At 48.0% G+C, this 44,148-nt stretch carries 42 protein-coding genes, 2 pseudogenes and 1 riboswitch (1 of these 45 cut by a window edge); of the genes and pseudogenes, 30 read left to right on the top strand and 14 right to left on the bottom strand.

Going from position 1 to position 44,148, the window contains the following annotated elements; translation table 11 throughout:
- A protein-coding gene (gene trxB / locus HII30_RS15935; RefSeq protein ID WP_169506039.1) for a thioredoxin-disulfide reductase crosses the window boundary here: on the top strand, nucleotides 1-39 show its 3' portion. The gene continues 903 nt to the left of window position 1, outside the view; only the last 39 of its 942 coding nucleotides appear in the window; the start codon falls outside the window, past its left edge; its stop codon occupies nucleotides 37-39.
- A 58-nt stretch (nucleotides 40-97) separates the two neighbouring features.
- Nucleotides 98-337 carry a glutaredoxin family protein gene (locus HII30_RS15940; protein ID WP_169506040.1) on the top strand — a complete coding sequence of 80 codons (240 nt, stop codon included), beginning with the start codon at nucleotides 98-100 and terminating at the stop codon, nucleotides 335-337.
- A 92-nt stretch (nucleotides 338-429) separates the two neighbouring features.
- On the opposite strand, the gene HII30_RS15945 is transcribed toward HII30_RS15940, so the two are convergent.
- Together HII30_RS15945 and HII30_RS15950 are read right to left on the bottom strand one after the other, a co-directional pair.
- The gene (locus tag HII30_RS15945) at nucleotides 430-627 is read right to left on the bottom strand and encodes a hypothetical protein (RefSeq protein WP_169506041.1); all 198 of its coding nucleotides are present in this window, start codon (nucleotides 625-627) and stop codon (nucleotides 430-432) included.
- A 142-nt stretch (nucleotides 628-769) separates the two neighbouring features.
- Nucleotides 770-1,936: an ROK family transcriptional regulator gene (locus HII30_RS15950; protein ID WP_169506081.1), complete on the bottom strand. Its 1,167-nt coding sequence runs from the start codon at nucleotides 1,934-1,936 to the stop codon at nucleotides 770-772.
- 199 nt (nucleotides 1,937-2,135) lie between these two features.
- Here HII30_RS15950 and xylA point away from each other — a divergent pair, with 199 nt between their 5' ends.
- The 4 genes from xylA (at nucleotide 2,136) to HII30_RS15970 (ending at nucleotide 8,932) form a co-directional block, all read left to right on the top strand.
- Nucleotides 2,136-3,452: a xylose isomerase gene (gene xylA / locus HII30_RS15955; RefSeq protein ID WP_169506042.1), complete on the top strand. Its 1,317-nt coding sequence runs from the start codon at nucleotides 2,136-2,138 to the stop codon at nucleotides 3,450-3,452.
- A 45-nt stretch (nucleotides 3,453-3,497) separates the two neighbouring features.
- Nucleotides 3,498-4,991, top strand: a complete 1,494-nt coding sequence (gene xylB, locus HII30_RS15960; RefSeq protein WP_169506043.1) for a xylulokinase — start codon at nucleotides 3,498-3,500, stop codon at nucleotides 4,989-4,991.
- A 267-nt stretch (nucleotides 4,992-5,258) separates the two neighbouring features.
- Nucleotides 5,259-7,598, top strand: a complete 2,340-nt coding sequence (locus HII30_RS15965; RefSeq protein ID WP_211184635.1) for a YcdB/YcdC domain-containing protein — start codon at nucleotides 5,259-5,261, stop codon at nucleotides 7,596-7,598.
- Nucleotides 7,599-7,789: 191 nt separating this feature from the next.
- Entirely contained in the window at nucleotides 7,790-8,932 is a 1,143-nt protein-coding gene (locus tag HII30_RS15970; protein WP_169506045.1) for a transglutaminase domain-containing protein, read from the top strand.
- Nucleotides 8,933-8,969: 37 nt separating this feature from the next.
- Here the strand turns inward: HII30_RS15970 and HII30_RS22020 are convergent, their stop codons facing one another.
- From HII30_RS22020 to HII30_RS15990, 4 genes and pseudogenes are all read right to left on the bottom strand, one after another.
- Complete coding sequence (locus tag HII30_RS22020) at nucleotides 8,970-9,077, bottom strand: IS3 family transposase (RefSeq protein ID WP_169506082.1); 108 nt, start codon at nucleotides 9,075-9,077, stop codon at nucleotides 8,970-8,972.
- A pseudogene (locus HII30_RS15980) lies at nucleotides 9,061-9,378 on the bottom strand (IS3 family transposase); the annotation flags it as partial. The pseudogene HII30_RS15980 and the gene HII30_RS22020, both read right to left, overlap by 17 nt.
- 398 nt (nucleotides 9,379-9,776) lie before the next feature.
- Nucleotides 9,777-11,225: an amino acid permease gene (locus HII30_RS15985; RefSeq protein WP_169506047.1), complete on the bottom strand. Its 1,449-nt coding sequence runs from the start codon at nucleotides 11,223-11,225 to the stop codon at nucleotides 9,777-9,779.
- 110 nt (nucleotides 11,226-11,335) lie between these two features.
- Nucleotides 11,336-11,528, bottom strand: a riboswitch (Lysine riboswitch).
- 98 nt (nucleotides 11,529-11,626) lie between these two features.
- A complete protein-coding gene (locus HII30_RS15990; protein ID WP_169506048.1) occupies nucleotides 11,627-12,757 on the bottom strand; it encodes a virulence factor in 1,131 nt (376 codons plus the stop codon).
- A 393-nt stretch (nucleotides 12,758-13,150) separates the two neighbouring features.
- Between HII30_RS15990 and HII30_RS15995 the strand changes: the two genes are divergently transcribed.
- The 4 genes from HII30_RS15995 to HII30_RS16005 all read left to right on the top strand — a co-directional run bounded on the left by HII30_RS15995 (nucleotide 13,151) and on the right by HII30_RS16005 (nucleotide 16,674).
- Complete coding sequence (locus HII30_RS15995; RefSeq protein ID WP_169506049.1) at nucleotides 13,151-14,503, top strand: cytochrome ubiquinol oxidase subunit I; 1,353 nt, start codon at nucleotides 13,151-13,153, stop codon at nucleotides 14,501-14,503.
- Complete coding sequence (locus tag HII30_RS16000; RefSeq protein WP_169506050.1) at nucleotides 14,500-15,531, top strand: cytochrome d ubiquinol oxidase subunit II; 1,032 nt, start codon at nucleotides 14,500-14,502, stop codon at nucleotides 15,529-15,531. The genes HII30_RS15995 and HII30_RS16000 overlap by 4 nt, the downstream gene beginning before the upstream one ends.
- 4 nt (nucleotides 15,532-15,535) lie before the next feature.
- On the top strand, nucleotides 15,536-15,637 hold the full coding sequence (cydS, locus tag HII30_RS22025) for a cytochrome bd oxidase small subunit CydS family protein (RefSeq protein WP_425496001.1): 102 nt from the start codon (nucleotides 15,536-15,538) through the stop codon (nucleotides 15,635-15,637).
- A 62-nt stretch (nucleotides 15,638-15,699) separates the two neighbouring features.
- The gene (locus HII30_RS16005) at nucleotides 15,700-16,674 is read left to right on the top strand and encodes an MBL fold metallo-hydrolase (RefSeq protein WP_169506051.1); all 975 of its coding nucleotides are present in this window, start codon (nucleotides 15,700-15,702) and stop codon (nucleotides 16,672-16,674) included.
- Nucleotides 16,675-16,767: 93 nt separating this feature from the next.
- Here the strand turns inward: HII30_RS16005 and HII30_RS16010 are convergent, their stop codons facing one another.
- Nucleotides 16,768-17,661, bottom strand: a complete 894-nt coding sequence (locus tag HII30_RS16010; RefSeq protein WP_169506052.1) for an AraC family transcriptional regulator — start codon at nucleotides 17,659-17,661, stop codon at nucleotides 16,768-16,770.
- Nucleotides 17,662-17,847: 186 nt separating this feature from the next.
- On the opposite strand from HII30_RS16010, the gene HII30_RS16015 reads away from it, so the two are divergent.
- Nucleotides 17,848-19,806, top strand: coding sequence for a glycoside hydrolase family 127 protein (locus tag HII30_RS16015; protein WP_246246534.1), 1,959 nt, complete (start codon nucleotides 17,848-17,850; stop codon nucleotides 19,804-19,806).
- 228 nt (nucleotides 19,807-20,034) lie between these two features.
- Nucleotides 20,035-21,660 (top strand): ABC-F family ATP-binding cassette domain-containing protein, encoded by a 1,626-nt coding sequence (locus tag HII30_RS16020; RefSeq protein WP_169506053.1) that lies wholly within the window; start codon nucleotides 20,035-20,037, stop codon nucleotides 21,658-21,660.
- 93 nt (nucleotides 21,661-21,753) lie between these two features.
- On the opposite strand, the gene HII30_RS16025 is transcribed toward HII30_RS16020, so the two are convergent.
- Nucleotides 21,754-21,942 (bottom strand): hypothetical protein, encoded by a 189-nt coding sequence (locus tag HII30_RS16025; RefSeq protein ID WP_169506054.1) that lies wholly within the window; start codon nucleotides 21,940-21,942, stop codon nucleotides 21,754-21,756.
- 279 nt (nucleotides 21,943-22,221) lie between these two features.
- On the opposite strand from HII30_RS16025, the gene HII30_RS16030 reads away from it, so the two are divergent.
- Complete coding sequence (locus HII30_RS16030; RefSeq protein ID WP_169506055.1) at nucleotides 22,222-23,088, top strand: cation diffusion facilitator family transporter; 867 nt, start codon at nucleotides 22,222-22,224, stop codon at nucleotides 23,086-23,088.
- 195 nt (nucleotides 23,089-23,283) lie between these two features.
- Here the strand turns inward: HII30_RS16030 and HII30_RS16035 are convergent, their stop codons facing one another.
- On the bottom strand, nucleotides 23,284-23,688 hold the full coding sequence (locus HII30_RS16035) for a hypothetical protein (RefSeq protein ID WP_169506056.1): 405 nt from the start codon (nucleotides 23,686-23,688) through the stop codon (nucleotides 23,284-23,286).
- A 160-nt stretch (nucleotides 23,689-23,848) separates the two neighbouring features.
- On the opposite strand from HII30_RS16035, the gene HII30_RS16040 reads away from it, so the two are divergent.
- Nucleotides 23,849-24,421 (top strand): hypothetical protein, encoded by a 573-nt coding sequence (locus tag HII30_RS16040; RefSeq protein ID WP_169506057.1) that lies wholly within the window; start codon nucleotides 23,849-23,851, stop codon nucleotides 24,419-24,421.
- 100 nt (nucleotides 24,422-24,521) lie between these two features.
- On the opposite strand, the gene HII30_RS16045 is transcribed toward HII30_RS16040, so the two are convergent.
- Entirely contained in the window at nucleotides 24,522-24,689 is a 168-nt protein-coding gene (locus tag HII30_RS16045; RefSeq protein WP_169506084.1) for a DUF1328 domain-containing protein, read from the bottom strand.
- 318 nt (nucleotides 24,690-25,007) lie between these two features.
- Here HII30_RS16045 and HII30_RS16050 point away from each other — a divergent pair, with 318 nt between their 5' ends.
- The 11 genes from HII30_RS16050 to HII30_RS16100 all read left to right on the top strand — a co-directional run bounded on the left by HII30_RS16050 (nucleotide 25,008) and on the right by HII30_RS16100 (nucleotide 37,031).
- Complete coding sequence (locus HII30_RS16050) at nucleotides 25,008-25,535, top strand: DUF948 domain-containing protein (RefSeq protein WP_169506058.1); 528 nt, start codon at nucleotides 25,008-25,010, stop codon at nucleotides 25,533-25,535.
- 75 nt (nucleotides 25,536-25,610) lie between these two features.
- Complete coding sequence (locus tag HII30_RS16055; RefSeq protein WP_169506059.1) at nucleotides 25,611-26,138, top strand: hypothetical protein; 528 nt, start codon at nucleotides 25,611-25,613, stop codon at nucleotides 26,136-26,138.
- 86 nt (nucleotides 26,139-26,224) lie between these two features.
- Nucleotides 26,225-26,572 (top strand): YflT domain-containing protein, encoded by a 348-nt coding sequence (locus HII30_RS16060; protein WP_169506060.1) that lies wholly within the window; start codon nucleotides 26,225-26,227, stop codon nucleotides 26,570-26,572.
- Between the two features lie 192 nt (nucleotides 26,573-26,764).
- Complete coding sequence (locus HII30_RS16065; protein ID WP_169506061.1) at nucleotides 26,765-27,940, top strand: PP2C family protein-serine/threonine phosphatase; 1,176 nt, start codon at nucleotides 26,765-26,767, stop codon at nucleotides 27,938-27,940.
- Entirely contained in the window at nucleotides 27,937-31,605 is a 3,669-nt protein-coding gene (locus HII30_RS16070) for a response regulator (RefSeq protein ID WP_169506062.1), read from the top strand. Before HII30_RS16065 ends, HII30_RS16070 begins: the two co-directional genes overlap by 4 nt.
- A 65-nt stretch (nucleotides 31,606-31,670) precedes the next feature.
- Entirely contained in the window at nucleotides 31,671-32,540 is an 870-nt protein-coding gene (locus tag HII30_RS16075; protein WP_169506063.1) for a CheR family methyltransferase, read from the top strand.
- A gap of 21 nt (nucleotides 32,541-32,561) precedes the next feature.
- Nucleotides 32,562-34,250 carry a response regulator gene (locus tag HII30_RS16080; RefSeq protein ID WP_169506064.1) on the top strand — a complete coding sequence of 563 codons (1,689 nt, stop codon included), beginning with the start codon at nucleotides 32,562-32,564 and terminating at the stop codon, nucleotides 34,248-34,250.
- A gap of 113 nt (nucleotides 34,251-34,363) precedes the next feature.
- Nucleotides 34,364-34,702, top strand: a complete 339-nt coding sequence (locus HII30_RS16085) for an STAS domain-containing protein (RefSeq protein WP_169506065.1) — start codon at nucleotides 34,364-34,366, stop codon at nucleotides 34,700-34,702.
- 16 nt (nucleotides 34,703-34,718) lie between these two features.
- Nucleotides 34,719-35,171, top strand: coding sequence for an anti-sigma B factor RsbW (gene rsbW / locus HII30_RS16090; protein ID WP_169506066.1), 453 nt, complete (start codon nucleotides 34,719-34,721; stop codon nucleotides 35,169-35,171).
- Nucleotides 35,168-35,938: a sigma-70 family RNA polymerase sigma factor gene (locus tag HII30_RS16095; RefSeq protein WP_169506067.1), complete on the top strand. Its 771-nt coding sequence runs from the start codon at nucleotides 35,168-35,170 to the stop codon at nucleotides 35,936-35,938. The genes rsbW and HII30_RS16095 overlap by 4 nt, the downstream gene beginning before the upstream one ends.
- Nucleotides 35,939-36,050: 112 nt before the next feature.
- Nucleotides 36,051-37,031 (top strand): magnesium transporter CorA family protein, encoded by a 981-nt coding sequence (locus HII30_RS16100; protein WP_169506068.1) that lies wholly within the window; start codon nucleotides 36,051-36,053, stop codon nucleotides 37,029-37,031.
- A 107-nt stretch (nucleotides 37,032-37,138) separates the two neighbouring features.
- On the opposite strand, the gene HII30_RS16105 is transcribed toward HII30_RS16100, so the two are convergent.
- From HII30_RS16105 to HII30_RS16115, 3 genes are all read right to left on the bottom strand, one after another.
- A complete protein-coding gene (locus tag HII30_RS16105; protein ID WP_425496004.1) occupies nucleotides 37,139-37,459 on the bottom strand; it encodes a DUF5665 domain-containing protein in 321 nt (106 codons plus the stop codon).
- A 187-nt stretch (nucleotides 37,460-37,646) separates the two neighbouring features.
- Entirely contained in the window at nucleotides 37,647-38,060 is a 414-nt protein-coding gene (locus tag HII30_RS16110) for a YtxH domain-containing protein (RefSeq protein ID WP_169506070.1), read from the bottom strand.
- 47 nt (nucleotides 38,061-38,107) lie between these two features.
- Nucleotides 38,108-38,365, bottom strand: a complete 258-nt coding sequence (locus HII30_RS16115) for a GlsB/YeaQ/YmgE family stress response membrane protein (protein ID WP_169506071.1) — start codon at nucleotides 38,363-38,365, stop codon at nucleotides 38,108-38,110.
- A 189-nt stretch (nucleotides 38,366-38,554) separates the two neighbouring features.
- Here HII30_RS16115 and HII30_RS16120 point away from each other — a divergent pair, with 189 nt between their 5' ends.
- Complete coding sequence (locus HII30_RS16120; protein WP_169506072.1) at nucleotides 38,555-39,571, top strand: asparaginase; 1,017 nt, start codon at nucleotides 38,555-38,557, stop codon at nucleotides 39,569-39,571.
- Between the two features lie 86 nt (nucleotides 39,572-39,657).
- Here the strand turns inward: HII30_RS16120 and HII30_RS16125 are convergent, their stop codons facing one another.
- Nucleotides 39,658-39,885 (bottom strand): DUF1128 domain-containing protein, encoded by a 228-nt coding sequence (locus tag HII30_RS16125; RefSeq protein WP_169506073.1) that lies wholly within the window; start codon nucleotides 39,883-39,885, stop codon nucleotides 39,658-39,660.
- Nucleotides 39,886-40,062: 177 nt separating this feature from the next.
- Here HII30_RS16125 and yyaC point away from each other — a divergent pair, with 177 nt between their 5' ends.
- The 4 genes and pseudogenes from yyaC to HII30_RS16145 form a co-directional block, all read left to right on the top strand.
- Nucleotides 40,063-40,605, top strand: coding sequence for a spore protease YyaC (yyaC, locus tag HII30_RS16130; RefSeq protein WP_169506074.1), 543 nt, complete (start codon nucleotides 40,063-40,065; stop codon nucleotides 40,603-40,605).
- Nucleotides 40,606-40,712: 107 nt separating this feature from the next.
- Nucleotides 40,713-41,504, top strand: a complete 792-nt coding sequence (locus tag HII30_RS16135) for an alpha/beta fold hydrolase (RefSeq protein WP_169506075.1) — start codon at nucleotides 40,713-40,715, stop codon at nucleotides 41,502-41,504.
- Between the two features lie 227 nt (nucleotides 41,505-41,731).
- A complete protein-coding gene (locus tag HII30_RS16140) occupies nucleotides 41,732-42,874 on the top strand; it encodes a class I SAM-dependent methyltransferase (protein ID WP_169506085.1) in 1,143 nt (380 codons plus the stop codon).
- Between the two features lie 320 nt (nucleotides 42,875-43,194).
- Nucleotides 43,195-44,148 (top strand): annotated as a pseudogene (locus HII30_RS16145) (O-antigen ligase family protein); the annotation flags it as partial.

Consider the following 44,148-nt stretch of genomic DNA (forward strand, 5'->3'; position numbering starts at 1 on the left):
TATATCGAAAGTCTGGAACACAGTGCCGTTGTGATTTAAACTGGATATCATCCGGGTATAGTATACGGACTACATTTTATATACGAGGTGAACGATTATGGCAAACGCAATTGTATACACATCCAGCAACTGTCCGCACTGCAAGCAGGTAAAAAGCTACCTGTCTGAGCAGGGAGTGGAATACGAAGAACGCAACATCGAGACGAACGACGATTTTGCACAACAGGTATGGGATATGGGCGTCCGCGCAGTTCCGCTCACGATTATCGGAGAGCACCGCATTATGGGCATGAACAAGCTGCAGTTCAGCAAAGCACTGGCACCGGCTGAAGGCTAAGCCCGACCTCTTTTTTAATAAATAAGAAAAAAAGCTCTTTTCCGCCAAGGGAGAGAGCTTTTTTCTTTGATGGTCTTCGGCTGTCTATTGCGTCAAACGATCCAGGATGTGATGATCTGAAACAAGGCATAAATCCCAACACCGGCGCCGACCAGCATCAGGCCCGTCCGTTTCTTCCCCTGAAAAAATTTTAAAATCGCAAAGCTGAACAGCGGCGCAATCACCAGCAGGAACAGCAGCACGGTCACAAACACATGAGCCGAAATTTCGGAAGTATTGACATACGTCATCGTAGTTCTCTCCCTGTATCAGGAATTTAAAGGATGGCAGAATGTAAAGCGTGCCATGACCTTTTTATTATAGCGGAACCTGACCTTTATTTCTCCACTTCAAGACAAAAAGTAAGGCGGAATTCCATCTTTTCGTGTGGATTTACATAGTGCTTACTCGAACCGGTCCCAGAAAAAGAGAGATGGCGGAGTAAGCCGCACCAATGACGGTGGACCGACTGCCTAATTCGGCAAACGTGATCTCCATAACTTCCCGGTGATACGGGAGTGTCCGCTGGGAAACCACCGTTTCCATGGCACCTGCGATCCATGGACGGGCATCAGCAAGCGGTCCGCCAATCACCACGCGCTGGGGGTTAAAGCTGTTAACCAGATTGGTGATCCCAACGCCGAGAAACCGTCCCATATCCGCAAAGTGCCGGACAACCTGGGGATGCTCATGCTGCGCATGAGAGACCAGTTCCCTGGTATGCCGGGAGGGAAGCGGAGGAGCGGCTGAAGCATAGGTTTTTTCAGAAGCATAAAGCTCCCAGCAGCCCCGATTGCCGCAGGTGCATGCCCGTCCGTCAGCTTCAATGGTCATATGGCCGGTTTCTCCGGCATATCCACGGGCTCCTTTATAGAGCTCGCCATTAATAATAATGCCCGATCCGATTCCGCTGCCGGCGCTGATGTACAGCAGATGCTTCGCATCACGCCCGGCACCGAACCGGAACTCGCCTTGCGCCCCCGCATTTGCTTCATTATCAATCGTCACCTGGATGCCAAGCTTGTCCTCCAGAAGCTGGCGCATCGGGGCCATTTCCCAACCCAGGTTGGGAGCGTACAAAATATTCCCCTCACCGTCTACCATGCCCGGCACACCAACCCCGACACCAACAACGCCGTAAGGGGAGGCGGGGGCCATTCCCATCAACGCCTGGATCATTTGCGTCATGGTCTCCAGCACAAAGGACAGATCATGACGCTCCAGCTGCTTTTCTTCTTCTGCCAGGATGTTTCCTTCCAGGTCTGTCAATACGCCGACCATCTGGGTCAGGCGGATCTCGATGCCAACGGCACAGCCGGCTTTGCCATTAAACAGCAGCAGCCGCGGCTTGCGGCCGCCTCTGGATTCACCAGGTCCAATCTCTTCGACCAGATGATGATCACAGAGTTCCTGTACCAGATTAGATACGGTAGCTTTATTTAAACCGGTCAGTTCGGATACTTTGGCTCGGGACAGAGGGGCATAGCGGGTAATCGTATTCAGCACAATGGATGTATTTATTTTTTTCACCAGCGCTTGATCACCGGTAATGCTTGTCATGTTCATCATCCTTACTTGTAAGCAGATACTCAATATTTTCCTAGTCTAGGATGAATAAAGAGAAAAAGCAACCGATAGTCCAAGCGTGAGAGGATTGCTAAATTACTTTGTTTAACCAATAGACAAAGTCGATTGGGTGTGCTAGGATATCCCTGAAAGCGTTAACCACTTATGAATAATAATAGGGAGGACTTATCTCATGGCCTATTTTAACAACATTGGTAAAGTTGAATTCGAAGGAAGCAAATCTACAAATCCGTATGCATTTAAATTTTATAATCCAACAGAGGTCGTAGCGGGCAAAACGATGGAAGAACATCTTCGTTTCTCGATGGCGTACTGGCATACTCTGACAGCAGGCGGAGCAGATCCGTTTGGTTCAGAAACTGCCGTTCGTCCGTGGGACAATCTTTCCGGCATGGATCTGGCAAAGGCCCGCGTAGAAGCCGGCTTTGAATTTATGGAGAAATTAAACCTGCCGTACTTCTGTTTCCATGATGTGGATATCGCACCGGAAGGCAGTAATCTGCGCGAGTTCTACAGCAATATCGACACGATCGTCGATTCCATCGAAGGGCACATGAAATCGACCGGCAAGAAGCTGCTCTGGAACACGGCAAACATGTTCACTAACCCTCGTTTTATGCATGGAGCAGGAACGACTTGTAATGCAGATGTATATGCGCATGCTGCTGCCCAAGTGAAGAAGGGGCTGGAAGTCGGAAAACGCCTCGGCGCGGAAAACTATGTGTTCTGGGGCGGCCGCGAAGGGTACGAAACGCTGCTCAACACCGACATGAATCTCGAGCTGGACAATCTGGCGCGTTTGTTCCATATGGCTGTGGATTATGCGAAGGAAATCGGCTTTGATGCTCAATTCCTGATTGAACCGAAACCGAAAGAGCCGACGAAGCATCAATACGACTTTGATGCCGCAACGACCATTGCATTCCTGCAAAAGTACGGTCTGGAAAAGCACTTCAAGCTGAACCTGGAAGCTAACCATGCAACACTGGCTGGCCATACCTTTGAGCATGAACTGCGGGTTGCCCGTATCAACGACATGCTGGGATCACTGGATGCGAACCAAGGCGATATGCTGATCGGATGGGATACCGATGAGTTCCCGGTAAATATCTACGATGCAACCCTGACACTGTATGAAGTGCTGATGAATGGTGGATTGGGCCGCGGCGGTGTGAACTTTGACGCCAAAGTACGTCGTCCGTCGTTCGAATACGAGGACCTGTTCCTTGCTCACATCGCAGGTATGGATACGTATGCAAAAGGCCTTAAGGTCGCAGCGAAGCTGATTGAAGACCGTGTCTTTGAGGACTTTATCGCGAAGCGCTACAGCAGCTTTAGCGAAGGCATCGGAGCCGACGTTGTAGCCGGTAAAGCTACACTGTCTTCTCTGGCTGATTACGCGCTGAACAATCAGAGCCCTCGCAGAAATGAGTCCGGACGTCAGGAAATGCTCAAGGGTATTTTGAACCAATACATCCTTGCAGACTAAGACGCGGATGGACTGTAAAGTAATGACGAAAGAGGAGATAAGCCCATGAGTTATGTGATCGGAGTCGACTTGGGAACCAGTGCCGTGAAGACGGTGCTGGTCAACCGCAGTGGTGAGGTAGTCGCCGAGCATTCGGAAAGCTATCCGCTGAGTCAGCCCAAACCAGGCTACAGCGAGCAGCGGCCTGAAGATTGGGTGGACGGCACCGTAACTTCACTGAGAAAGCTGATGGAGGAATCCAAGGCATCGCCAGAATCCGTAGAAGGCCTGAGCTTTTCCGGCCAGATGCATGGATTGGTGCTTGTCGATGGAGAAGGGGCTGTGCTCCGTCCAGCTATTCTCTGGAATGACACACGGACTACAGCCCAGTGCCGCCGCATCGAAGATACGCTTCAGGGGCAGCTGCTGGACATTGCCCGCAACCGGGCGCTGGAAGGCTTCACACTTCCGAAAATATTGTGGGTGCAGGAGCATGAGCCTCAGATTCTGGAGCAGGCTGAACGTATGCTGCTGCCAAAGGATTATGTCCGGTTCCGGTTAACCGGCCAATACGGTATGGATTACTCTGATGCTGCCGGCACGCTGATGCTGGATCTGGCCCGCAAAGCCTGGAGTACAGACATTCTGGATGCATTCCAGCTTCCGCACTCCTTGTGCCCGCCGCTTGTTGAATCCTTTGAAGACTGCGGCACACTGCTTCCGGAAATTGCGGCCCAATCCGGGCTCCTGCCTGATACTCGTGTTTATGCAGGCGGTGCCGATAATGCTTGCGGTGCCATCGGTGCTGGCATTCTGGAAGAAGGACAGACGATGTGCAGCATCGGAACCTCAGGCGTTGTTCTTTCCTATGAAGAGCGCAAAGAGGTTGATTTTGAAGGCAAAGTTCATTTTTTCAATCACGGTGAGAAGAATGCCTATTATATTATGGGGGTTACGCTTGCCGCCGGATACAGCCTGGATTGGTTCAAAAAAACATTCGCTCCGAGCATCTCGTTCGACGAGCTGCTGAGCGGTGTTCAGGACATTCCGGAAGGCAGCGGCGGACTGCTGTTTACTCCTTATATTGTTGGTGAACGCACACCGCATCCGGACGCGGAGATCCGCGGTACCTTTACCGGTATGGATGCAGGACACAAGCTTACGCACTTTGCCCGGGCCGTGCTGGAAGGTATCACCTTCTCACTCCGGGAATCGATCGATATACTCAGAGATTCCGGGAAAACAATCGATACCGTCATCTCCATTGGCGGAGGTGCGAAGAACGAAGCATGGCTTCAAATGCAGGCAGATATTTTCAATGCTGACATCGTCAAGCTCGAAAGCGAACAGGGGCCTGCTATGGGCGCAGCCATGCTGGCGGCCTATGGCAGCGGCTGGTTCCCAAGCCTGCAGGCTTGTGCGGCAGAATTTCTCCGGGAATCCAAACGCTATACTCCACAGCCGCAGGCAGCGGAAAAGTATGAGGAACTCTTCGGGCTTTATCAAGAGGTATATCATCGTACCCGTGAGCTGAGCAGTGCACTGGCGAAATTCCGTTAAAAGGAATTAAATTTTAGTTATCTAAGCGGGTCCCTTGCAGAGTACTGCAGGGGACCTGCTTTTTTTAGGTTTGAAATGCGTGAATTACATACTTAGGGATCAATCAGTATCCCTTAAACTGGCTTTTAATGTCGATATATAAATGTTAGAAGAAAATGAGGACCTTTTTTTGAGACCAAGGTCATAAGGAAGGTAAATGTATAGTATGGTATAATTTGTAACGCAATGAAAATCAATGCAAGTATAGTAGTGAAGGGAGAGGGAGTATTGAGTAACACAAGGAATAGAAAGAACGCACTTCGGCTTAAATCCACGGTATGTGCTGTGACGGCCATGTTATGTCTGGTACAACCGGCATGGGGAGCCGGGCTGGGGGATGATGTAAAGAGCAAGCTGGCTGAAGCGGCCGGGGAACCGCAGGCTGTGGTCGATAAAGGTGAACAGGCTGCACCTGAAGGTGCAAAAGTATCGGCCAAACAAGCAGAGCAGAATGTCAGAAAGCTGTTTCCAGTTTTGGATCAAGCCAAAATGAATCGGGCTGAGTACCGGGAGTCCAACCAGGGCTCAAACCGAAGTGTATGGGATCTTCAATGGTCATACCAAAGAGGAAATTCTGGTACCGGATTTAACGCTACCGTCGATGCGGTGACGGGTGATTTGCTCTCTATTCATCTTCCGCGGATCCTTTTCGGGGAGCAGAACAGCGGGGATGCTGAGCTTACCAAGGAGCAGGCGGAGAAATTATCGCTGGAGTGGATTACGAAGAACGTCCGCGGCATTGACATAAAGGAATGGACAAATAGTCAGCCTAACATAGAAAATTATCAATCCCTGTTCAGTCCTGTGACTTATCATTTTTATTTCCAGGGTACTTATGATGGCATTCCGTCTGATGGTGATACGATCCGAATTGCCATGGATCAGCATGGCAATGTAACGATGCTGGACCGCATGCAATCTACTGTGAAACCGGATACGACCAAGCCAGGTATTTCCGCTGAGCTCATCCGTAAACAGTATGAGACTCAGTTTACGCCTGAACTTGTGTACATGCCGGTTTCTTATTCAGGCCGGCAAACCGGACCTTACTTCCTGGCATGGGTGCCGGATGAACGCTCCCAGGCAGCACTGGATGCTGCAACCGGCAAACCTTTTGATGCGGCGGGTGTTTCAAGTGGACGGGTGATCATCGATCCCGTTGATATACTCAGCCAGGCCAAACCATTCCAGCCTGCAGCGAAGCCGCTGACAAGCGGGAAAGAAGCGGCTGGTCTGGTGGAGGCCCACTTTGCCATCCCGAAGAATTATAAACTGGAATCGTCTACCCTTGGAAACCGCTGGAACAGTGAGACGGAAGTCTGGTCGCTGTACTGGGCATCCAGTGATCAGCGGAGAGGCTTGGGCAGCCAGATTTCTGCGGAAGTCAACGCGGCCACCGGACAGATTTATAATGTTCACCAATATACATATCTGGACGTTCAAAGTTCGGATCAAGCGAGTCAGCCGGCTCCGGTGAAGATATCCTCAGAGCAGGCAAAGAAAACGGCGATTGACTTGGTGAAGAAGCTGGTGCCGGACGCAGCCAGGGATTACAAGCTGACAAATATAAACGAACCGATTCAAGAAGCTCAAGAGAAACGTTTTCACTTCAGCTTCAATCGCTACGCAGGTGGTCACAAGATCTGGGGAGAGTCTGTTAACGTCAGTATAGATGGAGAAGGAAAGATAATCGATTTTTATAATTCCTCGAACCTTGATCCCAAGGATCTGCCGAAGGACAGCAAGACGACAATTACTGCAGAACAGGCAAAGAAAGCCTATCTGGATGAAATTGAACTGAAACTGAAATTTGCTCAATACGGCGGCTACTTCAGCGGCAATGCTAACGAGCCTCTGGGCCTTAAGCTGGTTTATGTACCCGTAAACCATAATAATCAAGAATATTTCAGCCAGATCACCCCGCTGGATGCAGTGTCCGGGAAGTGGCGCGAGATTGTAAGCTATGGTGCGGGCTCCGCAGCAGCTGCAGTGGATATTCAGGGTCACACATCATATAAGGCACTGGATAAGCTCCTGAAATTCAGAGTCATTCAGCCGGATCAGGATGGAAAGGTCTATCCGGATGCGGAGCTGTCAACAGGTGACTGGTTTACTATGGCTGCCCGGTCCGTATATCCGGATCTTGAACCGGGAGGCAGCTCGTCCGAGCCATATGGAAATCTTCAGCCGGATTCTCCTTATTACCCGGCTGTACAAATGCTGGTCAGCCGGAACTGGCTTCCCTACACAGCAGAGCCTTCATTCAGCACGGAGCGCAAGCTTACACGGGATGAATTGGCCCTGCGGCTGATGCAGATGCTGAAATACGATAAGCTGTCGCTTTCGTTTAATTCAAATGACAGCATCCCTGGTGCCAGTGATGGGGACGCAGTAAAGAACCGCGGAGCGGTTATTATTGCCGTGAAGCTGGGTCTGCTTCCTTTAGAGGGCGGCAAATTTATGCCTGAGCGCATCGTCACCAAAGCCGAAGCAGCGGAAGTGCTTGTGCGCTTGGCGGCTATGGCAGGTAAAAGCGATAACTTTTTGAACGAGAATTATTACTGGTAGTTTAAACACAAAGAAGTGGCGATTGCAGGAGACTAATCCTGTATTGCCACTTTTTGATTTGTGCAGACGACATGTTCAACGAAGAAGCAGGTAAATCTCTCTTCATTCGCCACAGGAATAAGACTTTTAGATACGAATCAATGTGTTACAATATAAGCAGTGCATACGACGAAGAGAAATGGAGGGATACCATGAAAAGAAACCGCACGCTGCTGACAAAGCTGATGCTCGTTGGAACCTTGGCCGTTACGGTGGCTGCCGTACCGGAATCCACGGAAGTCAGTGATGTGTATGCGACACCTGATAAAACGGTCGTCAAATCCGTCAGTGCCATCCAGCAAAAGCTGCTGGGTGCTATGAACAGCAGGGAATCCACTCTTCGGTTTGTATTTCAAGGCCAGACTAAATCGCTCAAATCTCATCTCAAGGACGCGCTGGACCAAGCGATGGCCAGTGATCCTTACATACACTATACGATTGCCAGCTACAGCTATGATTACCGGGGGACGTCTACATCTGCCGACGTGACAGTTCGTTTGACGTACCGCGAAACGGCAGAGCAGACCCGTTATGTCGACCGTGAGGTCAAACAGATCCTTGCCGAAATTATCAAGCCTGGCATGAACAATCATGAAAAGATTAAAGTCATCAACGATTGGGTTGTGCTTAATCTGAAATATGATACTTCTCTTAAGAAATATACAGCTTACGATGGGCTCAGTACCGGCAGTACCGTGTGCCAGGGTTATTCGCTTTTAACCTATAAGCTGCTGAAAGAGGCCGGGATTCAGAACAAAATTGTGGAAGGCACGGCGTATTCTTCGGTTAATCCCCAAGGACAGCTGCATGCCTGGAACCTCGTCTTGTTAGATGGTAAATGGTATCACCTGGATACAACCTGGAATGACCCGGTCCCTAACCGGGAAGGCAAGGTATCGTATAATCATTATCTGCGAAGCGATGCTCAAATGGCCAAGGATCACTCCTGGACCAAAACCTATCCGACTGCCGGCACCTCCTATCGAGCGACCCTGGGCACTCTGGCTGCGCAGCAATCATCGAAGGCTGCTGTCTACCGGAAGCTGATGAAGGAACTGGAGTATCACCTGCATGATCCTAAATCCATCGTTCGCTCCTACAACGATCTTAAACCTAAGGTGACTGCTGCAAACCGGGAGGGGAAGCATGAATTGGTGTTCCGTTATGACGGAAAAGAAGCCGGTTTAATGGGGCTGCTTCAGGAACTGCAGCGCAAGGCAGGGGTAGGCGCGATCCGGTATTATCATCAACAATTTGAGGACAGTGATGATCTGAAGGTCACCATATCCTGGTGATCCGGATTATCCCTGTCAAGTAGACAGATGAAAAAGACTAAGCAGCCAGCGCGTGTCGGTACTCAATCGGCGCGCGCTGTTTGAGTTTTGCCTGAAAGCGCTGGTAGTTGTAAAAGTAGATGTAATCTTCAACGGCTTGATGGATCTTGAATTACGGACAAATAATAAAAGTGTGTTTTGTCAGAAATATAGGTAATATCCGTCACCATTTTTTGTCCCGGGGCCGTAGCATGAAACTGACGTTTGAGTCGGTTAGGGTACACCACGGATGGTGAATAATTGGATGATTTTCGTTTCTTTCGGATCACGGACTGTATCGACAGTTCTTTCATCAAACGACATACCTTTTTGTGATTGACACGGTAACCTGCTTCCCAGAGAGCTGTTACCATCCGAGGATAGCTAAAATACGGATGTGCCAAGTGAGTAGCCATCATGTGTTCTTTGAGCTCTTGAGAATGTCGTACGAGGGCGCCCTTTTAAGGGACCACTGGAGCCTTTTCGCGTATCGAATTCCTCACCAATTCGATACTTTCTCACCCACGTTTTAAGTTGTGTGCAACTTCGTATTCCCATTTTGTTTGCTATGGCCTGATAACTCGTCGATCCCTCCAGGTAGCTACCGCTCTCCAACCTCGCGCGAGCGGCTTAAGTCTCGCCCGAACGCTGCAATGTATGTGGTTTTCCACATACATCGAGCCACATTCCGCGATCTCTTTGCTGAAGGAACCGAAATGGTTCGTACCCCCAAGCGCATACAGTAAGCAGCAAAAGGGGACCGCCCCACAAAGATCCGAGATCCTTGGAGACAGCCCCCTCTGGGTGTCGAAACGAACAAGATAAACTAATTCACAGGTGACTGGAAGTCGCAGTCCTCCAGCTTGACCATTCTGCTCTTCTTGACCAGACGATACCCAAACCAGATGGCGAAAAATAACGGTACGCTGATATAAGTCGCAAACAGGGTGGACCAGCTGGTATCACCGCTGAAATCGCCTTGGCCGACAATGGCAACCAGACAGAGCACAAAGGCGAATAGTGGGCCAAACGGGAACCACCGTGCCCGAAATGGCAGGTCATTGAGGTCCCGGCCCTGCGCCACATAAGCCTTGCGGAAGCGATAGTGGCTGATCGCAATCGCCAGCCAGTTGATAAAACCGCACATGCCGGAGGCATTCAGCAGCCAGATATAGACGACGCCGTCTCCGAAGAACGAAGCCAGAAAGGCCAGCATACCGACAGATGCGGTGACGATCAGTGCGGCAACGGGAACGCCCCGACTGTTCAAGCGGCTGAGTATTCGCGGCGCCATGCCTTTTTTCGCCATCGCATAGAGCACCCGGGTGGATGCATACATCCCCGAGTTCCCTGCTGACAGCACGGAACTGAGTATTACGGCGTTCATCACGGAGGCTGCAAAGGCCAGACCCGCTTTCTCAAAGACGAGCGTGAACGGGCTGACGCTGATGTCATTAACCCCCGACTGCAGCAGGCTCGGATCGGTGTAAGGTATCAGCAGCCCGATGACAAGGATAGCGAAAATGTAGAAAATCAGGATGCGCCAGAACACCTGACGAATGGCCCGCGGAACGTTCTGGCGGGGATTTTCGCTTTCACCGGCAGCGACGCCGATCAGCTCGGTGCCCTGAAAGGAAAACCCTGCAGCCATAAAGACCCCGACAAGCGCGAAAAATCCGCCGTGCATGGCTCCGCCTTCCAGGTTGAAATTAGTGAATCCGACAGCTTCACCGCCAAGGATGCCGAAGATCATCATGACTCCAATGATCAGGAATATGATGACCGTGGCGACCTTGATGATCGCAAACCAATATTCGGATTCGCCGTACCCTTTTGCCGATAAAATGTTCAGCCCGAACATAATGCCCAGGAAGAGCAGGCTCCACAGGAACGAAGGGCTGTCCGGAAACCAGAACTTGATGATGACGGTGGCAGCGGCCAACTCTGCGGCAATGGTAACCGCCCAGTTGTACCAGAAGTTCCATCCCACGGCGAAGCCGAAGGCCGGGCTTACATAACGGGTCGCATATGTGCTGAACGAACCGGAATCCGGTAAAAAGGTGGCCAGTTCACCAAGACTCGTCATCAGAAAATACACCATCAATCCGACAGCGGCATAAGCCAGAAGGGCTCCACCGGGACCGGCTGAAGCAATAGCGCCGCCGCTGGCAAGAAACAATCCCGTGCCAATGGAACCGCCAAGGGCGATCATCGTCATATGCCGGGCTTTGAAGCTGGGTTTAAGTGAGGTCGCAGGTGCTTTCTTGCGTCTCATGGTATTACACTCCTTCTTTCTGTAAAAAATCCCGTTAAAACAGGGGAGAACAACAAAACAAGGCCGCAGTAATTACTGCAGACCTTGTCAAAATGCAGCATCAATCCATCCACTAAGATAGCACAACACGATCAGGCTCAGTCGCTTGACCGTGACAGTTCCGTCCCTGTTCGGGACCGGCCCCAGCCGGCGGCGCAGGAGTGCGCAGGCCAGCTTCGGCGAAAATGCCTTTCAAGCATGCTTCTACGGCAACTCCTCACCTCGACATGCCTACTCATCACATTCGCAACCTCTACCTCATCATGGCATGATGAGGCTATCCTTTATTCAGTTCCTTAAAGAGAGTCTTAGTATAAGGGATGCATTCAGATAGAATCAATGGTTATTTCTAACACTGCGTGTTACTCTTTGGTCCGCTTCGCCATCTGCTGCCATACGGTGCCGGCAGCTTCTTCACCGGACTCAATTCTCTCCAGCGCCATGCGGGCCTGGAGGCTGACTTCAAATTCCGGATCGGATGAGGCTTCTTCCAGCGCTGGACGCGCTTCCTCGGTGCCGACTTCATACAGGAAGCGGGCAGCGCGCCAGCGGACGATCTTACTGTTGTCCTTCAGGGATTGCATCATGACCGGAGTAGCTGCCGGATCGCCAATGTCTGAGAGGGTGTCGCCCGCAGTCCGGCGCACGGCTGGTGATTCGTCGGACATAGCTTGATACAGCAGCTCCATGGATTGAGGCGTACGGAGATCTCCAAGATAGACAACAGCCATGCGCCGTATTTGCATTTTGTCATCCTTCAGCGCAGCCTGCAGCAGAGGAATATGTCTTTCCTCCGGTTCCAGAACATCAATAGCGGCATAGCGGACACGCCAATCTGGATCCTTCAGGGCAGCTTCCATCTCCTGATCTGTCAGCTGTCGCCGCTGCTCCACGAATTCTTCCTCGGCAGCACCATGGGCAATGGCTTGAGAGACCACCTTGTCCAAGCGTTTCTGAGGATAAGCAGCCTCCAGCTCCTGCTCTACTTCCCGCGCGATATCTTCCAGCTCGCCGTAACGCACACCGTAATCTTTCAGCTTGCGCTCCTTGATCATCGTAGTAGAAGCCACCTGCGTGACCGCCTCTGTAAACCGTTGGGACAGGCCAATTCGTTCCTCCCGGCTGCCGCTTTTTACCCGGATCTGCATCGGAATGCTGCGGAAAAACTGTACGAATACCTCCGCTTCACCAAATGCAGCTTCTTCATCCTCTTCGGTCAGGCCTGCACTGAGGCCTTCCTGTCCGAATTTCTCCTGCACCTCTGCCAGAATTGTCTTCCAGTCGGCATTTCCTTTTCGGTCCAATGCGATAAAGTCCAGGGTATGATAGATGCTTTTCACCCCCGGAATATGAAGCAGCTCGCGGATCCACGAAGGGGCAGAGCGCTCATTCTCCAATGTATAGGTTTTTCGGATTCCCGATTCCAGGGATTCATCAAGATGAAGCTTCATCGAGTTTGGACTCGGGGTAGGCTCTATAAATGTAATTTTCATATGTGCTGTACCTCCTTTTCCTTCATCTCTATATTGTACCTCTTTCAGGGCAGGAAAAAACAGCCCCTGCTTTCTTTCAGTCTTTCGAATGGGGACTTAGATCATTTTTCTAAATTCTCGGATAAAAAGAGGAAGGGATTGTCAAACTGTATACGACAGCAGACATGCTGAGATGAATGGAAGATAAAAGAGTGCTTTCCAAGGAGGTTTAACCTGTGAATGTACAGCAGGAAAAAAAGCTTGCGGCCGTATGCTTTGCAGCAGCAGCGATTATGCTGTACGCCACGGTCAAGGCGTTTATCCGGTATATGCATTATTTTGGCTAGAGCCTAAACGATCCGTTCCTGTTTGCATGGGCGGGTACAGCGATAATCCCTATAAGGAGTGAACATGATGTCTTCTCTGGATCCCGTTCTGATGAGCCGGATATTAACAGCAGTCACGTTATTTGTACATATTGTTCTTGCGACGATCGGTGTCGGCATTCCCGTGATGCTGGCATTGGCGGAGTGGAGGGGGATCCGCACCGGTGATATGCACTACACGCTTCTCGCCCGCAGATGGGCCAGAGGTTACGTGATCACCGTCGCTGTCGGTGTGGTGACCGGCACGGCGATCGGGCTCCAGCTGAGCCTGCTGTGGCCGACCTTTATGCGTGTAGCAGGCAAGGCTATAGCGCTGCCTCTGTTTATGGAGACCTTCGCTTTTTTCGTAGAGGCAATTTTTCTCGGAATCTACCTGTATACGTGGGACCGTTTTAAGAGCAAGTATACGCATTTGCTGCTGCTGATTCCCGTCGCGATCGGATCATCGGCGTCGGCTTTTTTTATTACAAGCATGAACGCTTTTATGAACCAGCCTCAGGGCTTTGAATGGGTCAACGGGGTGTTTACCAACGTGAATCCTTTTATTGCCATGATGAACCCGGCGACACCAAGCAAGGTGGCCCATGTACTGGCTTCCGCATATACGACCAGTGCAGCAGCATTGGCGAGCATTGCAGCCTACAGCCTGCTGCGCGGCAGCAAACACGTCTATTTCAAAAAAGCGCTGAAGCTTACCGTCATCTCCACCTTTGTCTTCGCCATTGCGACTATCACCATCGGCGATTTCTCCGGTAAATTCCTGGCCAAGTTTCAGCCGGAGAAGCTGGCGGCCATGGAGTGGCATTTTGATACGATGACAGAGGCTCCGCTGATCTACGGCGGTGTTCTGGATGAGAACAACGATATCAAATATGCCCTTAAAATCCCTTACGCGCTAAGCATTTTGGCCGGCAACCGGCCAAATACTGAAGTGATCGGGCTGAATGAGTTCCCTGAGGATGAACGTCCCCCGCTTATGATTCATTATTTCTTCGATTTAAAAGTAACCAATGGTGTCCTGCTTGTCCTGATCCCGCTGCTGTACATGTTTCGCAGGAAGCTGCCCGGCAAAAAACCGTATCCTAAGTGGCTGCTAATTGCGATACTCGCTCTGGGTCCATCGGCGATGGTAGCCATCTGGCTGGGCTGGTTTCTGGCTGAAATCGGCAGACAGCCGTGGATTGTCAGGGGATATATGAAAGTGGCGGAGGCGGCCACCACGTCTCCAAGTGTAGGCTGGATGCTGGTGCTGTTTATTCTACTTTATCTGGTGCTGACCGTATCGGCCGTGAAGGTGCTGAGCCGCCTGTTCCGCAACAAGAATGCAGAGGAAGAGTTGAAGCAGCTGGGCTGGGATGAACAGGGAGGGCGGGAATCATGAGTTATGGATTAGCAGCTATCGCGGTGTTATGGACCTTCTTGTTCGGCTATCTCATCATCGCTTCGATTGACTTCGGAGCGGGATTTTTCAGCTTTTACAGTGTGCTGACTGGTCATGAGAACAAAATACACAACATTATTCAGCGTTATCTTTCACCTGTATGGGAAGTGACCAATGTGTTTCTCATCTTTTTTGTGGTGGGGCTGGTTGCTTTTTTTCCCGATGCTGCTTATTACTATGGTACGGCGCTGCTGGTGCCCGGCAGTCTGGCAACCGTCCTGCTGGCGCTTCGTGGAGCTTATTATGCGTACAATACTTATGGTCACCATAAGGAACATAATAAAATATATATGGCGGTGTACGGTGCAACCGGTTTGCTGATTCCAGCAGCCCTGTCCACCATTTTAGCGATCTCCGAAGGTGGAATCATTTACGAATCGGAGGGTAAGGTGGGGCTAAGCTGGGTAAATTTCTTTATGAACCCGTATACGTGGTCGGTCATCCTGCTGGCGCTCGTAAGTGTGCTCTATATTTCCGCGATGTTCTTGTGTTATTATGCGGACCGGGCCGGCGACACCGCAGCTTTTCATGTGGTGCGCGGATATGCGCTGATGTGGAGCGGACCGACCATCGCTGCATCTCTGCTCGCTTTTTTTCAGATTAACCGGCAAAATCCGGAGCATTTTCAATCCATGCTGAACATGAGTTGGATGTTTATCGCCTCCTTTGTATGTTTTTTGCTGGCCGTGTATCTTGTGTGGAAGCGGGAACGCCTGGGGCTCTCGTTTATCTTCGTCATTTTGCAGTTTGCTTTCGCCTGGTATGGTTATGGACGTTCGCATCTGCCGTACATATTGTACAAACAGATCAGTGTGAATGAGAGTATTACCAACGACACGATGGCTGTAGCGATGATCAGTGCATTCGTGTTGGGACTGCTCGTGTTGATTCCGTCTCTGATTCTGCTGCTCAAGCTGTTTCTGTTTAATGCGAACTATGTACAGGGCGAACCTGCGAAGAGGAGGTAAGGGCATGGAGGATTTTAATATTTTTATTGCACCGCTGCTGACCGTTGCAGCATCCGTAGCTTTTATGGTTGTATATGCGATGAAATATAAAGATCCGTCAGAATAAGGGTGTAATTGAAGGGTTTCCTGAAAAAGGGTTAAAATAAAGGTGTGGGAAGGAGGGGGAGCATGCCTAGAATAAGGTATAACAATATTGATAATGTGAGTACGGATAAGACATTGAAACAGTTCAGACAATGGCGTGAGGAGCGGAAGCTGAAGCGAAAAGATTACTCCTACGTCATTCCGAATATGTCGCCGGACCTGGATTATTTACATGGCAACCGGCATGAAACCTCTGTGACCTGGGTGGGACATGCGACTTTCTTTATCCAGTATGAAGGGCTGAACATTGTTACGGATCCGGTATGGGCCAAGCGTATGGCGTTTACCAAGCGGCTGGGGGAACCCGGGATTCCGATTACGGACATTCCACCGCTGGATGTGATTCTCATCTCGCATTCCCATTATGATCATCTGCACGTGGCTTCGATCCGGAAGCTTTACCGGGCTGATACAACTATTGTCGTGCCGGTCGGCCTTCGCAAGAAAATGATGGCCAAAGGCTTTCGGCGGGTCATTGAGATGCAGTGGTGGGAAACCATAACAATCCGGGATGTCGACATTTCTTTTGTGCCCACCCAGCACTGGACACGGCGCACACCATTTGATACGAATACGTCTCACTGGGGCGGCTTTGTACTGGAGCCGCATACCGGAAGCAGGGACGAGACCAGACTGCTGCCCCCGAATCTGTATTTTGCCGGTGACAGCGGATATTTTCCGGGCTTTAAAGATATCGGACGGCGCTTTAACATTCATATTGCACTTATGCCGATCGGGGCCTATGAACCCGAATGGTTCATGACCTCCCAGCACGTTAATCCGGAAGAGGCGCTGCAAGCATTTCTGGATGTGGAGGCCGAGACGATGATTCCGATGCACTACGGAACCTTCAAGCTGGCGGATGATACGGCACAGGAGGCCCTGGAGCGGATGGAAGCAGAACGCGCCCGGCTTGGCATCCAGGAGGAACAGATCCGGGTGCTGAAATACGGCGAAACCTTCAGGGTCGGACCTGAGGAGAGAAGCACCGAGCAATAGCCGGGGCTATGGCAAACAAAAGCGGGACCGCATTCTACAGGCGGTCCCGCTTTTGTACTTATGTGATTGTATTACATTCGACCTTCTTTTTTGTCAATCATTATTCATGTATGTTTTGGTATAAGCCTGTCTGAAATTTGTGGGGGTTATATTCTCATACTTCTTAAACAATTTCATGAAATATTTCTCGTCTGGGATTCCGACTGCTGAAGAGACTTCTTTTATGCTTAACATGCTGCGAGACAATAAATCCTTTGCTTTCGCAATTTTCTGAAGATGGATATATTCTTGCAGATTCATCCCTGTACCTTTTTTAAAATATCGAGAAAGATAAGCTTTGTTGTAATTGAATTTGTCGGCAACCATAGCAACGGTGAGATTATTCAGAGCATGAATTCGTGTCCACTCTATAATTTTTTCAAGGTTCGCTTTTCTTCCATCCTCGTTTTTCAAGATATTAAAATCAGTTATTGTTTGTTCAGAAAGCTCAATGATTAGGGAAGTCAGTAAATAGTAGGTGCTGTAATTGGTATAGTAATTTGATTGTACCGTGTGCAGCAACTGGTGGAATAATATATTTATTCTCTCTATGCTATGAGGTGCCGAGAAGATTGGAATAAATACTTCGTCAGCTTTAGATTGTGAATCAGGATCATTGCGTAAGCACCGTTTTTTTTCATTCATAAGATCAGAATCAATGAATTGATAATCTTGGGGGAAATTAAAATGAAACCAATAAAAGGACAGCCCTTTTTCGCTTTCTCTATAACCTAGATGTGTTACGTCTGGTTGGAGCAGCAGCACATTACCAGGTTTCACTTCGTATTGAACACCGGCCTGTTGAATGTACAGGGTTTGTTTGATTCCAATAATAATTTCGAAGTTATTGATCGTACGTTTAGCGTGTAACCACGGAAGTTCAGAGATAAATTGTCCGCAGGATATAAACTCCAAAGGTTTTGTTATATTTGTTGTGATAAATTGCATGGATCCGTTAAGCCTCCCGGAATAATCCTATCTGAAGCTAGCATAGTTTAATACAAAATAAAGGTCAATATCGTACACCTAATATCACGCTTGAACTACCGACAATGCCAACTCACGGGCATATACTGTAATTATCGAACCAAGTACTTCATAGAAAACTTTATGTACCGTGAGGGGAGAAATTTAATGAACCGTTTAGATTTTAAATCGAAAATGCTGCCTTTGACCGATGTACAAATTAGCGACCCATTCTGGTCAAGATATATTAACCTTGTCCGGGATGTAGTCGTTCCTTACCAATGGAACGCACTTAACGATCTTATTCCAGATGCAGAGCCTAGCCATGCGATTAAAAACTTCAAGATTGCAGCAGGACTTGAAGAAGGCGATTTTTATGGCATGGTGTTCCAGGATTCTGACGTGGCCAAGTGGCTTGAGGCTGCAGCCTATTTGCTTGCTGCTGAACCTGACCCCCAATTGGAGCAAATTGCGGACGAAGTTATTGATATTATCGCTAAAGCCCAATTGGAAGACGGATATTTAAATACGTATTATACATTGAAAGAACCCGGAAATCGGTGGACTAATCTGACTGAATGTCACGAGTTGTATTGTGCAGGTCACATGATCGAAGCAGCAGTTGCTTATTATAAAGCGACAAGCAAGCAGAAGATACTTGATGTGGTCTGTAAATTTGCTGATTATCTCTGCAAAGTTTTTGGTCCGGGGCCGGACCAGCTGAAAGGCTATGATGGACATCAGGAAATTGAATTGGCATTGATGAAGTTATATGAAGTGACTGGAAACAAGGATTATATGAAACTATGTCAGTTCTTTCTTCAAGAGAGAGGGCAGGAGCCGCATTTTTATGAAATCGAGTTCAACAAGCGTGGCGGCGTCACCCATTTCGGTGAGGGGATGACTAAAAATAAAGAATATAGCCAGGCTCATGCACCAATACATAAGCAAGATAAAGCGGTGGGGCATGCAGTTCGGTTTGTTTATATGTGTACGGGAATGGCACACCTGGCTGCTGTCACAGGCGACCCTGAATTGTTTGCATCCTGTGAAAGACTTTGGGACAACATGGAAAAAAAGCAGATGTATATTACCGGGGGGATTGGCTCTCAAAGTCATGGAGAAGCATTTAGCACAGATTACGACTTGCCCAATGACACGGTTTATGCGGAAACATGTGCTTCCGTTGGCTTAGTCTTTTTTGCCCAAAGAATGTTATTGCTGCAAGCCGATCGTCGTTATGCAGATGCATTGGAAAGGTCCTTATATAATACAGTTATAGCCGGGATGTCTCAGGATGGTAAGAGTTTCTTTTACGTTAATCCGCTTGAGGTTCATCCTGACGCTTGCAAAGCTAATCAGAACTACAGTCATGTCAAAACAACTCGGCAGGGCTGGTTCGGATGTGCTTGTTGTCCGCCCAACGTAGCCCGCTTGTTAGCATCGCTCAGCCAATACGTGTATACAGTACGAGAAAGAACTGTATATGCCAACCTTTATATCAGTGGGGAAGCTAAGGTTGACTTGAATGGAAATCAGATTCTTATTAAGCAAGATTCCAATTACCCTTGGGAAGGTAATATTCGTTTTGCCATTAGAGCGGCTCAAGTCACTGATTTCACGTTAGCGCTTCGAATTCCAGCATGGTGCGAGAATGCTTCAGTCTCAGTTAATGGTGTTGAGCAGTCATTGGATGGGCTGATTGTTAACGGCTATGCGATGCTGGAAGGTTCATGGAAGACAGGAGATCAGATTGAACTTGTGCTTCCAATGGAGGTTGCCCGAATGAAGGGCCATCCTTTGGTACGTCAAACGGCAGGAAAAGTAGCTATTCAACGCGGTCCGTTTGTATATTGTTTGGAAGAGATCGATAACGGATCGAATTTGCATCAATTCAGCTTGCCAAGAGATGCCAAGTTTGTAGTAGAGGAAGATCCAGCCTTATTCCATGGCGTACGGACCATTACCACTACCGGAGTAAAACACAATGCAAACGATTGGGGAGAGGAATTGTACAAGCGTGACGCTGTGCTGGAAGAGAGCAAAATAAAGATGAAATTTATCCCGTACTACGCATGGGCTAATCGAGGCGAGGGAGAAATGCGCGTCTGGGTAGAGGATAAATAAGAGCAGGATTTATCAAGAATAAAAATTAGCTAGCGGCTTCGATATGATCATAGGCGGATTAGACAAGAGTAATATCCTGTCTAATCCGCCTGCTTTTGTTTGCACGGAGCGTCACCTGGCCCCTTTTGAAAATATCCCATGTTTTTCTGAACCCAAAGCTTCGTTATAAAGTCTTATTGTGCTATAATGTGCGAAAACCCAATGATGATAAAAGGATGGTAATGCTTAATGATCAGTACAAGCGGCGTAACGCTCCGCTATGGCAAACGAGCACTCTTTGAAGATGTAAATATAAAATTCACCCCCGGGAACTGTTATGGTCTGATCGGAGCCAACGGTGCCGGTAAATCTACATTCCTGAAAATTCTGTCCGGCGAAATTGAACCGAACCAGGGTGAAGTTCATATGACCCCGAACGAGCGGATGGCGGTTCTGAAGCAGAACCATTACGAGTATGACCAGTATCCGGTTTTGGAGACTGTAATCATGGGTCACTCCCGTCTTTATAAAATTATGAAGGAAAAGGATGCCCTGTACGCCAAGGCGGATTTTTCTGAAGAAGATGGCATGCGCGCCGGTGAACTGGAAGGTGAATTTGCTGAACTCAATGGATGGGATGCAGAGCCGGATGCTTCAGCACTCCTGATTGGCCTGGGTATTCCACGTGAGATGCATGACAAGAATATGTCAGAACTCAGCGGTAATGAGAAGGTCCGCGTCCTGCTGGCGCAGGCCCTGTTCGGACGCCCTCACAACCTGCTGCTGGATGAGCCGACGAACCATTTGGATCTGGAGTCCATTCAATGGCTGGAAAATTTCCTGATGGATTATGAAGGCACCGTTATTGTGGTATCTCATGACCGTCACTTCTTGAACAAAGTATGTACGCACATTGCGGATATCGATTTCGGCAAAATCCAGATGTATGTCGGCAACTACGACTTCTGGTACGAATCCAGCCAGCTGGCTCTTCAGCTGCAGCGCGATGCGAACAAGAAGAAGGAAGAGAAGATCAAGGAGCTTCAAGCTTTTATTCAGCGTTTCTCTGCGAATGCTTCAAAATCCAAGCAGGCCACTTCCCGGAAGAAGCAGCTGGATAAAATTACGCTGGACGATCTGCGTCCTTCCAACCGTAAATATCCTTTCTTGAACTTCAAGCCGGAGCGTGAAGCAGGCAAGCAGCTGCTGACGGTTGACGGAATTACGAAGAGCGTAGATGGCGAGAAGGTGCTGGACAACATCAATTTTGTAGTCAATAAAGGCGACAAAATTGCATTTGTCGGCCCGAACAGCCTGCCTAAGACGACGTTATTCCAGGTTATTACCGGCGAAACCGAAGCAGAAGCGGGCGAGTACAGCTGGGGTGTCACCACAACCCAGGCGTATTTCCCGAAAGACAACTCGGAATATTTCGATGGTGTCGATATGAACCTGGTGGAATGGCTCCGTCAATATTCCAAGGATCAGGATGAAACGTTCCTGCGCGGATTCCTCGGACGGATGCTGTTCTCCGGCGAAGAAGCATTGAAGAAAGCGAGCGTGCTGTCCGGAGGCGAGAAGGTCCGCTGTATGCTGGCCAAAATGATGCTCAACGGCGCCAATGTGCTGATTTTCGATGAGCCGACGAATCACTTGGATCTGGAATCGATCACCGCGCTCAACAACGGATTGATCGATTTTGACGGCACCATCCTCTTTACCTCGCATGACCATCAGTTCATTCAGACCATTGCGAACCGGATCATCGAGATTACACCGAATGGTGTGATTGACCGCGTTATGAGCTACGATGAATATCTGGAGAGCGAAGAGGTCAAAGGACTGCGCGAGAATATGTATCCTGTAGAAGTATAGAATTTTATACTATGTTAAAAGAACAAGCACAGGCCGCCCGGTCAGTCAAATGACCGGGCGGCCTGTGCTTGTTCTGCAGCCTCAAACCTGTTTCTAGGAGCCACCTGTACGGCGGCGCTGGTTATTCGGCTTTTTATTGTTCTGACTTTTCATCTTCTGTACACTGCCTGGCTGAAACGAACCCGATTTGCCGGATGCGCCGCCATTTTTTTTCTGTTCCAGCTTCTGACGAATGGCATCAGCAAGATTTACTTTCTTCGGACCGCTTTGTTCTTCTGTCATGAAGGTCTCCCCCTCGGTGTGTATACTTTGTCCTCATTTTATTCGTTTTTAAAACGAACAGCAAGGGTAACAATAAAACTATTGCGGCAGGTTTTTGCTCACATTGAGCACAGGCAACTTATTTTCGCAGTGCTTACAACGTTTTATTTGTCTTACAAGGTTTCCCGGCACCCAGAACGTTGCTCTGGACCCACTAGCAATTCCTTTGCTAGGATGGTTAAAGAAGAAATTGGAACTTGACTGAAAGGTCAGTTAAGCAGTAAAGGAGCGAAACGCATTGTGAAGGCATATGAGGATATTAAAAAAGGAGAGCGCGGAGCTTGGGTCAGCATTGCAGCCTATCTGATTCTTTCTGCGTTCAAGCTGTTCTGCGGATATCTGTTCTCATCCAGCGCTTTGATTGCAGACGGAGTGAACAATCTAACAGACATCGTGGCTTCTACCGCGGTATTGATCGGTTTGCGGATTTCGCAGAAACCGCCGGATAAAGATCATGCCTATGGTCACTTCCGGGCAGAGACCGTGGCGGCATTGGTGGCTTCTTTTATTATGGCCGTCGTCGGCATTCAGGTGCTTGTGGAAGCGGTGAGATCTTTATTTGAAGGAAGTAAGGCTGCGCCGAATTTATGGGCAGCAGGTGTGGCGGGGATCGCTGCCGTGGCTATGCTGGGTGTATATCGTTATAATGCCCGGCTTTCCCGGAAAATTAACAGCCAGGCATTGATGGCGGCAGCCAAAGATAATTTGTCCGATGCGCTGGTCAGTATCGGAGCGGCGGTAGGTATTATTGGTGCACAATTCGGGCTGCCCTGGATGGATACGGTGGCGGCCATAGCGGTAGGCCTGATCATCTGCAAGACAGCGTGGGAAATCTTTCGTGATAGCACACATAGTCTGACAGACGGATTTGATGAAACACGTTTGTCGGATTTTCGGAGTACGATTGAGCGAACCCCTGGTGTAGAAAATATCCGGGATATGAAAGCACGAATTCACGGAAACCATGTGCTGGTGGATGTGGTGATTGAAGTCGATCCGCAGCTGAGCGTAACCGAAGGGCATAAAATCAGCGAATCAATCGAGGAGCGGATGGTGAGAAAGCATAACATTATGAACATTCATGTTCATGTAGAACCCAAGGAATAAGCAGCATACAAAACAAGAAAAGGATCGCATTGACTCGATCCTTTTCTTTCGCATAGCAAGAAAAAAAGGATCGCATTGACTCGATCCTTTTCTTTCGCATAGCAAAGAAAAAAAGGATCGCATTGACTCGATCCTTTTCTTTCGCATAGCAAAGAAAAAAAGGATCGCATTATATGCGGTCCTTTTTGTTCCCATTTACATGTCTACTTTGATCCATGCTTTGCCGAGCCAAGTGTAAATCTCAACCCATTCGCCGCCCCAGATCATTTGTCTCTCCATACCTGTTGTATCTACTTTTTGTGGAGACAAGGCACCCATAATTTTACCGTTAGGCATGTCATAGAAGTATGTTCTCTTCATCAACTGAATAATCTCTGTCGGGTTCATGACAACCTCATCTGCTTTGATGATCGGCTCCTCCATATTTGGAGTTGTTGTTGTGGAAGTACCTTCAATAACTTGAGTATCAGTCGTAGTCGCTTCTGCGTCATACGTTGCAGATACTGGAGTTACTTGACCTTGGATCGGATCTGCCGATGCTGCTGCCGTAAGGGACAAGGCAAGGGCTAAAGCTGCGGTTACACTGACTGTTTTCTTCATGAATGACTCCTCCTCGAGATACTTTGGATGATTTGACAATAACGATATAACCTGTTAGCAGGTAAAATGAACCATTTATTTAGTTATTTTTTTAAACGAGACTTAAAATCATGTAAAATACACCTTGTACATATGTCTTTGGCATGAGAGGAGAATGGGTATGGCACGCCGCAAAAAAAGAAAAAGTACCTTTCTGATCCTGCTGCTCGTCCTTTTGTTAGGTACTGCAGGGGGAGCATGGTGGATTTCACCGACAAAAGATCTGGATTTGGGCTATCGCCCTTTAGATGTGAAGGATAAAGTGCTGAGGATGGTGGAAACCAGAGAGCCTCGGATGTTTCTGAATGCAGATGAGGTTGCACAGCTTAGTAAAAAGAACTTGATCACATACCTGAACACCCATCATGTTGGGGTAGATGTAACAGGGGCTGAGTTTCGAATGCAGGGAAAGCAGATGATCGCGGACATTAATGGAAAATGGGGCGTACTTCCATTCGGTGCACAGCTTGAGTTTCAGATGAAGTCCAGTGGGAGCCATATTGTGTTAGGCCACACGTCTACCAGCGTGAGAGGATGGGAAGTGCCGCAGGGGCTGTTTCATCTACAGCCGATTACCATCTCCTTGAAAGATTACCTTCCAGACATGCTTACGGTCAAAAATATTGAATTTCTTGCGGAGGGGCTGCAGCTGTCTTTCACGATCGACTGGATGAACATTCCTTCATTATTCTAACTTTAAATAAAAAAAAGAGCCGTCCGTTTTGCGGATGGCTCTTTTTTGTACAGCGTATGCATTTGTTAAGAACTTCTTTTATGTGTATGCGCCTGGTTAGCTACATAGACCTCTTGCGGCTGAAGAACAGAGAAATCACGAACAGTACCAGGAAAACGAAGAACATGACTTTTGCGATGCTGGCAACTGCCTCCACGACGATTCCTAAGAACCCAAGCACACCTGCAGCAATCGCAATCAGCAGCAGAATCATGGACCATTTCAACATCATAATCACCCAGCTTTCGAATATTTTAACTGAAAGCACCTGCAGCTTTACGTTATTCGGCTGCCGTGTATGCCAGCGGAATACACAAGGATTGAAGCATTATCCGTTTCATGTCTAGATACCCGTCAAGACGTGCGCTTCAAGCATTGTGTAAGCCAGGGCTCCCAGCGTCTTGTCATTTACTTTAACCGTGGTCATTTACCTTGAAACAAGGCGTGCTGAGCGCTTGAAAACCCCTTCTATATTTGTTTCGGGGTGAAAGAGAGGGGGTAACTATGAACTATCCAAACAATCCAAAAACAAAGTGAGGTAGTGCGTATGTTAACACAAATTAGTGTAGCCGTTATCGCCGTAGCGTTCGCGGTTCTGGTCTTCTTCCTTATCAAAACATTGAAGTCGGCAACCGTGTCGCTGGATAAGGTGACACAAACGCTTCAGGATGTACAGAAAACAATTGATGAGCTGAGTTATGAAGTGAAGCAGACGATTCGTAATACGAATGATATTACGGCGGATGTCCAGCACAAAATGAAACAAATTGATCCGGTTATGGTAACAGTTAAAAATCTGGGTGAAGCTCTAAGTGAAGTTACATATGCGGTTAAAGAAGTTTCAGCCGGCATAGTAGGAAAATTCAGACAAACCAAGCTTGAGAATAAACAAACGAAATCCATATCGCAGACTTCATCTGCTGCAGCGACTCCTCAAGAGCGCACGGTACAATCGTATGATGCGACTTATAATGAATCATCCAAATCATCATCTTCCAATGCAGGAAAATGGCTGAATTATGTAGATACAGCTGTAGGCATCTGGAGTAAATTCCGTCGTCAAAAGGCACGTTAAACTAACTATACAACTAGAACTTCTGTGACAACACTTACCAGGAGTCAACAGGGATACAGAAAGGGTTGAGTAATCATGTTAAATGTCGTGCTGCTGTTGATGAGTATGCTGTCGACCTTTAGCGGCGGGCCGAATCTTGAGCCCGCTATCGATGCCGGAATAAAGTCACCTGTGGTTCATGCTGCATTAACCTTTGAACCTGCTAAAGCGACCTATTCCCCAGCCGAAGAGGTAGTCACTCTAAATGAAATTGCACTTACGGACCGCATTGAGGATGTCATCCGCAAGAAAGGTGAGCCGCTGGAAATCACAGTTGAGCCGCTGCTTGAAACGACGGATTATCATTATGAAGATATGACCATCGGTTTCAGCAATGGGTTAACGGAATTTGTCCATGTTACGCCTGCAGCTAATTTCATTGAAGTAAATGGCCTCTCTGTTCCTATGATTCCTGGTGAGATTGTTGCAGCTTTCGGTGAGCCTTATTATGAAGGCGAAGATGGTATTGTATATGTATGGAATCATCAAGCAATAAAGGTTTATTTGGATCAGCAAAGCGGTGAAATTTCAGGTGTAGATTTATTTGTGGATTATAGTCAATAAAGTGTTTCAAATGCTGGGAATGTGGTTAAATAAACGAAGGGCTTTTATGTTTCTTTATAATCTTACGGGATTAAGGAGGTTATATGATGGAATCTGCGAATCCAAAAGCTTATGCAAAAATAACCGAAAATGCGACACAGGCGGTACAGGAAGTCCAACAGCTGCAAAGTACAGGCTATATGGCCGATCAAATATTTGTGCTCGCTCATGATTCTGATAAATCTGAACGCATTGCCCATGCATCTCATGCAAAGGAAGTCGGCATGAAAGAAGAAGGCGTGTTCGATTCCATAGCAAATCTGTTCCGTTCACGCGGAGATGAACTGCGGGCCAAGATCGTTTCTCTTGGATTTACCGAAGCAGAAGCTGATTTTTATGAGAAGCAGCTGGATCTAGGGAAAGTTCTGGTCATCGCCAAAAAAAATCAGCCATGATGCAAATATGTTAAATAAAGCTAAACATAGATAAGGAATGGGACAGTGCTGTCCCATTCCTTATCTATGTTTTTAAATAGGTGAATATTTCATGCGGTGGAGTTATTTTCAATATTCATCTATTAAATACGTTATATAGTATAATAGTTGGAGTAATTCGATCGTGTGAGCAGAAACGTTAAGGAGAGGGTTATGAGAATATTAATCGTAGACGACAATCCGACCAACGTCATTATCATTAGAGAAATATTGAAGAAGGAACAGTACAGAGACATTGTGACTGCTCCGTCGGCTATTGAAATGCTGGAGATTCTCGGAATTGGAGACCGCCGTGCGGACCTCCGCCCCAATCGCAGCGACATTGATTTGATTTTGCTGGATATGATGATGCCGGAAATGGATGGCATAGAAGCTTGCCGCATCGTTCAGCAGTATGAACACTTGAAAGATATACCCATTATTATGGTCACGGCTGTTGGTGATTCGAAGAAGCTTGCAGAAGCACTGGATGCCGGTGCAGGCGACTATGTAACCAAGCCCATTAACAAAGTAGAGATGATGGCAAGAATCCGGCTGGCCCTTCGGCTTAAGCATGAGAAGGACTGGCACAAGGAGCGGGAGCAGCGAATTCATGACGAGCTCAGATTGGCATCGATGGTTCAGCATGCTGTACTCAGCCTGCCGATCCGCGACCCCTCTTTTGAAGTTCATGCCCTTTATCAGCCTTCAGCAGAGCTGGCCGGCGACTTATACGCCTGGTATCCGCTTGGTGAAGGACGATATGGGATTATTTTGCTGGATATGATGGGACATGGCATTTCATCTTCATTGTTCTGCATGTTTATTGCATCTGTCCTCAAGGATACGGTGGTTACGCATCAGAAACCGGATAAAGTCATACAGGAGTTAAACCGCCGTTTTAATCAGCTGCATATTGATGATCAGCTGATTCAATATTATTTTACAGCGATCTATTTAATGGTGGATACACGGGCCAAGCGGATTGATTATGTCAATGCGGGACATCCTCCGGCTTTGTTTTTTGAGAAAGGCGGAGAGGTGACCACCCTTGATCAAGGATGTTGTCCTGTCGGGTTATTTGACCACATCGATGATATGGAGCTGAGAAGCTTCCAATACGAGGGAGAGGCTCACATAGCCATGTACACCGATGGTATTCTGGAAGAAGTAGAAGGAAGTCATGATGATCAGCTGGAATATCTGAAGTCCCGCTTGGGGGGAAGCCATCATTGGCGGGAAGATGAGATGAAGGAACAGTTTTTTGTCGACGATGCGCAAGTGGAACGTGATGACGACAAATGTCTGGTTTGGATTTCTTTAAAAGACGGAGAGGGAGAGCCTGAATGAAGATCAAAAACAAGCTGGTGATCGGTTTTACATCACTGCTCGTCATTATGATGATCCTGTCAGTCATTATGTATGACAGACTGAGCTATATGAATGATCAGATGGATGCGATTTATACGGAGCGCTACCAGAAGGTCCGTGACTCCAGTACGATGCGCGGGCACGTTAATGACATGGCTCGTGTTCTAACCAATATGATGCTTACGGCCGAGACCGCCTCCTCTGCAGAAACGAAAGCCGAAATTGAGAGAATGACGGAAACGGCTGCCGGTTATTATAATTCTCTCAAAGAGGCGATTGATACAGCAGAAGAGATGCAGCTCCTGAGCCAGATTGAGGACGCGGCAGCAGATTATATTGCCTACCAGAACCGCACGCTTGAACTTCTAGGAGAGGGAAATCTCGAGGAGGCCAATACGTATCGGTTTACAACAGGTCAGGCTGTTCAGGAGGAAATGCTGGACAGGCTGAATGCGATGGCAAGCTACGAAGATAATAAAATTACAGAGGACATATCAAGTGCCAAAGCAGCGTATGACCGCTCACTCCAGACGACCACGATAATCCTGGCAGCAGGGCTGCTTACAGGACTAGGTGTTATGCTGTGGGCTGTGCCTAGTATTACACGAGGGATTAACACCGTTTCCTTAATGCTCAAGAGCTTTGGGAGTGGAGAGTTGAAAGAAATCCGAAGCATTGAGGTGACCACGAAGGATGAGATTGGCGACGTGGCACAAGTGTTTAAGGAAATGGCTGAAGATATTGAGGAGAAGCAGAAGCTGGAGCATACGTATCAACAAGCCCAGAATGATCAATCCTGGATCAACTCCAATATGGCCAGAGTCACGGAATTGCTTGAAGGCGTAAATTCGCTTTCCGAGGTGGGGCAGCGGTTTATCACGGAATTCACCCCCGTGCTGGGCGGAAATTATGGGGCATTGTATATCCATGAGGTTGACAGGGATCCAGACAAGCTGATACTAAAAGGTTCATACGCCCTTGATACCGGAGAAGAACCTAAGCATCAATTTAAAGTGGGTGAAGGACTTGTCGGACAAGCGGCGCTGGATAAGAAGCCGATCATGCTCGATACCCTTCCGGATGGATACCTGAGTATAAAATCTGCCTGGGGCTCATCCAAGCCGGGCACGCTGGTCATCTATCCGATTCTGTTTGAGAACGAAGTGCTGGGTGTGCTGGAGCTGGCTGCGTTTGAGCCATTTAATCACCTTCAGAAGCAGCTGGTATCTCAACTGTCGACCTCCCTTGGTATTGTACTCAATAATATTACCGGACGTCTGCGGGTGGAAGAATTGCTTCGTGAGTCTCAAGCGATGACAGAAGAGCTTCAAGCGCAGTCCGAGGAGCTTCAGACCCAGCAGGAAGAGCTTCGCCGTTCCAATGAGAATTTGGAAGAACAGACCGAGGCACTCAAGCGTTCGGAAGAACTGCTGCAGCGGCAGCAGGAGGAACTGGAGCATTTTAATACCGAGCTGATGGCCAAGACCAGTGCACTGGAAGAGCAGGTGCAGGAGGTCGAAGAGAAGAATGACGAAATCGAGAAAGCACGCAAACAGCTGGAGAAGCAGGCACAGCAGCTTTCTCTGACAAGCAAGTATAAATCGGAGTTCCTGGCGAACATGTCGCATGAGCTTCGCACACCGCTGAACAGTCTGCTAATTCTTTCACAGCTGCTGACAGAGAACAAAGACGGCAATCTATCTGCCAAGCAGATTGAATATGCGCAGACGATCTATATGTCTGGCGCAGATTTGCTCAAAATGATTGATGAGATTCTGGACTTGTCCAAAGTGGATGCAGGCAAGATGGAAATTAACCGTGAATCGGTGGATATGAAAGATATCGAGTCTTTTGTACACCAGAATTTTGATGCTGTAGCATCCAAGAAAAATCTCGCACTGCAGGTAGAGATTGATGAAGGCATTCCTTCTCATGTTGTGACAGACGGACACCGTGTTAAGCAGATCCTGAGAAATCTGCTGTCGAATGCTTTCAAGTTTACCAGCAGCGGGTCTGTTGAACTGCTCATCGGTCCGGCTGATAATGAGAAGCTGCCGGTATTCCTGGATCGCAGCGGGCGTTATATTGCTTTTTCTGTCAAAGATACAGGCATTGGTATTCCTTCAGATAAAACAGATCTGATCTTCGAAGCCTTCCAGCAGGTGGACGGTACAACCAGCCGCAAGTATGGCGGAACAGGCCTGGGGTTGTCGATCAGCCGCGAGCTGTCACGACTTCTTGGCGGAGGAATTAATGTGGAGTCGGAAGAAGGACAGGGCAGCGTGTTTACTTTATATCTGCCTGAGCAGTCTCATTTGTCAGCAGCTGTCAGTGAGGCGGCTCCGTCACAGGAAACACCGCATTCCAGCCTGTTGATTAAAGAGGAATATCTTCCTCCGAAGCAGCAGTTCGCCAAGCCAAGTGATGTGTACGGCCAAGTGGAAGATGACCGTGATAACATCGGTCCAACAGACAAGCTGCTGCTGATTGTGGAGGACGATACGAAATTCGCCAAAATCCTGGTGGATATGGCAAGAGGACGGGGTTTCAAAGCGATTGTAGCTCATCAAGGAGACACAGGCTTGAAGATGGCTCAATCATACCAGCCGGATGCGATTATTCTGGACATTCAGCTGCCGGTGATGGATGGGTGGTCTGTGCTTGGTGAGCTGAAGAGTTTGGCAGCGACCCGGCATATTCCGGTACATGTCATTTCTGTTGTAGATGATGTGAAGCAGGGTCTCATGATGGGAGCTATCGCTTATCTCAAAAAGCCGTCATCCCGTGAAGCGCTGGAAAATGCTTTTTCGCATATCGAATCCTATTCTGAGAAAACCATGAAACAGCTGCTCATTGTGGAAGATGATGATATTCAGCGGTTGTCGATCATTGAACTGATTGATCATGATGATGTCACCATCACGGCGGTGTCTACGGGTGGAGAAGCTCTTGAAAAATTGAGACAGCAGCGATTTGACTGTATGGTTCTGGATCTGATGCTTACCGATATGACAGGCTTCGCTCTTCTGGATCAAATCCGTGAGGATGAGAACCTTGTGGATCTGCCGATCATCATTTACACAGGCAAAGAACTGGATACCAAAGAAGAGACCCGCCTGCGCAAATATGCGGAATCCATTATTATCAAGGACGTGAAATCACCAGAGCGCCTGCTGGATGAGACTACCCTCTTCCTGCATCGGGTAGAAGCGAATCTTCCTGAGGACAAGCGTAAAATTTTGCAGAAACTGCATAATAAAGAAGAACTTTTTGAAGGCAAACGAATCATGCTCGTGGATGACGACATTCGTAACGTCTTTGCACTGTCCAGTGTTCTGGAAGGCTATAACATGGATGTTACCTTTGCCGAGAACGGCAGAGAGGCAATTGAGCTTCTGGAGTCCGGACCGGATTATGATTTGATTCTGATGGACATGATGATGCCTGAAATGGACGGATATGAAGCCATGAGTATTCTGCGTCAGATGCCAAGGTTTGAGAAAGTGCCGATTATCGCGCTCACAGCCAAGGCAATGAAGGAAGATCGTGCGAAGTGTATTGAAGCGGGAGCTTCGGATTATATGAAGAAACCGATCCAAACCGAGCAGCTTCTTTCCCTAATGCGAGTATGGTTGTATTCGTAACCCGTGATAATGGGTATAGAGTAGTAGAAGTAGAAAATTGTTGGGGAAGAAAGCGGTGCGAAATCATGACATCTGATGAATTTACGGAAATCGAATGGCGTTTGGACGAAAAGAAGGAAAGTGAACTTGAGCAAATCGAGATGGAACTTTTGCTCGAAGGTATTCATCAGTTTTACGGTTATGATTTCCGCAACTATGCGCTCCCTTCTTTAAGACGAAGAATTTGGCATCATGTTCATGCAGAGGGCTTGAACACCATTTCAGGTCTGCAGAATAAAGTCCTTCATGAAAGAGACTGTTTTGAAAGACTGATCTTCAGTCTGTCGATTCCGGTAACGGAAATGTTCAGGGATCCAAGTCTTTTCCGGACGTTCAGGCAAAAGGTGATTCCGCTTCTCAGAACATATCCTTATATCCGAATATGGCATGCTGGGTGCTCGACAGGAGAAGAGGTTTACTCAATGGCGATCATGCTGCATGAGGAGGGCTTGTATGAGAAATCCCGAATCTATGCAACAGACATGAATTCCAGATCCCTGCAGCAGGCCAAGGAAGGCGTCTTTGACATTCAACGAATGAAACAATATACCAAGAACTATTTGGAGGCGGGCGGTACCCGCTCGTTCTCCGAATATTATACGGCGAAGTATAATTCGGTTATATTCCATCCTTTTTTGAAGAAGAACATGATTTTTGCAGAACATAACCTGGCAACAGATCGTTCGTTCAATGAATTCAACGTCATTTTTTGCAGAAATGTTATGATCTATTTTAATGACGAACTGCGCGATCATGTGCATGGTTTGTTTCATGAGAGCTTGAGCCATTTCGGTATTCTTGTGCTTGGAGCGAAAGAGTCGATCCATTTTACGAATGTCAGCGACTCGTACGAAACGCTGGACCGGGTGGAAAAGGTGTATCGAAAGATCAAATAGAGGGTTTCATAGGAGGATTCCATGGGGTTTCATGAACCGATTCATATTCTGCTGGTAGATGACCGCCCTGAGAATTTGCTGGCATTGGAAGCTGTACTCGACAGTCAGCAGTATACATTAGTGAAAGCAACTTCGGGAGAAGAAGCCCTTAGATGCCTGTTGAAGTATGATTTTGCCGTCATTGTTCTGGACGTTCAGATGCCTGGTATGGACGGCATTGAAACAGCGCGTTTAATTAAGGCGCGGGATAAGACGAAAGATATTCCCATTATTTTTATTTCCGCTAACAGCAAGGAAGCCGAGCATTTATTCGCAGGTTATTCTGCTGGAGCCATTGATTATATGGTGAAGCCGTTTATTCCCCAGATTTTGAAATCCAAAATCGAGGGGTTTGTTGACATGTATCTGTCCAACAAACGTCTTAAAACCCAGTCCATGCTGCTCCATCAGAAAACACTGGAACTGGAACGCATCAATACAGAACTTGTACAAGCTAAAGAAGCGGCTGAGATTGCAGCAAAAGCCAAAACTGAATTTCTGGCCATGATGAGCCATGAGATTCGGACTCCAATGAATGGAGTTATCGGCATGATTGACTTGTTAATGGACAGTGATCTTCAAGATGAGCAGAAAGAGTACGCGGATATTATACGAAACAGCGCAGATGCGCTGGTATCCATTATTAACGATATTCTGGATTTCACCAAGATGGAATCCGGCAAAATGGAACTCGAGGAACATCCGTTTGAGCTGAAATCCTGTGTTCAGGAAGTAGCAGGCCTCTTTTCAGCAGAAGCCGCCAAAAAGGATTTGGAACTGGCTTATTTCGTGGAAGACACCATTCCGAGAATGGTGTATGGAGACATGGGCCGTCTGCGTCAAGTTCTGATCAATCTCGTATCTAATGCAGTGAAATTTACGAATGATGGCGGTGTATACATCGTAGCTTCCCTTAAAGAACGCAGCGATAAAGAATTGACGCTTGAATTTGCCGTAAAGGACACAGGAATCGGAATTTCTGAAGAGAAGCTGGACCGGCTGTTTAAACCTTTTTCCCAGCTGGACTCTTCAATGACGCGCAAGTATGGAGGAACAGGTCTTGGACTTGCTATTTGTAAATCATTAGTACAGTTAATGGGCGGCGAGATTCGTGTAGAATCTAACGAGGGAAAAGGTGCTTCATTTATTTTCACCATGCAGGTACAGCGTCAGGAAGAAGAAGATGGTATGGATGGCAGCGGGGATCACCCGGAGGGGTTTGACCTGGAGAATAAGGAACGTTATCCGAACCTCTTGGTCGTAGATGATCATCCCATTAACCGTAAGCTGATTGTTAGTATGATGTACAAGATGGGACTCGCAGTAGATATCGCGGAAGATGGACTTGAGGCGGTTCATATGGCATCTCAGAAGCCGTATGACATGATATTTATGGACTTACAGATGCCGGTTATGGATGGTCTGGAGGCCACGCGTTTGATTCGAAACAGCAAGATGCCGGGTCACGACTGTATCATTGTTGCCATGACAGCCAATGTTATGCACGGCATTCAGACAAGGTGTCTGGAAGCCGGTATGAATGAATATATCAGCAAGCCTGTGAAAATGAGCAGTATACAGCATATTCTTCAGCATTATTCATATCCTGCTGCTCAGGAAACCATGATCTATGTTCCTGAACAACGCAGTGCAAACCTCCATCACGCTTAGGCGAGAGGGGGTTTCCATGATTTAGAAGCTTTAATTTGCTAGCCTGCTTGTTTCAAGTCATGATAATTAGGGTTAATCTGTAGAGAATACAAATTCCGGGAGAGAGTGTGTCTATGAATACAACTAATCAAGATAAGTTTAATGCCAGAACACAAATGAACGATAATGTGTGCACTGTATTTTTGAGCGGAGAATTGGATCTATCCGTAGCGCCAGACTTCCGCTTGGTGATGGAGCCGCTCGTCAGCAACGGTGAGAATGATTTGATCGTCAACATGAAGGATATGACCTATATAGATAGTACCGGCATTGGCATCCTTTTATCCATTTTAAAAGCAAGACACGGTATGAAAGCTGGTTTCGGGGTGGAAGAAGTACCGCCACAGATCCAAAAGCTGTTTGATATGACCGGTATTGCGAAGTTTTTTGCCAAACAGGAGAATTCCCAATAGGAAAGGATCGAAAAGAATGAATACTGATGTACAAAGAATTACCCTGAATCTGCCTGCCAGTGCCGACTATGTGGATATCGTGAGATTGAACTTGTACGGTATTGCTTCTAAAATCGGTTTTTCTTATGAAGAGATTGAAGATATGAAAGTTGCTGTTTCTGAAGCATGTAACAATTCCGTGCTGTATGCTTATGGGCAGGATGGCGGAATGGTCGATGTTTTTTTCGAAGTAACACAGGATTATTTGTCGATTACAGTTCGAGACGAAGGGGAGAGTTTCGAAAGTAATGGCAGAAGTGAAGGTTCCGAGACCCTTCATGATAAAGAATTGAGCGATGTACAAATCGGTGGGCTCGGTTTTTATCTGATGGAGGCTCTGATGGATGAGGTGAGTATCAAGAATCAGGCTGGAAAGGGAACAGAGGTTGTTCTTACCAAACGACTTTCGAGAAGTGAGGAGCCAGTATGAACGAAAAAGTGACTCCCCCAGAGTCCAGGGACGAGGCAATTAGTCTGATTTGGGAATACCAGCAGACCAAGGACAATGATATTGCCACGGTTCTTATTCAGAAATATGAACCTATGGTTCGTATGGCTTCAGGCAAGATTGCCAGAAACCGTCCTGATTTATATGAAGATCTGTATCAGGTGGGACAAATGGCATTAATCCGGCTGCTGCAGCAGTATGACATCAGCCTGGGTATTCCATTTGAGCCTTATGCCATGAAGAGCATGATCGGTCATATGAAGAACTTTTTGCGTGACAAGTCCTGGTACATCCAGGTTCCGCGGCGCATTAAGGAAAAGGGTGCATTAGTCCAGCAGGCCATCGATGAACTCATGGTAAAGCTGGAGCGTTCACCAGATGTGAATGAAATTGCAGAATTTTTGGACCTCACCGTAGAAGAAACGGTTGAAGTGCTTGCCGGCAGGGAATGCTATCACTATGTATCCCTGGATTCCCCGTTGTCTCAGGAAGAAACCGGTGCTACCTTGGGTGAACTCATCAGTTCGGATGTCAATGATTATGATTCCGTGGAAAAGCGAATGGATTTGCAGCAAGCATTGAGCCAATTGAAGGATCAGGAACAGAAAGTATTGCTCCTGGCATTTCAAGATGGTCAGTCACAGCGCGCGATCGCACAAAAGCTGGGGGTTTCCCAGATGAGTGTGTCACGGATCCAGAAGCGAGCAACGGAGAAGCTGAAACAAATCATGTCCAATTCATCGTATTAATATGGACAAACCTTCAACTAAATATGGTAAGTACATGATGTGAAAGGGGTGCGCCTTCCGAGTCGGGACAGCGTACCCTTTTGTGATTCAAATGAAGGATAGGAGGGATGTAATGGAAGCTTTAAACCGGGAAAAAGGACAGCTAGAGCACAAAATGGATGGTGGATGGACCTGGTATGATCTTCAAACAGAGAATTGGGACGAACCAGTTATAAAAGAACTTGAAGACCGCTTTCCCGAATTCTCTGAATGGCTGGGAGTAGCCACCACGTTGAAAGGGAAAAATCATTTGTCGGTACGAATGCCTGATGGAATCAATCCGGTTATGCTGGGGACCATCATGTATACCATTGCATCCGATCTGGACGAAGACCGTGAGAATGAGCAGTTTTATTTCTATATCGATACAGATGCGTTAATTACGTTTAATCTGGATGATGAGACCCGTGAAATGATGAGGGAACCGGACCGGGTCTCCATGTTGAATCAATGTCAGCAGCCTATAGAAGGTATGTTTGTGTTGACACGGGCCATTCTTTATTATTTTCATGCCGGAATGGATCAGTTCGAGACCCGTCTTCGGGAAGTGGAATCTGCTATGAGAAAACATAATGAGCGGCATTTGCTGGACCGAATACTGACCTCTCGCTTTGAATTGCTGTACTGGAACAATTTGTTCATTCCCTTTCAAGAGCTGATCGCAGGCTCTAAAGAAGGGTACCTGGACCAAATCAAGGATAGCCGCTATTACCAGCAGCTGCTTCACCGTGTAGAACGGATGGAAACCTTGTTCCGTCATTATCATCGGGAAATTGATACGCTCATTTCTATTGATGACGCAGTTCACGGTTTCCGAGGCAATGAAATTATGAAGACTCTAACGATTTTCACTGTAATTGTGACGCCATTAACTGTCGTCGGGGCGATTTGGGGCATGAACTTTGAACTGCTGCCTATTACGAAGCCAGGATGGGGCTTCACGGTAGTCATGCTGTTGACTATCTTGCTAACAGGCGGCTTATACTTCTGGATGTATCGAAAGGGCTGGACAGGAGATCTGCTCAAGGTGAGATCTAAAGATAAGAACATCTAAATCAACAAAAATAGCCGTTCCTCAAGATCTGAGATCTTATGGGACGGCTATTTTTTGCTGTTGTGAGCAGCTGCGGGACTAAATTGGAAAGCAAGCTGCTTTGTATTTTATCTTGCGTTATCTACATAGCCCTGGAGTTCGGCAATATAGTCGCCAATCAATGGAAGGTCAACAAACAGGCTCAGAAGATATCCGAGTAAACTTAATACAACGACAGTTCCGACAGTCAGGCCAAGACCACGGGCTAACCCTGCTGTAAAATTTGTAATCATACGTCTTTTCGGATTCATATAGTTCTCAATTATATCTTTAAAATCTGCGCGTTCTAAAGTGTCAGCGATTTTATCAAGACGTGTATTAAGTCGTTTGACTTCATGCCTCAGCTCGAAAGGGTGTTCTTCGACTTCATAAGCGTGCTGTTTCGGCATGTTATCACGGCTGCGGCTTTCGTCACGAGTCTGACTATTTCGGTTAGAGCGATCGGCAGAAGATGAGCCTATCGGGTATGGATTTGCTTTACTCATGTTATCCCTGCTTTCCATAAGTGATGTCTTGCAGCTGCATTTTGGATCAAAAAATAGCCAGCTGTGTCAGCTGGCTATTTCATGGCAAGACTTAATAAGAAGTGTTGTTCGACTTCAACTCTTGGCTGACCTCAGAGGAAGCATCTTGTTCAGTCTTCTTGATTTCTTCTGAAGCCGATGCGACTTCGTCGGCGACATCTGTGGAAGCTTTGCGGAAAGTAGCCATTACATTTTCGCGGCTGTCGTTCACTGTTGTCATGACATCAGAAGCTTTAGTGCTTACTGTTTTTGCGATATCGGAAGCTTTGGTGCCTACCACACCTGCAACTTCCTTCGTTTTGTCTGTAACGAGAGAAAGCTTGTTTGACAGATCGCCGCGCATTTCATTTCCTGGCTTCGGTGCAAACAACAGCGCTGCAGCAGCACCTACCAGGGCACCGATAAATGCACCTTTGAAAAATGTTGAACTAGTTTGTACCGGGTAATCCTGTTCTGCTCGATTCATAATAATCACTCCTTAAATAAATTTAAATTTAAAATACTCAAGTTTATCTAGGTAGCACGTCTGAACATTCTGGATGCCAGTCCCAGCAGGAATACAAATACGGCTGTGCCAATAATAGCCGGAACAATCGCAAAGCCTCCGATTTCAGGTCCCCATGCACCCATGATCATAGGTCCAAGCCAGGCACCGACGAAGCCGGCGATCATGGAACCTATAATCCCTCCGGGCATATCATGACCTACCAATGCATCACCAATGATGCCAATGATGATAGCCATCACGATGCTGATAACGATTCCCCACATAATAATCGCCTCCTTTTCTAGCTTAGTCTTTGGCTTGTGTGGGCTTGCTTAATTCGTATTTAAACGCTAAACCCTTCCCTGAAACAAACGGGGTCTGGTCTGGGATAAGGTCTGGCTCCATAAAGCTGAGTAGCCTTGCGGATCGGAAAGTACTATACTGATGAAACAGAATTAAAGGAGAGAAGTGTAATGGAGACCCCGCTCATGCATGAGTACCGGGCAGATGTAATCGAGTGTATTCACAGCGGACATATCGTTATCGTAAATGATCAGGGGCTGGTGAAAGCCTGGGCAGGAGACCCGAAACATATCGCATTTACTCGTTCATCCGCGAAGCCGATTCAAGCCATTCCTGCAGTACGTGGCGGGATCATGGAACACTACAGTCTTACGGAAAAAGAATTGGCGGTGATGGTATCCTCGCACCGGGGAGAGCCGGAGCATCAGTCCGTTCTGAAAGCATTAATGCAAAAAACAGGTATTCACGAAAGCAGCCTGGTCTGCGGGAAAAGCTATCCCCTGGATGAGAACAGCCGAGAGGACTTGCTGCGCCATGGAGGGGAAAAGCGCAAGATACATCATAATTGTGCCGGCAAGCATTTGGGAATGCTTGCTTACAGCAAAATGAGGGGTATTCCTCTGGAAGGGTATGATTCTTTAGGTCATCCTGTTCAGCAGGAAGTGCTGGCAGTCATGTCTGGTTTGAGCGGCATGCCTCGAGAAAACTTGATCACAGGCATTGATGGATGCGGGCTGCCAGTGTTTGCACTGCCCCTTCACTTATTAGCTGCTGTATATATGAAACTGGCATGTCCGGATTTGATCCGGGATGAATCAATACGGGACGCGGTACGGAAGATCACAGGAGCGATGAATCGGCATCCTCATTTGGTCGGTGGTAAAGGCCGGGTGGACACCTTGCTTTTGCAGGATGAGAATATCGTGGCAAAGGGAGGATTTAAAGGGATTTTTGGTTTGGCGCTCAAGAAAGAACGGCTCGGTATTGTATTCAAAGTACTGGATGGATCAGAGGAAGAGTGGGCATATATTACTGCATCTATTCTTGAGCAGATCGGGTACAGCAATAAAAGACTCATAGAGTCATTAAGAGAAGCATATTCCAGTGACTTGTATAATGACAGCGGTCAGAAGGTAGGCAGTGTGAAGACCGTCTTTACATTAGATAAGACAACGACAACGGTATGAATGAAATCCTAACACTGCAAAAAAAAGCCTCAACGCTTTCCTCAATAGGTCAGCATGAGGCTTTTTTTGGTTATGCAGCAAACATCTTATGCACGGTTTCGCAGGCGGCCCAGCTCGGACACTATGGCTTCTACTTCTGAAATGCTCATATTGTTCTTATTCATTACGATTTCATAGATATCCTGAATATCCTCATAGTTATCTTCCGAAAAAGCGGACGCCTGCATGGCAGCGCCAGAGGCCATACGGAGCTTCAGCTTGATCTGCTCGATCATATAGTCCAGGTTTTCCCTGTTCTTTTGGGTTAAATCCATGAATGGTCATACTCCTTTCCCATCAAGCGTTCATCGTTTCTGTATTGTACCATGAGCAGTGTGGCCTGGGGAAATCTTTTTGCGGGGGCAGCCTGTAATAGGTTAAAATTATAAGAAAAACGGAACTGAGTGCAAACCTGCTCTTTTCTGTCGAGAATGATGATAAGGGGGGAGGTTATGAGTGAAGGGACAGGCTCTGAGATACCAGGTTCCGCTTCCATCAAGAAAAAGCTGTCTTTTGAGCAGCTGCAGCTTTTTTTCAGCCACATCTCCGAACAGTATACATTAGATGAAATTACTTTTGTCTGCATAGGGACGGACCGTTCAACAGGAGATGCTTTGGGGCCTCTTACCGGCAGCAAATTACTGGAGTATGGGTTTTCCCGAGTCATCGGAACATTGCCGGATCCTTGTGATGCCATTAGTCTGGCACATAAGCTCGGGCATATACCGCCGCATCATGTCATTATTGCCATAGATGCCTGCTTGGGGCAGCCTTCTTCTGTAGGCTCTTTTTTTGCAGCAAAAGGCCCGCTCAGCCCTGCCAAGTCTGTCGGCAGTCCGCTGCCTGAAGTAGGCCACTACAGCATCGCTGCTGTTGTTAATGTACACGGACCCAAGCCCTACTGGACACTGCAGATGACATCCCTGAACTTTGTGATGATCATGGCTTCCCAGATTGCGGATGCAGCGGCATCGGCCTTTGGCCTTACTCCCTAAGACATGCGTTTCAGGAGGGGGCATTTATGTTTTAATACTAGTTATTATCTTCATATATTACATAAGTGTCTGCAATGCAGACCTGATAAGGAAAGAAGGGTATAAATATGGAAAAAGTACACTGCAACGGCAAAACAATTTGTTATCTGGAGCATGGGCAGGGAGAGCCGGTTATTCTGCTACATGGGTACTGCGGAAGCTCTTCTTATTGGGAACCTGCACTGCCTCATTTAAGCGGCTTTAGAATCATCGCACCAGACCTTCGAGGTCATGGTAAAAGTGATGCACCTATGGGGCCCTACACCATCGAACAGATGGCGGATGATGTCCTGATGCTCATGGACGAGCTGAATATACCGAAGGCTGTACTGCTGGGTCACTCGCTTGGCGGCTACATTACGCTGTCCTTCGCCCAGCGTCACAGCTCCCGCCTGAATGGATTCGGACTTATTCATTCTACGGGTTATGCCGATTCAGATGAAGCCAAGGAAAAGCGCCTGAAGGCAGTAAGCACAATCCAGAATGTCGGAATCACAGAATTTGTGGACAGCCTCGTCCCTGGTTTGTTCGCACCGGATACTGAAAGCAAAAAGCCGGAATGCATCCTGAAAGCGAAAGAAATCGGGTATCAGACACCGCCTCAGGGTGCAGTAGGGGCGGCACTGGCGATGAGGGAACGCACAGATCGCCGTGATGTACTTTCTTCAACCACCCTGCCCGTGCTGCTGGTAGCTGGTGAGCAGGATGCAGTGATTCCGCAGGATCGTGTCTTTACCACGGATCACTCAAATGTTATGACTTCGGTTATTTCTGGTGCAGGCCATATGAGCATGATGGAAGAGCCGGAGCAATTGGGAAGTGTAATACAGTCTTATTTGAAGTCTGTATATTCTTCCTGATCTGCTCTGAGGTGAATTATTCATATGCATCAAAAAGTAAAGGCTGTCCCGATGAATCATTGGGGCGGCCTTTGCTGTGATTACAGAGCGGACCTTGGGTCCATGGAATCTTTGGAGGATTGACCGGGGATGGTATGATAAGGGATGTGGTTCAAGCAAGGGCCTGAACAAATATATCATGAAAGTGGGAAGTACCTTTGGAAGCACTTCGTAAATTGATTCAGCAGATGATGGAGGATGCCTCCCTCATTACGGCTTCACTCAGCCAGCTTCGCAAGCGAGAAGGGGCAGCCTATACCAAAGTAACGATAAAACCCGTGGAACTGAAAGAACAGCTGCATTATCAGTTCGCGTATTATACCGGTACGAAAGTCACCCACCAGAATGTGCTGCCATCAGAAGCGGCGGAAGTGCTCACAGCACTGATGGAAGAGACATTCAGGCAGGCGCTTTTTTGTACCCCCGAAGCAGATTATCAGGTGTTGATATCGAAGAAATATAAGGTGTCGATATTGACCAAGTCCCCAACCAAATCCGCAGATGACCTGATGCTCGCCCATAATCGTAAAAAAGCTTACATTCTGGAGGAAGGCACACCGGTTCCTTTTCTGATTGAGCTTGGCATCATGAATGAAGAAGGCAAGGTGCTGGCCCGCAAGTATGATAAATTCAAGCAGATCAACCGGTTCCTGGAGATGGTGGAGGATGTGCTTCCTCATTTGCCTCAGGATCGTGCCTTGACGATCGTAGATTTCGGGTGCGGAAAGTCATATCTAACTTTTGCCTTGTATCACTATTTGGCGATAAAATCTCGAAGAACGCTGAATATCGTCGGATTGGATCTGAAGGCGGATGTGATCGAACACTGCAGTATGCTGGCGAAAAATCTGAATTATTCAAAACTGAAGTTTCTTGTCGGTGACATCGCGGATTATGACGAACTGGATCAGGTCGATATGGTGGTCACCCTCCATGCATGTGATACTGCAACCGATGCAGCATTGGAGAAAGCTGTCCGCTGGGATGCCTCTGTGATTTTGTCCGTACCTTGCTGTCAGCATGAACTGTTCACCCAGGTAAACAATGACGTCATGGAGCCGATGCTGTCTCACGGCATTTTGAAGGAACGCTTTTCGGCCCTGGCTACAGATGGCATCCGGGCCAAGCTGCTGGATGTGATGGGATACCGTACCCAGCTGCTGGAGTTTATCGATATGGAGCACACACCCAAAAATATTCTCATACGTGCGGTCAAAGGCAGCGCCGGTGACCGGGAGCAGCTGTGGCGCGAGTATACGGTTTTTCGGGATTTTCTCAGTGCTTCACCTTATCTGGAAAAAGCATGCGGAGATCTGCTCCCGTCCGAGTAACTTTCTATTCTGAAGCAGCTGCCACTCGGATGTTCAGGTGAGTGCCTCAATAAGCTCGGTTTCCGGGCTTATTTTTTTAATTTACACCTATGATCGGGCTTACTCCGCCACATACATGCGGTGCAAACCTCGCCCGCACGCGGGAATGTATGTGGTTTTTCATATACATGTGTTGCCACCCCGCCTGTTCGCGTGACAAATGGGCAAATATGTGATTATAAAGGAAGGGGTTCGCCCAGACTGAAGAAGAGAGCGTGACGTTTAAAGCGGTTGTGCTGCAGGGTGAAGTGTCGATTATGTTGATATAAGGAGTACAATAGATGGCCGTACGAGGCGTGCTGTTTGGTATGCTGCTGCTGTTAATGGGAATGAGCTGTACACAGACTGGCTTGTTTTTTGATAGCGATCTTTATGCCATCTCCGCCGTGTGGGGAGGGGGCTGCTTGTTAATATTGGCAGTCTGTATTCGCGATAGCAGACGCATGGAGATGATACGAAATCATTTATGCTGGTCCGGCTCCTATCCTTTGATGGGATTAAGCATTCTGATGATCGGCATCTATAGTGTGCATGCTTGTACAGGTCCGGTGTCCATGGAAGGGACGCTCCAGGAATGGATCTCCTGGAGCCTTTACGGCTCGGCCGGTCTGGCCGCCTGGCTGCTGGGCGGTGAAGCGCGGGGACGGCAGCTGGTTATGTGCCTTTGGCATGCAGCCGGTGTGCTGCTCTGCGGCAGTGCGCTGCTGGCCGTATATGGTTTGTTGGATCTGCCGCATGTTGTCATGCGCGTCGCAGATCCTGCTGTCAGCGCGTCAGGCGCGAGGCTGGGCGGGCTGCTGCAGTACCCGAACACGTTCGGGGCTGTCATGGCCGCTTTCCTGCTCGAGCGCCTGTTCGCGCTGCCCGCTGCGCTCCGCAGGCGCGCAGGGCGCCTTCGCGCTGCGGCTGCGCTGCTGCCGCTCGCGCCCTACACCGCCGCGCTCCTCCTGACGGAGTCGCGCGGCGCCTGGCTTGCGGCCGCACTGGCGTGTGCGGCCGGCCTTGCCGCGGAGCGGCGCTGTGCAGCGCTGCTCCTGGCGGCCTGTGCCGCGCCTGTGGCGAGCGCGGCACTGCTGTACGGCCAGCTGACGGAAGTCCAGCTGGCTCCGGCAGTGCTGCCCGGCCTGCTGTGGCTGGCCGGGCTGTGGGCCGGCGGGGTCATCGCCGGCCAGTGGATGGCCCGGGCCGCAGGCAGCGGCCTGGGCCTGGCGGCAGCGGGCCGCGCGCGCATGCGC

The sequence above is a fragment of the Paenibacillus lemnae genome (assembly GCF_012933385.1).
Lineage (GTDB): Bacteria > Bacillota > Bacilli > Paenibacillales > Paenibacillaceae > Paenibacillus_AQ > Paenibacillus_AQ lemnae.

Coding starts and splice junctions, on each gene's coding strand:
- HII30_RS15940 (WP_169506040.1), top strand. CDS start 98: ATGGCAAACGCAATTGTATACACATCCAGCAACTGTCCGCACTGCAAG.
- HII30_RS15945 (WP_169506041.1), bottom strand. CDS start 627: ATGACGTATGTCAATACTTCCGAAATTTCGGCTCATGTGTTTGTGACC.
- HII30_RS15950 (WP_169506081.1), bottom strand. CDS start 1,936: ATGACAAGCATTACCGGTGATCAAGCGCTGGTGAAAAAAATAAATACA.
- xylA (WP_169506042.1), top strand. CDS start 2,136: ATGGCCTATTTTAACAACATTGGTAAAGTTGAATTCGAAGGAAGCAAA.
- xylB (WP_169506043.1), top strand. CDS start 3,498: ATGAGTTATGTGATCGGAGTCGACTTGGGAACCAGTGCCGTGAAGACG.
- HII30_RS15970 (WP_169506045.1), top strand. CDS start 7,790: ATGAAAAGAAACCGCACGCTGCTGACAAAGCTGATGCTCGTTGGAACC.
- HII30_RS15985 (WP_169506047.1), bottom strand. CDS start 11,225: ATGAGACGCAAGAAAGCACCTGCGACCTCACTTAAACCCAGCTTCAAA.
- HII30_RS15990 (WP_169506048.1), bottom strand. CDS start 12,757: ATGAAAATTACATTTATAGAGCCTACCCCGAGTCCAAACTCGATGAAG.
- HII30_RS15995 (WP_169506049.1), top strand. CDS start 13,151: ATGTCTTCTCTGGATCCCGTTCTGATGAGCCGGATATTAACAGCAGTC.
- HII30_RS16000 (WP_169506050.1), top strand. CDS start 14,500: ATGAGTTATGGATTAGCAGCTATCGCGGTGTTATGGACCTTCTTGTTC.
- cydS (WP_425496001.1), top strand. CDS start 15,536: ATGGAGGATTTTAATATTTTTATTGCACCGCTGCTGACCGTTGCAGCA.
- HII30_RS16005 (WP_169506051.1), top strand. CDS start 15,700: ATGCCTAGAATAAGGTATAACAATATTGATAATGTGAGTACGGATAAG.
- HII30_RS16010 (WP_169506052.1), bottom strand. CDS start 17,661: ATGCAATTTATCACAACAAATATAACAAAACCTTTGGAGTTTATATCC.
- HII30_RS16015 (WP_246246534.1), top strand. CDS start 17,848: ATGAACCGTTTAGATTTTAAATCGAAAATGCTGCCTTTGACCGATGTA.
- HII30_RS16020 (WP_169506053.1), top strand. CDS start 20,035: ATGATCAGTACAAGCGGCGTAACGCTCCGCTATGGCAAACGAGCACTC.
- HII30_RS16025 (WP_169506054.1), bottom strand. CDS start 21,942: ATGACAGAAGAACAAAGCGGTCCGAAGAAAGTAAATCTTGCTGATGCC.
- HII30_RS16035 (WP_169506056.1), bottom strand. CDS start 23,688: ATGAAGAAAACAGTCAGTGTAACCGCAGCTTTAGCCCTTGCCTTGTCC.
- HII30_RS16040 (WP_169506057.1), top strand. CDS start 23,849: ATGGCACGCCGCAAAAAAAGAAAAAGTACCTTTCTGATCCTGCTGCTC.
- HII30_RS16045 (WP_169506084.1), bottom strand. CDS start 24,689: ATGTTGAAATGGTCCATGATTCTGCTGCTGATTGCGATTGCTGCAGGT.
- HII30_RS16050 (WP_169506058.1), top strand. CDS start 25,008: ATGTTAACACAAATTAGTGTAGCCGTTATCGCCGTAGCGTTCGCGGTT.
- HII30_RS16055 (WP_169506059.1), top strand. CDS start 25,611: ATGTTAAATGTCGTGCTGCTGTTGATGAGTATGCTGTCGACCTTTAGC.
- HII30_RS16060 (WP_169506060.1), top strand. CDS start 26,225: ATGGAATCTGCGAATCCAAAAGCTTATGCAAAAATAACCGAAAATGCG.
- HII30_RS16065 (WP_169506061.1), top strand. CDS start 26,765: ATGAGAATATTAATCGTAGACGACAATCCGACCAACGTCATTATCATT.
- HII30_RS16070 (WP_169506062.1), top strand. CDS start 27,937: ATGAAGATCAAAAACAAGCTGGTGATCGGTTTTACATCACTGCTCGTC.
- HII30_RS16075 (WP_169506063.1), top strand. CDS start 31,671: ATGACATCTGATGAATTTACGGAAATCGAATGGCGTTTGGACGAAAAG.
- HII30_RS16080 (WP_169506064.1), top strand. CDS start 32,562: ATGGGGTTTCATGAACCGATTCATATTCTGCTGGTAGATGACCGCCCT.
- HII30_RS16085 (WP_169506065.1), top strand. CDS start 34,364: ATGAATACAACTAATCAAGATAAGTTTAATGCCAGAACACAAATGAAC.
- rsbW (WP_169506066.1), top strand. CDS start 34,719: ATGAATACTGATGTACAAAGAATTACCCTGAATCTGCCTGCCAGTGCC.
- HII30_RS16095 (WP_169506067.1), top strand. CDS start 35,168: ATGAACGAAAAAGTGACTCCCCCAGAGTCCAGGGACGAGGCAATTAGT.
- HII30_RS16100 (WP_169506068.1), top strand. CDS start 36,051: ATGGAAGCTTTAAACCGGGAAAAAGGACAGCTAGAGCACAAAATGGAT.
- HII30_RS16105 (WP_425496004.1), bottom strand. CDS start 37,459: ATGCCGAAACAGCACGCTTATGAAGTCGAAGAACACCCTTTCGAGCTG.
- HII30_RS16110 (WP_169506070.1), bottom strand. CDS start 38,060: ATGAATCGAGCAGAACAGGATTACCCGGTACAAACTAGTTCAACATTT.
- HII30_RS16115 (WP_169506071.1), bottom strand. CDS start 38,365: ATGTGGGGAATCGTTATCAGCATCGTGATGGCTATCATCATTGGCATC.
- HII30_RS16120 (WP_169506072.1), top strand. CDS start 38,555: ATGGAGACCCCGCTCATGCATGAGTACCGGGCAGATGTAATCGAGTGT.
- HII30_RS16125 (WP_169506073.1), bottom strand. CDS start 39,885: ATGGATTTAACCCAAAAGAACAGGGAAAACCTGGACTATATGATCGAG.
- yyaC (WP_169506074.1), top strand. CDS start 40,063: ATGAGTGAAGGGACAGGCTCTGAGATACCAGGTTCCGCTTCCATCAAG.
- HII30_RS16135 (WP_169506075.1), top strand. CDS start 40,713: ATGGAAAAAGTACACTGCAACGGCAAAACAATTTGTTATCTGGAGCAT.
- HII30_RS16140 (WP_169506085.1), top strand. CDS start 41,732: ATGATGGAGGATGCCTCCCTCATTACGGCTTCACTCAGCCAGCTTCGC.